At 69.6% G+C, this 57254-nt stretch carries 52 protein-coding genes and 1 pseudogene (2 of these 53 running past the window's edge); 23 read left to right on the forward strand and 30 right to left on the reverse strand.

Features of this window, described 5'->3' with window-relative positions:
• From LWP59_RS13710 to LWP59_RS13720, 3 genes are all read right to left on the reverse strand, one after another.
• Positions 1-275 carry the start of a carcinine hydrolase/isopenicillin-N N-acyltransferase family protein gene (locus LWP59_RS13710; RefSeq protein WP_144635298.1) on the reverse strand. Its footprint begins 571 nt before the window's first position, so 275 of the gene's 846 nt are visible here — the first part of the coding sequence; its start codon is at positions 273-275; its stop codon lies beyond the left edge, outside the window.
• 36 nt (positions 276-311) lie between these two features.
• Positions 312-1994: a purine-cytosine permease family protein gene (locus LWP59_RS13715; protein ID WP_144635295.1), complete on the reverse strand. Its 1683-nt coding sequence runs from the start codon at positions 1992-1994 to the stop codon at positions 312-314.
• Positions 1995-2309: 315 nt separating this feature from the next.
• On the reverse strand, positions 2310-3326 hold the full coding sequence (locus tag LWP59_RS13720) for an SIS domain-containing protein (RefSeq protein ID WP_186383119.1): 1017 nt from the start codon (positions 3324-3326) through the stop codon (positions 2310-2312).
• 145 nt (positions 3327-3471) lie between these two features.
• Between LWP59_RS13720 and LWP59_RS13725 the strand changes: the two genes are divergently transcribed.
• Genes LWP59_RS13725 through LWP59_RS13760 form a run of 8 tightly spaced genes read left to right on the forward strand, consistent with a single transcriptional unit; the run spans position 3472 to position 12664 of the window.
• The gene (locus tag LWP59_RS13725) at positions 3472-4860 is read left to right on the forward strand and encodes an ABC transporter substrate-binding protein (protein ID WP_144635289.1); all 1389 of its coding nucleotides are present in this window, start codon (positions 3472-3474) and stop codon (positions 4858-4860) included.
• Complete coding sequence (locus tag LWP59_RS13730; protein WP_144635286.1) at positions 4844-5806, forward strand: carbohydrate ABC transporter permease; 963 nt, start codon at positions 4844-4846, stop codon at positions 5804-5806. Before LWP59_RS13725 ends, LWP59_RS13730 begins: the two co-directional genes overlap by 17 nt.
• A 1-nt stretch (position 5807) precedes the next feature.
• Positions 5808-6668, forward strand: coding sequence for a carbohydrate ABC transporter permease (locus LWP59_RS13735; protein ID WP_144635284.1), 861 nt, complete (start codon positions 5808-5810; stop codon positions 6666-6668).
• 14 nt (positions 6669-6682) lie between these two features.
• Complete coding sequence (locus LWP59_RS13740; RefSeq protein ID WP_186383106.1) at positions 6683-7795, forward strand: ABC transporter ATP-binding protein; 1113 nt, start codon at positions 6683-6685, stop codon at positions 7793-7795.
• Positions 7785-9002, forward strand: coding sequence for an alanine racemase (locus LWP59_RS13745; protein ID WP_144635278.1), 1218 nt, complete (start codon positions 7785-7787; stop codon positions 9000-9002). The genes LWP59_RS13740 and LWP59_RS13745 overlap by 11 nt, the downstream gene beginning before the upstream one ends.
• Complete coding sequence (locus LWP59_RS13750) at positions 8995-10065, forward strand: ROK family transcriptional regulator (RefSeq protein WP_144635275.1); 1071 nt, start codon at positions 8995-8997, stop codon at positions 10063-10065. The genes LWP59_RS13745 and LWP59_RS13750 overlap by 8 nt, the downstream gene beginning before the upstream one ends.
• Positions 10062-11030 (forward strand): N-acetylglucosamine kinase, encoded by a 969-nt coding sequence (locus tag LWP59_RS13755; RefSeq protein WP_144635272.1) that lies wholly within the window; start codon positions 10062-10064, stop codon positions 11028-11030. Before LWP59_RS13750 ends, LWP59_RS13755 begins: the two co-directional genes overlap by 4 nt.
• Entirely contained in the window at positions 11021-12664 is a 1644-nt protein-coding gene (locus LWP59_RS13760; protein ID WP_144635269.1) for an N-acyl-D-amino-acid deacylase family protein, read from the forward strand. The genes LWP59_RS13755 and LWP59_RS13760 overlap by 10 nt, the downstream gene beginning before the upstream one ends.
• Here LWP59_RS13760 and LWP59_RS13765 read toward each other — a convergent pair.
• The 16 genes from LWP59_RS13765 to LWP59_RS13840 all read right to left on the reverse strand — a co-directional run bounded on the left by LWP59_RS13765 (position 12649) and on the right by LWP59_RS13840 (position 32405).
• Positions 12649-13956 carry a CapA family protein gene (locus LWP59_RS13765; protein WP_144635266.1) on the reverse strand — a complete coding sequence of 436 codons (1308 nt, stop codon included), beginning with the start codon at positions 13954-13956 and terminating at the stop codon, positions 12649-12651. The genes LWP59_RS13760 and LWP59_RS13765 overlap by 16 nt on opposite strands.
• A 1-nt stretch (position 13957) precedes the next feature.
• Entirely contained in the window at positions 13958-14716 is a 759-nt protein-coding gene (locus tag LWP59_RS13770; RefSeq protein ID WP_144635263.1) for an aspartate/glutamate racemase family protein, read from the reverse strand.
• Positions 14717-14719: 3 nt separating this feature from the next.
• On the reverse strand, positions 14720-16165 hold the full coding sequence (locus tag LWP59_RS13775; RefSeq protein WP_186383105.1) for a sodium:solute symporter family protein: 1446 nt from the start codon (positions 16163-16165) through the stop codon (positions 14720-14722).
• Between the two features lie 115 nt (positions 16166-16280).
• A complete protein-coding gene (locus LWP59_RS13780; RefSeq protein WP_144635257.1) occupies positions 16281-16952 on the reverse strand; it encodes a hypothetical protein in 672 nt (223 codons plus the stop codon).
• 24 nt (positions 16953-16976) lie between these two features.
• Entirely contained in the window at positions 16977-18332 is a 1356-nt protein-coding gene (locus tag LWP59_RS13785) for an amidase (protein WP_144635254.1), read from the reverse strand.
• Position 18333: 1 nt separating this feature from the next.
• Positions 18334-19533 (reverse strand): dipeptidase, encoded by a 1200-nt coding sequence (locus tag LWP59_RS13790; RefSeq protein WP_144635251.1) that lies wholly within the window; start codon positions 19531-19533, stop codon positions 18334-18336.
• A complete protein-coding gene (locus LWP59_RS13795) occupies positions 19530-20525 on the reverse strand; it encodes an Lrp/AsnC family transcriptional regulator (RefSeq protein ID WP_186383104.1) in 996 nt (331 codons plus the stop codon). The genes LWP59_RS13790 and LWP59_RS13795 overlap by 4 nt, the downstream gene beginning before the upstream one ends.
• Positions 20526-20850: 325 nt before the next feature.
• Positions 20851-21081, reverse strand: coding sequence for an IclR family transcriptional regulator (locus LWP59_RS13800; RefSeq protein WP_144635245.1), 231 nt, complete (start codon positions 21079-21081; stop codon positions 20851-20853).
• A gap of 146 nt (positions 21082-21227) precedes the next feature.
• Positions 21228-22199 (reverse strand): nucleoside hydrolase, encoded by a 972-nt coding sequence (locus LWP59_RS13805; protein WP_144635242.1) that lies wholly within the window; start codon positions 22197-22199, stop codon positions 21228-21230.
• 10 nt (positions 22200-22209) lie between these two features.
• Positions 22210-22938, reverse strand: coding sequence for an aspartate/glutamate racemase family protein (locus LWP59_RS13810; protein ID WP_144635239.1), 729 nt, complete (start codon positions 22936-22938; stop codon positions 22210-22212).
• A 15-nt stretch (positions 22939-22953) separates the two neighbouring features.
• Complete coding sequence (locus tag LWP59_RS13815) at positions 22954-24192, reverse strand: Zn-dependent hydrolase (protein ID WP_144635236.1); 1239 nt, start codon at positions 24190-24192, stop codon at positions 22954-22956.
• A gap of 18 nt (positions 24193-24210) precedes the next feature.
• Positions 24211-26034, reverse strand: a complete 1824-nt coding sequence (locus LWP59_RS13820; RefSeq protein WP_186383103.1) for a helix-turn-helix domain-containing protein — start codon at positions 26032-26034, stop codon at positions 24211-24213.
• 60 nt (positions 26035-26094) lie between these two features.
• Positions 26095-27963, reverse strand: coding sequence for a hydantoinase B/oxoprolinase family protein (locus LWP59_RS13825; protein WP_144635230.1), 1869 nt, complete (start codon positions 27961-27963; stop codon positions 26095-26097).
• Entirely contained in the window at positions 27960-30020 is a 2061-nt protein-coding gene (locus tag LWP59_RS13830; protein ID WP_144635227.1) for a hydantoinase/oxoprolinase family protein, read from the reverse strand. Before LWP59_RS13830 ends, LWP59_RS13825 begins: the two co-directional genes overlap by 4 nt.
• 275 nt (positions 30021-30295) lie before the next feature.
• Positions 30296-31657, reverse strand: coding sequence for an MFS transporter (locus LWP59_RS13835; RefSeq protein ID WP_144635224.1), 1362 nt, complete (start codon positions 31655-31657; stop codon positions 30296-30298).
• 127 nt (positions 31658-31784) lie between these two features.
• Positions 31785-32405: a TetR/AcrR family transcriptional regulator gene (locus LWP59_RS13840; protein WP_144635221.1), complete on the reverse strand. Its 621-nt coding sequence runs from the start codon at positions 32403-32405 to the stop codon at positions 31785-31787.
• Positions 32406-32531: 126 nt separating this feature from the next.
• Between LWP59_RS13840 and LWP59_RS13845 the strand changes: the two genes are divergently transcribed.
• Genes LWP59_RS13845 through LWP59_RS13870 form a run of 6 tightly spaced genes read left to right on the forward strand, consistent with a single transcriptional unit; the run spans position 32532 to position 39454 of the window.
• Positions 32532-33428: a hotdog family protein gene (locus tag LWP59_RS13845; RefSeq protein ID WP_144635219.1), complete on the forward strand. Its 897-nt coding sequence runs from the start codon at positions 32532-32534 to the stop codon at positions 33426-33428.
• Positions 33429-33431: 3 nt separating this feature from the next.
• Positions 33432-34259 (forward strand): alpha/beta fold hydrolase, encoded by an 828-nt coding sequence (locus LWP59_RS13850; RefSeq protein WP_144635216.1) that lies wholly within the window; start codon positions 33432-33434, stop codon positions 34257-34259.
• Entirely contained in the window at positions 34256-35905 is a 1650-nt protein-coding gene (locus LWP59_RS13855; RefSeq protein WP_144635213.1) for an AMP-binding protein, read from the forward strand. The genes LWP59_RS13850 and LWP59_RS13855 overlap by 4 nt, the downstream gene beginning before the upstream one ends.
• Positions 35906-37123, forward strand: coding sequence for an acetyl-CoA C-acetyltransferase (locus tag LWP59_RS13860; protein WP_144635210.1), 1218 nt, complete (start codon positions 35906-35908; stop codon positions 37121-37123).
• Positions 37120-38280: an acyl-CoA dehydrogenase family protein gene (locus LWP59_RS13865; protein WP_144635208.1), complete on the forward strand. Its 1161-nt coding sequence runs from the start codon at positions 37120-37122 to the stop codon at positions 38278-38280. Before LWP59_RS13860 ends, LWP59_RS13865 begins: the two co-directional genes overlap by 4 nt.
• Positions 38281-38287: 7 nt before the next feature.
• Complete coding sequence (locus tag LWP59_RS13870; RefSeq protein WP_233459045.1) at positions 38288-39454, forward strand: FAD-dependent monooxygenase; 1167 nt, start codon at positions 38288-38290, stop codon at positions 39452-39454.
• 284 nt (positions 39455-39738) lie between these two features.
• Here the strand turns inward: LWP59_RS13870 and LWP59_RS13875 are convergent, their stop codons facing one another.
• Positions 39739-39996: a hypothetical protein gene (locus LWP59_RS13875; RefSeq protein WP_144635205.1), complete on the reverse strand. Its 258-nt coding sequence runs from the start codon at positions 39994-39996 to the stop codon at positions 39739-39741.
• Between LWP59_RS13875 and LWP59_RS13880 the strand changes: the two are divergent.
• Together LWP59_RS13880 and LWP59_RS13885 are read left to right on the forward strand one after the other, a co-directional pair.
• Positions 39974-40255, forward strand: a pseudogene (locus LWP59_RS13880) (helix-turn-helix domain-containing protein); the annotation flags it as partial. The gene LWP59_RS13875 and the pseudogene LWP59_RS13880 sit on opposite strands and share 23 nt — an antisense overlap.
• A 44-nt stretch (positions 40256-40299) precedes the next feature.
• The gene (locus LWP59_RS13885; RefSeq protein WP_186383102.1) at positions 40300-40620 is read left to right on the forward strand and encodes a transposase; all 321 of its coding nucleotides are present in this window, start codon (positions 40300-40302) and stop codon (positions 40618-40620) included.
• 337 nt (positions 40621-40957) lie between these two features.
• On the opposite strand, the gene LWP59_RS13890 is transcribed toward LWP59_RS13885, so the two are convergent.
• Together LWP59_RS13890 and LWP59_RS13895 are read right to left on the reverse strand one after the other, a co-directional pair.
• A complete protein-coding gene (locus tag LWP59_RS13890; RefSeq protein ID WP_144635196.1) occupies positions 40958-41548 on the reverse strand; it encodes a class F sortase in 591 nt (196 codons plus the stop codon).
• Positions 41549-41552: 4 nt separating this feature from the next.
• Complete coding sequence (locus LWP59_RS13895; protein WP_144635193.1) at positions 41553-42251, reverse strand: hypothetical protein; 699 nt, start codon at positions 42249-42251, stop codon at positions 41553-41555.
• An 883-nt stretch (positions 42252-43134) separates the two neighbouring features.
• On the opposite strand from LWP59_RS13895, the gene LWP59_RS13900 reads away from it, so the two are divergent.
• Positions 43135-43359, forward strand: coding sequence for a phosphatase PAP2 family protein (locus tag LWP59_RS13900; protein WP_229858053.1), 225 nt, complete (start codon positions 43135-43137; stop codon positions 43357-43359).
• On the opposite strand, the gene LWP59_RS13905 is transcribed toward LWP59_RS13900, so the two are convergent.
• The 6 genes from LWP59_RS13905 to LWP59_RS13930 form a co-directional block, all read right to left on the reverse strand.
• Positions 43319-44401 (reverse strand): L,D-transpeptidase, encoded by a 1083-nt coding sequence (locus tag LWP59_RS13905; protein WP_308431765.1) that lies wholly within the window; start codon positions 44399-44401, stop codon positions 43319-43321. The two genes, LWP59_RS13900 and LWP59_RS13905, sit on opposite strands and share 41 nt — an antisense overlap.
• Positions 44402-44597: 196 nt before the next feature.
• A complete protein-coding gene (locus LWP59_RS13910; RefSeq protein WP_229858055.1) occupies positions 44598-44879 on the reverse strand; it encodes a P-II family nitrogen regulator in 282 nt (93 codons plus the stop codon).
• Between the two features lie 592 nt (positions 44880-45471).
• Positions 45472-45588: an LGFP repeat-containing protein gene (locus tag LWP59_RS13915; RefSeq protein ID WP_229858068.1), complete on the reverse strand. Its 117-nt coding sequence runs from the start codon at positions 45586-45588 to the stop codon at positions 45472-45474.
• A gap of 371 nt (positions 45589-45959) precedes the next feature.
• Positions 45960-47000 carry an ABC transporter substrate-binding protein gene (locus LWP59_RS13920; protein WP_229858056.1) on the reverse strand — a complete coding sequence of 347 codons (1041 nt, stop codon included), beginning with the start codon at positions 46998-47000 and terminating at the stop codon, positions 45960-45962.
• A 35-nt stretch (positions 47001-47035) separates the two neighbouring features.
• Positions 47036-47899: an ABC transporter permease gene (locus LWP59_RS13925; protein ID WP_144635184.1), complete on the reverse strand. Its 864-nt coding sequence runs from the start codon at positions 47897-47899 to the stop codon at positions 47036-47038.
• On the reverse strand, positions 47896-48750 hold the full coding sequence (locus LWP59_RS13930; RefSeq protein WP_144635181.1) for an ABC transporter ATP-binding protein: 855 nt from the start codon (positions 48748-48750) through the stop codon (positions 47896-47898). Before LWP59_RS13930 ends, LWP59_RS13925 begins: the two co-directional genes overlap by 4 nt.
• A 232-nt stretch (positions 48751-48982) precedes the next feature.
• Here LWP59_RS13930 and LWP59_RS13935 point away from each other — a divergent pair, with 232 nt between their 5' ends.
• The 4 genes from LWP59_RS13935 (at position 48983) to LWP59_RS13945 (ending at position 52618) form a co-directional block, all read left to right on the forward strand.
• Positions 48983-50596 (forward strand): ATP-binding protein, encoded by a 1614-nt coding sequence (locus LWP59_RS13935; protein WP_144635178.1) that lies wholly within the window; start codon positions 48983-48985, stop codon positions 50594-50596.
• Positions 50593-51270, forward strand: a complete 678-nt coding sequence (locus tag LWP59_RS13940) for a response regulator (protein WP_144635175.1) — start codon at positions 50593-50595, stop codon at positions 51268-51270. The genes LWP59_RS13935 and LWP59_RS13940 overlap by 4 nt, the downstream gene beginning before the upstream one ends.
• Positions 51271-51658: 388 nt before the next feature.
• Complete coding sequence (locus tag LWP59_RS40970) at positions 51659-52114, forward strand: Gfo/Idh/MocA family oxidoreductase (RefSeq protein ID WP_144635568.1); 456 nt, start codon at positions 51659-51661, stop codon at positions 52112-52114.
• A gap of 222 nt (positions 52115-52336) precedes the next feature.
• A complete protein-coding gene (locus LWP59_RS13945; RefSeq protein ID WP_229858058.1) occupies positions 52337-52618 on the forward strand; it encodes an acetate uptake transporter family protein in 282 nt (93 codons plus the stop codon).
• On the opposite strand, the gene LWP59_RS13950 is transcribed toward LWP59_RS13945, so the two are convergent.
• Positions 52604-53107 carry a hypothetical protein gene (locus tag LWP59_RS13950; protein WP_233459044.1) on the reverse strand — a complete coding sequence of 168 codons (504 nt, stop codon included), beginning with the start codon at positions 53105-53107 and terminating at the stop codon, positions 52604-52606. The two genes, LWP59_RS13945 and LWP59_RS13950, sit on opposite strands and share 15 nt — an antisense overlap.
• On the reverse strand, positions 53104-53262 hold the full coding sequence (locus LWP59_RS13955) for a hypothetical protein (RefSeq protein WP_229858060.1): 159 nt from the start codon (positions 53260-53262) through the stop codon (positions 53104-53106). The genes LWP59_RS13950 and LWP59_RS13955 overlap by 4 nt, the downstream gene beginning before the upstream one ends.
• A gap of 254 nt (positions 53263-53516) precedes the next feature.
• Here LWP59_RS13955 and LWP59_RS13960 point away from each other — a divergent pair, with 254 nt between their 5' ends.
• Both LWP59_RS13960 and lysX read left to right on the forward strand, forming a co-directional pair.
• The gene (locus LWP59_RS13960) at positions 53517-54812 is read left to right on the forward strand and encodes an alpha/beta hydrolase (protein WP_229858063.1); all 1296 of its coding nucleotides are present in this window, start codon (positions 53517-53519) and stop codon (positions 54810-54812) included.
• 26 nt (positions 54813-54838) lie between these two features.
• On the forward strand, positions 54839-57254 hold the 5' portion of the coding sequence (gene lysX / locus LWP59_RS13965) for a bifunctional lysylphosphatidylglycerol synthetase/lysine--tRNA ligase LysX (RefSeq protein ID WP_233921993.1). The gene runs 845 nt beyond the window's last position; 2416 of the gene's 3261 nt are visible here — the first part of the coding sequence; the start codon lies at positions 54839-54841; its stop codon lies beyond the right edge, outside the window.

Below are 57254 nucleotides of genomic sequence, written 5' to 3' on the forward strand. Positions count from 1 at the left end.
GTGGACGCGTTGGCGAGCATCCGGGCGGACCACTCCTGCGCGGGGTAGTCCGCCATGTCCTGCTCCGGCACGAACGCGTAGGTGAAGCCGAGCCCCGCGTCGTTGACCCCGCGAGTCAGCATTCCCGCCCACGGCACGAAGACATCGGCGTGTGGCACGACGACCCGGACCGCCAGGTACGAGTGGCGTTCACCGCTCGCGGCCAGCAGATGATTCGTCGTGGTGTACGGGTTGTCGCTGTTGCTGGCCAGCAGCCAGTGCCGGGGCCCGTTCATCCCTGCCAGGAAACACATGACTACTCCGATGTGGACTCAGGACTGCGGGACGCCGTCTGCCGCCGGCCGGGCTTTGCCGTGCAGGCGCGCGTTCGCCGCCTCGAGGTGGGGCGTGCGCGGCGGTAGCGGTGCGATCTGCAACAGTACCTGCTCCGGCATCGAGCGGCAGGCGTCGCCGCACTCCTTGGTGTGCATGCAGTCCTCGGAGCAGATCCACTGCTTGTGGTACGGGCATGGGAACAGGTCGTCGGTGCTGACCACCTCGCCGTCGAGGGGGCAGGCGACGACGAGATCTTCTCGCGGCCAGGTGATGCGGGGGCGGATCGCGTAGTGGCGGCCGCGGGCGCGCATGCCCAGCCACCAGGTCAGGCCGCCGGCTATCAGGAAGCTGACCCAGTTCGACAGGTAGAGCGTGACCTGGCCGCCCAGGTGTCCGAGCAGGCCGCCCACCGCCAGGAAGGAGCCGACGACGGTCGCCGCGAACAGGGGGATCACCCCGGACCAGTTCCAGTGCCGCAGCATGGCGCGGCGGTACTCGATGAACCGGCCGTTGTCCGGCCCGTGCCCGCCCCGTCCCCGGACCAGCAGGAGGTCGGCGATGCTGACGCCGATCCAGGCGGCCAGCAGCACTCCTTCGACGGTGAGGACGGTGCCCAGGTGGCCGAGGACGTTGAGGTACATCGACAGGGTGCCGACCACCACCATCACGACCGCCCAGAAGGACCGGCCCGGGGTGAAACGCAGGCGGGAGAAGAAGTTCGCCAGCGAGAGCGAGCCGCTGTAGGCGTTGATGAGGTTGATCCGCAGCTGGGTGATCACGATGAGCAGGAAGCCGGCGACGCCCATGATCGTGACCATGTACTGGCCAGGGTTGGTGTCTCCGCCCGAGGACGCCCACAGGAACAGGCCGATCCCGCCGGCGATGACGTAGGCGCCGAAGGCGTACGGGAGCAGCGCGACCCACAGTGCGCCGCGCCGGCCTCCGCGGGCGAGGCTCTGGTCGTTCGCGAGCAGCCGCCCCATGTCGGCGTGCCCGAACGCCACGTTCCCGACCAGTCCGTTGTACGACGCGACCGCGCCGAGCAGGCCGACTCCACCCACGGCGCCCATGTGCGCGGCGAGGAACCCGCGAGTGACCGACAGATCCGACCGTGACAGCACGATGACCAGCAGTGCTGCCAGCCCGACGACGTAGACGTAGAGCGTCCACTTCTGGAACTTGGCGACGAACTGCAACCCGTACAGCACCAGCGGCAGGAACACCAAGCCGACCAGCAGGTACGAGACCTTCACCGGAATACCCGTCTGTGCGGACAGGGCGCTGGAGAGGATCTGGCCCTCGGTCGCGAAGTAGGTCAGCCAGCTCACCCAGTAGAGCAGGGTGGTCCAGGCGGCACCGTCGAAGCCGAGGGCGAGGCCGCGCGACATGAGCGCGGAGCCCAGTCCCGTGCGCGAGGCGGTCTTCACGTACAGCACGTTGAGCAGGGTCTGCACCACGACCGCGTAGGCGATGGCGATCAACACGTTCGCGATGCCGAACGACGCCGACAGCCCGGCGGGCAGCGAAAGAAAGATGGCTGCCGTGGCGCCGCCCAACAGCGAAAGCACGATCTCGGACGTGCGATAACGCCAGGTGGGCGGCACCTTGCCCAGGGCGTAGTCGTCGCGTGCGACGCTTCCGGACCCGATGCGCGCGGGCAGCTCGCCGGTATCGCTCATCGTCTCTCCTCAGCCATTCGTCGAAAGCGACGCAGTACCTCGCGAAATCCTCGCGACTGCGCCCGCCCGTACAGCGGCGGTAGCCGAGCGCCAGGAGACGTTCGGCCACCGCCGTTTCGTGGAGCTTACGGATTGTTCAACAGGACTACAAGGGTCTTGTGCAGCCGTCGGTCCGCACGCCGCGCCTGAGCCAGGGAGACGTTGTGCCGGGGTAGCCCCACGACGGCGTGGGTCACCGCGGCGGGCCGGCTCCCGGCCTCGGAGAACGCCGCCGGGCGGAAACGCGGGCCACTCCCCAGTGGCAGCAGCTGTGTCTCACCGCGTTTCGGTGACCTTGGAGAGTCCGCGGGGCGAGTCGGGGTTGTTGCCGTGCGCGAGCGCGAGGTGCAGCGCGAAATGCTGGAACGGCACGATTTCGGCGATGGGGGAGACCTCTTCGGACAGGCCGGGCGGAAGCACGATGCCCGCGCTCGAGCCGGCGACGGCCTCGGCGCTGCCGACGCACAACGTCTCGGCGCCCAGGTCGCGGATCCTCGTGATCGCCTCGCGCATCGCCCGGCCGCCGACGCCTTCGGGCGCGACCACGAGGACCTTCGCGCCGGGGTCGACCATCGCGATGGGGCCGTGCAGCAGGTCGGCGCCGGAGAACGCCTGTGCCTGCAGGTACGAGGTCTCCATGAGCTTCAGCGCCGCCTCGTGCGCGGTCGCGCTGGAGTAGCCGCGTCCGGTCACCACGAAGCTCGGGGTGTCGCGGTGTCGTTCGGCGCTCTGTCGTACGTCGTCCTCGAGCGCCAGCAGCCGGCCGCCCACACCGGGCAACGCCGCGGCCGCCTCGCCGTCACCGCCGCGCAGCTGGTCGACGAGCAGGTACAGGCTCAGCAGCTGGGCGGTGTAGGACTTCGTCGCCGCCACAGCGAGTTCCGGCCCGGCGAGGATGTCGATGTGCAGTTCCGCGGCCTGCGCCAGGGGGGACAGGGCGTCGTTGGTCACCGCGAGGGTCAGCGCGCCGCGGCGCCTGCTCGTCTCGACGGTCTGGACGAGATCCGGCGACCGGCCGGACTGGCTGACCGCAACGACCAGGACATCGCGCAGGTCGGGGCTGGTGCCGTAGGCGGTCACCGTCGAGGGTGAGATCAGCCCGGCCGGCAGCTGGTGGACCACCTCGAACAGGTACTTGGCGTAGAGGGCCGCGTGGTCGGACGTCCCCCGGGCGGCGAAGAGCACGAACCGCGGTGCCGCCCGGCGTACGGCCGCGGTGACGGGCTCGATGCGGCCGCGTTCGGCGAGACCGCGCCGCCACACCTCGGGCTGCTCGGCGATCTCGGTCCACATCGTCGTCCCGGCGCTGCTCGGCCGGACCTCGTCGAAGGTCTCTGTCACGTTCGTCGTCCTCTCCCGGCGCCTCGAAGTGAGGTGCCTGTTGACACTGATCGACTCTATGAGTAAACCTTAGGAAAGTTTCCGAAGAAAGGTCCCCATGTCCCCACTCTCACGACGACGGCTCCTGCGGGCCGCCGGGCTGACCGCGCTCGCCTTCGGCGCGGGCCCCGCCCTGGCCGCCTGCGCCGGGAGCCAGGCGCGCACGCCGCGTGGCGGGCCGCCGCTGTCCGCCCCGGCCGCCGGCGGCGCGAACCTGAACATGCGCATCTGGGGCGCCTACCCTGACTTCGTCGGCAGCGTGGTCGAGGACTTCGAGCGGACCTACGGAACCAACGTCGACCTCGGGGTGATCGCGGGGGACTACCCGTCCCTGATGACGAACCTGCTCAGGCAGAGCGCCCCGCTCGACATGGTCTACAGCCTGTGGCACATGCCGCAGGCCTACTACGAGGCCGGCTGGATCCGCGACTTCGAGCGGTTCTGGGCCAGCGCGGACGCGAAGCGCGAAATGCTGCCCGCCGTGCGCGACGCGCTGACCGTCAACGGAAGCCTGATCGGCCTGCCGTACTTCGCCTTCGTCAACGGCGCGCTGTTCGCCAACACCGACGTGCTGCGCAAGGCGGATCTCGAAGGTCAGTACCCGAAAACCTACGACGAGCTGTACGCGCAGGTCCGGCTGATCAAGCGGCGCGGCGCGAGCGACACGCCGTACCTGCCGTCGTTCTGGTCGGCGCCGTGGTTCGGGATCCCGTTCGGCTTCATCCAGGAAGCGCTCAACCGGAACATCCCGCTGTTCGCCGACGACGGTCATCCGGTGTTCGACGAGCATTCGGCCGTGGTCGACATGCTGGGGCAGTGGCGCAGCCTGTACAGCGAAGGCCTGGTGCCCAAGGGCGTGCTCACGTTCCAGGAATCCGACTGGACCGAGACGTTCGCCAAGGGCGGCATCGCCTACTCGCCGCAGCTGCAGTACGACCTGAAGACGTTCGCCGACCCGAAGACGTCCCAGGTGGCGGGCAAGATCGTGCCGGTTCCGCAGCAGGGGCAGAACTGGGGCATGCTGCACGTCGGCGCCTACCTGATCGGTGATCACGGCCAGAGCGACGACGTCCTCGCGCAGACGTACAACCTCGCGCAGCACTTCGGCTACCGAGACCGGCGCACCGGCCGCTTCGACGTGCCGACGGCCTGGGCGAAGAACTACTACATGACCCAGGGCTACGCCGAGGTCAACAACAGCCCGGAGGTCGCGGAGGCGGTCGCCCGGTGGCTGCCGGACCCGGAGACCAACTGGCCCGTCCTGCAGGACTACCTCGCCAAGCCGCAGGCCGCGACGAGCCTGTTCCACACCACGTGGGGGTCGACGTGGATGAACTATGCCTCCCACGAACTGCCGAAGGCGGTCAACGGGGACGAGGACGCCCGGACCGTCGTGAAGAACCTGCGGACGAAAGCGGAGAGCCTGATCGATGTCTACGGTCACTGAGCCCACTGCTCCGGCCCGGCCGCCGAAGGCGCGCGGTGCCGCGTCGGCCCGCATCCCGTTCAGCTCACGGCTGAGCCCGACCCGCTTCGGCCTCATGCTCGTCGCGCCGGTCCTGGTGCTACTGCTGGCGATCGTCGTGTACCCGGTGGCGTACTCGCTCTACCTGAGCTTCGTGCGCACGAATCCGATCACCGGCCGGCAGACTTTCGTCGGCCTGAAGAACTTCCAGAACGTGTTCACCGACCCCGCGTTCTGGCACTCGACCTGGCTGACGCTCTACTACGTCGTCTGTGTCACGGTGCTCGCGGCCGGAATTTCCCTGGGCATGGCACTGCTGCTGCGGGAGAAGTTCATCGGCCGGCCCGTGCTGATGGCCGTCATCGTGCTCCCGTGGTCGCTGTCGACGTACGCGGCCGGTGTCGTCTGGCGTTACGTCTTCAGTCCGCAGTACGGCCTGCTGGCCGGGATCTTCGAGAAAATCGGACTGTCCCCTGTGGACTTCCTGTCCCAGAACTCGGTGATCCCCTCGCTCGCCGTCGTGCACGCGTGGCAGTTCGCCCCGCTGGGCGCCTACTTCCTGCTGGCGAGCCTGCAGGTGATCCCGGAGGACCTGTACAAGCTCGGCAAGGTCGACGGCATGGGGATCCTGCGGCGGTTCACCGCGATCACCCTGCCCTACATCCGGCTGCCGCTCTCGATCTTCCTGGTGCTGGTGGGCGGACAGGCCGCGACGGCGTTCGACCTCATCTACTTCCTCACCTCGGGCGGACCGGGCTCGGCGTCGCAGACGCTGACCTACGACATCTACCAGCAGACGTTCCAGGACCAGAGCTTCGGTGCCGGCGCCGCCACCTCGTGGGTGCTGCTGGTGGTACTCACCGTGGTCACGGCCGGCTACTACGCGGTGGCCATGTCGTCATCGCGGCGCGAGAAGAAGGTGAGCTGACATGACGCTCCGCCGCAAGGTGATCATCCACCTGCTGGCGCTGATCGCGTTCGTGTGGTCGGTCGCGCCACTGGCGTGGATCCTCGTCATCTCCCTGATGTACCACCACGAATTCGGCTCCGCCGACATCCACCTCCTGCCCGACCAGCCGACGCTCGCGAACTACATCCGCCTGCTCGGCGGATCCGCGGCGAACTGGGACGGTTCGCGCATGGAGCCCAACGCCTACGGACCGTTGATCCGCACGGGCCTGCTCAACAGCGCCGAAGTCGCCGTGCTGGTGACGGTGGTCAGCATGCTCGTCGCGGTGCCGGCGGCCTACGCGCTGGCACGCGTGCAGATGCGCTTCCGTCAGGCGGGCCTGCTCACCGTGGTGGCCACCCGGGCCATCCCGCCGGTCGCCACGACCGTGCCCTTCTTCACGCTGTACCAGGCGCTGAACCTCGCCGGTACGAAGACGGGGCTGGTGATCGCCCACCTGACGATCACCGTGCCCCTGCTCGTGTGGATCGGCACGAGCTTCTTCGGTGGACTGCCGCCGGGGCTCGAGCGGATCGCGCAGGTGGACGGATGCTCCCGCTGGCAGGCGTTCTGGCGCATCGTGGTGCCGGCTTCACGCCCGGCCATGACCGCGATGGCGGTGATCGCGTTCCTGACCTCGTGGGACGAGTTCACCTTCGCGTTGATCTTCAACACCGGGACGCCCGCGCAGACGTTCCCGGCGGCACTGTCGAGCATGTTCTTCCAGGTGTCGGTCCCGACCGAGGTGGCGAGCGCCACCGTGCTCGGTCTCATCCCGCCGCTCGTGGTCGCGGCGATCTTCCAGCGGTACATCCGCAAGGTCAACCTGGTCGGTCTTTAGAGATGGATGTTCCCATGCACACAGAAACACCCCAGGTGCGCGTCGTCGTCGACGCGGTCACCAAGCGGTACGGCAAGTCACCGCGCAAGGCCCTCGACAACGTCAGCCTCGACATCGAGGCGGGAGAGATGCTGGCCATTCTCGGGCCTTCGGGCAGTGGGAAGACCACGCTGCTCAGCGTCCTCGCGGGACTGGAAACCACCGATTCAGGACACTTGCGGTTCGGCGAGGACGACGTCACCGACGTGCCCGCCGAGCGCCGCAACGTCGCCGTCGTGTTCCAGTCCTCGATGCTGTACCCGCACCTTTCCCTGCGCCAGAGCATCGGCTTCGCGTTGCGGCTGCAGAAGGTCGCGGAGGCCGAGATCACCGCCCGCATCGACGAGGTCGCCGGCTGGCTGCGGATCGCGCACCTGCTCGGCCGCAAACCGCACGAGGTGTCCGGCGGTGAACGCCAGCGCGCCGCGATCGCCAAGGCACTCGTGTCCCGGCCGGCGCTGCTGCTCATGGACGAGCCGTTCTCGGCGGTGGACGCCCAGCTGCGCCGCCAGCTGCGCACCGAACTCGTCAAGCTGCACAAGGAGTTCGGCACGACGACCGTGTTCATCACGCACGACCAGGAAGAGGCGATGGGGATCGCCGACCGGGTCGCGGTGATGCGCGACGGCAGGCTGGTCCAGGTCTCCGAGCCGCTCGAGCTCTACCGGCGCCCCACGTCCGCGTGGCTGGCCGACTTCGTCAGCGTGCAGCCGTTCAACCTGCTCGGCGTGCGGCACTGCGGCGACGGCATCCTCGAGGCCTTCGGTGGTGACGTCGTCCTCTCCGCACCACGCACCGAGCTGCCCGAAGAGTTCGATCTCGGGATCGCCCCCGAGCACGTCACGCTGCGCCCCGCCGACGGATCCGGGCTGCGGATCTACACCCGGGAGGTCTTCGGCGGCCAGCTGAAGTACACCGTTCGCACCCCGCGCGGGGACGAAATCGTCGCGGTGAGCGGCGAGGAGAACGCCCTCGCCGTCGACACGCCGGTCGAAGTGGCCCTCGACTGGCGGCGGGCCCTGGCCTTCGGCGCCGACGGCGACCGACTCGACATCGACCTGAACGGGGAGATCGCCCGTGTTCCTTGAGCTGCTCGAACGACGCAACCCCGGCCTGCTGCGTGCCGCCGGTGACCTGGCCCTGCGGCGGCGGATCCCGCCGAACACCTTCGTCCTCGACGTCGACGCGATCGCCGCGAACGGGGCGGCGATCCGTGCCGAGGCGGAGCGGCTCGGCCTGAGCCTGTACTTCATGACCAAGCAGATCGGCCGCAACCCGCTGGTGACGGCGGCGCTGACCGGCGAAGGCGGCCGGGAGACCGTGGCGGTCGACATCGCCGACGCCAACGCGTTGACCGGCAACGGTTTCGGGCTCGGGCACATCGGCAACCTGGTCCAGGTGCCCAGCATCGACATCCCCCGGATCGTCGCGCTGGAACCGGAGGTCATCTCGGTCTTCAGCCTCGACAAGGCGCGTCAGATCGCCGAGGAGGCCGCTCGCCAGGGGCGCGTCCAGGGACTGTTGCTGCGGGTCGCCGATCCGGACCGCGACACCTACCTCCCCGGGATGGACGGCGGCATCCTGCTCGCCGAGCTGGAGCCGACCGCTCGCGCCATCGCCGCGCTGCCCGGAGTGCGGATCGACGGTGTCACGACCTTCCCCGCGCTGGCCTACTCCGAGGCCGCGGAGCCACGCCCCACCGGCAACTTCGAAACCCTGCTGAAGGCTCGCGACATCCTGACCGGCATCGGCATCGAGGTGCGCCAGGTGAACGCCCCGGGCAACACGTCCGCGTACACGCTCGCCACGCAGGCGCGGCTCGGCGCGACCCACGTCGAGCCGGGGCACGGCTTCCTCGGCACGACACCGTTCCACCTCAAGCAGGACCTGCCCGAGATCCCGGCCGCCTGCTACGTCACCGAGGTGGCGCACCACGTGGGCGACCGCGCCTACGTCTACGGCGGTGGATTCTTCGTCGACGACCCGGTCTGGCTCGACCCGGGCTTCCGCCGCAAGGTGATGGTCGGCGGCACCGCCGGCGAGCTCGCCGAGCACCGCGAGGAGTTCTTCGGCGCGGGAGCGGGCGAGACCGGCGGGTTCGGCGGCATCGACTACTACGGTTTCATCAGTGGCACGCCACGGACCGTCCCCGTGGGCGCGACGGTTGTGATGGGATTCCGCATGCAATCCTTCGTCACGCGGGCGAACATCGCGGTCGTCGGCGGTGCCGCGGGCGAGCCCCGGCTGCTCGGCGTGTTCGACCAGATGGGAAATCGGCTACCTACCTATGCTTGATATTCGCACGGCAGACCGAGGCGACATCCGGGACGTCAACCTGGCGGCTGTCATCGACACGCTGCGCCGGCACGAGTCCGTCACCCGCGCGCGCATCGCGCGGGAGACCGGGCTCAGCTCGCCGACCGTGTCGGCGATGGTCACCACGCTGCTCGAAGCGGGCCTGGTCACCACGGCCGGCTCCGGACCGGCGACCGGCGGCCGCCGCGGTGACCTGTACGAGCTCAAGGCGGACGCGCGACTCGTGCTGGCGCTGGACCTGAGCTCGACCCCGCCGCGGCGCGCGCTCGTCGATCTCCGCGGCGACATCGTCGGCGGCTCCGCGGCCGACCTGCCGAAGTCGGCACTGCGCTCACCGCAGGCCTTCGTCCGCTGGGTCACCCGGCACGCGGCGTCTCTCGACGGGCTCGTGGGGATCGGGGTGGCCGTCCCGGGCGTCACCGATCCCGTCACCGGCACCATCGAATGGGCGCCCAGCCTCGGCTGGCGCGACGTGCGGCTGCGCGATGAGCTCCAGTCGGCGGGCGACGCGGTGGTCGTGGTGGACAACGACCTGAACCTCGCCTCGCTGGGGGAGCACGCCTTCGCCGACGAGCGGGTCTCGGACCTGGTGATGCTGGGCCTGCGGGGCGGCCTCGGCGCGGGAGTGATCCTGGGCGGCGCGCTGCACCGGGGTGTGCACTTCGCCGCGGGGGAGATCGGCTACCTGCCGGTCATGCCCGGCACACGGGGCACCAGGGACTTCGGGGCGCTGGAAGCCACCCTGTTCGACTCACTCGACGAATCGGCGGCCGGTGAAGGCAGGGCGGGCATCGTGAAACTGCTGTCGTTCGCCTGCGTCGCGGTGGCGGCGGTGCTGGACGTGGCCGTCATCGTCCTGGGGGAGGAGCTCCTGCGGCACGGCGAGGACCTGCCTCGCGAACTGCACCAGCGGCTCGCCGAGGTGCTGCCGCACCCACCGGCGGTGGTCGCCTCGAAGCTGGGGACCGACGGAACCCTCCGCGGGGCGGCCGCCGCAGTGCACGCGGAGGTCACCCACGACATCCGGCGGCTGCTCGCATGATCTTCGTCGGAATCGACGTCGGCGGCACCTCGTCGCGCTGCGTCGCCGTGGACACCGGGGGAACGGTGATCGCCCGTGCCGGCGGCCCGGGCTCCAACGTGCACCGCCACGGAATCCCGGAGGCGGCTCAGCGCGCCGTCACCCTCGTTCGTCAGACGCTGGAAGGGGTGACGCCCGCGGATGATCCGGTTTACGCGGCCGTCTGCACCGCGGGCCTCGACACCGAGGACACCGCCCGCACCTTCGCCGCGGTGTTGCGCGACCTCGCACCGGAAGTCGTGTGGCGGCTGGAGAACGACGCGGTCGCTGCGTGGAAAGGCGCGTTCGGGGCCGGGGCGTCCGGGGTGGTCGCGATCTGCGGCACCGGAGCGGTGGCCTTCGCCCGGCACGACGGGAGACAGGCGCGGGCAGGCGGCTGGGGCGCGGCACTCGGGGACGAGGGAAGTGGCTACGACATGGGGCGGCGGGCGCTGCTCGCGCTGTTGCGGCACCAGGACGGCATGGGCCCGGCGACTTCGCTGCGGGAGCCCGTCCTGAACCACCTCGGACTGAGCCGGACCGACGCGATCATCGACCACGTGCATTTCCACATGCAGCCGTCGCACGTGGCCGCGCTGGCGCCCCTCGTGCTGAGTCAGGCCGAGGACGGTGACGAGGTCGCAGTGTCTGTTGTGGATGCTGTGGCCCGGTCGCTCGCCGGGATGGTCGTGGCGGCCGCGCGGACGGTGCGGGGGAACGAGGAGCGCGAGATCCCGTTCTCGCTCGCCGGCGGTGTCTCGGGCGACGAGTACTTCGCCGCGCGGGTGCGGCGGCACTGCGCCGACCCGGCGCTGCTGATGCCCTGGCACCGGCCGGAAGCACCCCCTGTCGTCGGCGCGGTCTACCTGGCGATGGAGGCCGCGGGCACGTTCAGCGCGGTGGACCTCACCCACGATCACGTCGATAGGTACCAGATATGCAGCTAGATCTCCTCATCCGCAACGGGCTCGTCGTCGACGGGACGGGTGCGCCGGCCTTCACCGCCGACGTCGGCATCGCGGGAGGGCGCATCGCGTACGTCGGCGTGCTGCCCGAAGGGATTTCGGCACACCGCGAGATCGACGCGACCGGCAAGGTCGTCTCGCCCGGTTTCCTCGACATCCACAGCCACTCCGACTTCGTGCTCGCCGACCCGGCACACGAGGACATCCTCGGCTGCTTCCTGCGCCAGGGCATCACCACGCTCGTCACCGGGAACTGCGGTTTCGCGCCCGCCCCGGCGAACGCGGAGTTCGGTGCCGAGATGAGGGACTACACGTCCTTCCTGCGCTCGCGGGGTTCGGTCACCGACTGGCCCACGATGGGCGCCTATCTCGACACCCTGACCGACCAGGGCGTGGCGCTGAACGTCGTCCCGCTCGCCGCGCACGGAGCGCTGCGAATCGCCACCATGGGTTTCGCGAAACGTGAGCCGGACGCCGCCGAACTCAGGCAGATGGGCAAACTGCTCGACGAGGCCCTGGACGCCGGCGTCTACGGCATGTCGGCCGGGCTGGCGTACGCGCCGGGGATGTACGCGGGCACGGCGGAGATCACCCGCCTCGCCACGTCGGTCGGCCGTCGCGATGGACTGTTCACCTGCCACAGCAGGGGCTTGTCCGAGACACTGGTGGACGCGGTGTCCGAAGTGGTCGACGTCGCGGCCCACGGCGACGTGCGGACCCAGTTCTCCCACCTGTGTGCGCTCGGCGAAGCGAACTGGCCGCGGATCGGCCGCGCGATCGACACGCTCGAGTCGGCCCGGTCGCGCGGCGTCGACATCGCCACCGACTGCCAGGCCTACATCGCCGGCAACACCACGCTCTCCGCACTCCTGCCACCGTGGGCCCTCGAAGGCGGGATGGACGCCGTCGTCGAACGCCTCGCCGACGCCGGTACCCGCGGCCTGATCCGGCATGCCATCGAGCACGAACGGCCGCAGTGGCCGACCGGCGCGGGCGGCTGGACCGACAACATGATCGCGTCCCTCGGCTACGACAACATCCTGCTGCTGACCATCGGGTCGAACCGGTTCAAGGACTTCGAGGGGATGTCACTGGCCGGGTTCGCGGCCGGGATCGGCAAGGACCCCTTCGACGCCACCATGGAGCTCGTCGTCGCCGACCGGGGCGAGACGATGATGCTGGTGGTCGGCTCGGCCGGGAGCATGCGCTCGGACGCGCCCCTGCGTGAGGTTCTTCGCCTGCCGTACACCGCGCTGGAAACCGACGCGATCGTGACGGGGGAGGGCAAGCCCAACCGTGGCGCGATGGGTGCCTACCCCCGCATGCTCGGGCACTTCGTCCGCGACGAGGGCCTGCTCTCCCTCGAACAGGCGGTGTACCAGATGACCGGGCTGGCCGCCGACCGCATCGGCATCTCCGATGCCGGACGGCTGCGCGCCGGCTGCGCCGCCGACGTGGTGGTCTTCGATCTCGCCGAGATCGCGGACACCACCACCTACCTCGACACGATGTCCGCGCCGAGGGGCGTCGAGTACGTGCTCGTCAACGGGACCGCGGTCGTCGATCAGGGGAGGTACCGCCCGAGCCGGGCCGGCCGCGTCTATCGCAGGTCGTGATCCGGTGCCGCGTGCACGGTGAACCACTCGCCCCTGGCCTGCAGACGGGTGCCGTAGGGCTGGGACAGTTCCGTCAGCTCCGCGCCGATCGCGGCGGACTCCGCGCCGCTCGCGAGTTCGGGTGTGCCCCGATGCGCCGCGGGCCGGTCACGGCCGAGGGAGATCGGCCACAGCTCGACGCCGGTGAGGTCGCCGTCGTCGAACGTCAGGGTCGCCACGACCGAGCGGGCATATTCGGGGTGGGCCAGGAAACCGGGGGAGGTCACCGCGGCCCGCGCGCCGGGCGAGCCGGGAGCGACCCCGAACACGTCGTAGGAGTGCGGGGTCAGCCGGTCCTGCAGGTGGATCTGGTCCACGAAGTTGCCCAGGCTGTAGAAGATCGGGCACCCGCGGTAGAACTCGATGCCCCGCAGTCGGTGCGGCCCGTGGCCGGCGACCACGTCGGCACCGCTGTCGATGACGGCGTGCGCGAACTCGCGCTGGAAGGCCGCCGGTTCGGTCAGTGCCCCGCCCTGCTCGTGTCCGTGCACGCTGACCACCACGACGTCGGCCCGCTCCGCGGCTTCGGCCACCCACCGCTGGATCCGCTCCAGATCCCGGGAGTCGCACCAGGTCTCCACGACCGGTTCATCCGCCGCCCGGAAGACCTGGCCGAACAGCCGCTTGTCCCGCTCATCCGGTAACGGTGGCAGGAATCCCATGTCCACCACGTACTTCAGCTGTTCGTCGAGGCCGAGGTCGCGGTGTGCCGCCCGCAGCGCGGTGAGCTGCTCGGGCGGTACGCGCAGCCGGGTGTGGAAGCGCAACGGGTTGAGCCCCGGCCGGGGCGGCATCAGGTCGGCCGGGCCGCTGGCGTCGTCGCCGGTGCCGAAGGTGGACGTGCAGGCGATCACCGCGACGCTGCCGGCCTGGCGGTCCACGTAGGCGGGCAGCGTCGCCTCCTCCAGCGAGTTCCCGACGCCCGCGTGCGCGAGCCGGCGGGCCGCGAGCTCCCGGATGGTGCCCGCCAGGCCGGGGACGCCCAGGTTCAGCGTGTGGTTGTTGGCGAACGACACGACGTCGATCCCGATGTCGGCCAGTTCGTCGAGCACGCGCGCGTCCGCGGTGAGAGTGGGGTTGAGCGGATGGGAGGTGTGCTGCCCGGCGTGGTCGGCGGTGACCATCTCCAGGTTGGTGAACGTGACATCCGCTTCCCGCAAGAGGGTCCGCAGCGCCTCCGCGGCGGGGGTGGCGCGCACCAGCGCCCCGCGGGTGATCATGGTGTCGCCGGACAGCGCCACTACGAACCTCATGTCAGCCGACCACGAGGTCGCCGAGCGTGGCGCCGGCCGCGAGCTTCCGTGGCGTCGGGTAGGCGGTCTTGCTGTGGTGCCAACCGAACTGTGCGCGCGCGTAGGCGATGGCGAGTGCGGCCTTGACCGGGTTCACCACCGGCACCCCCAGCTTCGCCTGGAGGTCGGCGTCCAGTTCCAGGAAGGCCATGCTCATGCAGCCGAGCACAAGCACGTCGGCGCCGTCGCGTTCGATGAGGGTTCGGCCGGCTTCGGCCGCCCGCAGGGCGGATGCCTCCCGGTCCGTGCCGAGTTCGAGGACCGGAACATCCACGACGGCGATGCCCGCCAGCGAGCTGGTGAGCCCGGCGTCGGCGACCAGGCGGCGGATGGGATGCACGACCCCGTCGGCGACCGTGACCACCCCGAACCGGTGGCCGAGCATCGCGGCCAGATGTGCGGAGGCCGCGCCCGGGCCGACCAGGACCGCGCGCTCGGTCAGCTCGCAGAGCGCGTCCAGGCCGGGATCGCCGTAGCAGCCGAGGATGATCGCGTCGGCACCGTCGGCTTCCAGCCGCGTGACCAGCCGTGCGGTCTGCTCGACCGACACGTACTCCTCATAGGCGGACTCGATGGAAGCCGGTCCGGACGGCACGTCCTGCACGGTGACCTCGGCGCCTTCGGGCGCCCAGCGCCGGAGGATTTCCTGACGCCGCTGGACCTCCGCACTGCCCAGTGCCGTTTTGGACATCGGGCCGGGAACTACGTACACGATGCGCATGGTTCACCTCTCGCTCGGGACGGGGGACACTCGCGGACGGGACGGGGGAAAGAAGGTAGTGAGCGCTTGCTCGCCGGGGCCGTGAGTGCGCAGTGACACGACGACGAACACCACGAGGCTCACCGACACCCCGGGGATCACCGGGTCGAGTCCCGCCGGCTTCCCCGCGACGAACCAGGCCAGCGCGACCACGAAGCCGGCGCACATCGACGCGATCGAGCCGGCCGCGGTGGCGCGCCGCCAGTTCAGTCCGATCACGACGGTCGCGAAGAAGAACGAGGCGACCAGCGATGCCTGGAGCGCCACCACGAACTGCACCAGCGCGAGCTGGCGCAGCGCCAGGAAGACCGGGACGACGCCCAGCACCAGCACCGCGGCCCTGGTGAGCCACAGCTGTGCCCGGTCCGACAGCCGCCACACCTCGCGGAGCAGGTCGTTGGTCAACGCGGAGGCCGACACGATCATGATTCCGGAGACGCTGGAGGCGATCGCGCCGAGCACCGCGATGATCAGCAGCGCGCCGATGATCGGGGGCAGCACCTCGGCGGAGAGCACCGTCGAGGCGATGTCCGGGGTCGGCAGCGACGGGAAGATCGCCCGGGTGGCCATGCCCAGGACGCAGACGGACAGGAACACGATGGCCTGGAACAGGAACGACCACCCCACCGCCCGGCGCACGGTCTGGATGTTCTTCATGGTGTAGAGGCGGGCGAGCTCGTAGGGCGTGGTCGCCTGCGCGAACAGGAACGCCAGCCCCAGCCCGAGCAGTGCGTTGGACGAGTAGAACCAGCCGGTCATGCTCGGCTGCACCTGGTGCACGATCCCGCCGATGGCGTCCGGCCCGAGGTGCAGGAGCACGGCGGGCACGGCGGCGACGAAGCAGCCCGCCATCAGCAGCGCGTGCAGGTAGTCGGTGTACGCGGTCGCCCGCATACCGCCGATCAGGACGAACAGCAGGGTCACGCCGATGGTGATCAGCACCCCGTACAGGAAGGGCATGCCCAGGATCGCGTGGAAGATCTGGCCGCCTGCCTGGTACTGCGCGGTGAGATAGACGGTGTAGGCGACGATGATCAGCACGGCGGAGATCACGCTCGCCGCGCGGGAGTTGTAGCGCGCCCGGATGAACTCGGGCACCGTCTTGCCGCCGAAGCGGGCGAACTTCGGGGCCACGAACAGCACCTGCACGATCCAGCCGGCCCACAGCCCGATCACCACCATGCCGAAGCTGGCCCCGGTCAGGTAATGGATGCCCAGCGTGCCGACGAACGTGCCGGCGCTCATCTGGGTCGCGGCGAGCGAGGCGCCACCGACCACGGAGCCGATCGACCCGCTCGCGGTCAGATAGTCCCGGACGGTTCGGGTCTTCGCCCCGGACCACACGCTGATCACGACCAGCAGGACGAAATAGCCGATCGTGACGCCCCAGAAGACGGACTGTGCCGGCATGGTCATTTCCCTTCGCGGTCGCGGCGGGTGTAGGCCCAGAGGAAGTACAGGACGACCCACAACACGGAGAACAGCACGTAGACGAAGAACGGCACACCGAGGGAGAACACGCTGTTCACCCCTTTCTCGCGCGCGTTTCGCGCAGCATCACGACGGCGGAGAACGCGACCCCGAGCAGGATGATCAGCACGCCGGCCCAGCTGGCGAACCCCCAGCCGGAGGAGGGGCGTTCGCCGAGCCGGTAGGCCAGGAACGAAGGCATGCCGGCAAGATCCCGTTGTTGCGTGCCGCTGGACCCGATCACCACGGGAAACGGCTCGCCCTGCACGTGATAGCCGTCGGGCACGTGGTAGCGCAGCCGCACCACCCGGCTGCCGTCGGTCGGGACGTTCGGCACCAGGATCGGAACCTGCTCACCGCCGCGCTGCTCGACGGTGTAGGCGATGTCGTAGGACAGCGGCCCGGCGTGCGGTGCGGGGAAGCTGATGGTGTCCGCGCCGGCACCCGTGGCCGTCGCGGTGGGCACGACCGCCGAGCCGGCGCTGACCCGCAGGCCGGTGATCCGCACGCCAGGGAACGTGGCCACCAGGTGCCGGATCGGGCTGCCCGCGGCGACTCCGTCGACGGTGATCGACTCCGTGACCGTGACGGTCCGCGCCTGCGGTGCGGGCGTGACTTCGAGCTGTGCTTGGCGGAGCACGGGCTTGGCGGCGCCCTGCGCGGTCGCGGTCGGAGGCGCGGCGACCAGTGCGAGACAGGCGATGCCGAACAGCAGGCGGTATCGCATGGGGACTCCTTGGGGACGCGGTGTTCAGGCTCGGCCGACGACGCCGAGAGAGGGGGAGGGGAATCCGCCGCAGGCGGTTTCGTAGCGTTCGGCGATGGCGTAGACCGCGTCTTCGCGGCCCTTCGGCCCGATCAGCTGCCAGCCGAGCGGCCGGCCGTCGAGCGTGCTGCCCGCGGGCAGGGAGAGTGCGGGATGGCCGCTGACGTTGAACGGGATCGTGCGGACACACGCGTCCAGCCCGGCCAGGTCCAGCACGGGATCCTGGACCGTGGCACCTCCGGGCATCGTGGGCGCTGCCAGGACGTCGGCTTCGCCGAGCACGGCGTCGACCTGCCTGCTGAACTCCCGCCGGGCCTCCAGCGCGTTCAGATAGGCCACCGCGGGCACGTCGCGGCCGGCCATCAGGTTGGCGAAGGTCGGCGGGGCGTAGTCGGCTTCCCGTGCGGGAAGCCAGTGGCGATGGGCGTGTGCCGCCTCCGGCCCCAGGATTTCCACGCCCCGCCGCCAGAGCTCGGTGATCCCGGGCAGGCTCACCTCCCGGACGCGGGCGCCCGTGGACCCGAGGACTTCCACCGCCTTGGCGAACGCGTCGCGGACCTGCGCGTCCGGGGTGGCGTCGAGGAGTTCGGTGATCACGCCGACCACCGGGGACGTGGGTGGCGGCCCGGCCGGTACCGGCCGCCCGGTGAGCGCTGCCAGCAGCAACCGGTTGTCGGCCACCGTCCTGGTCAGCAGTCCGACGTGGTCCAGGGTGGCGGACAGCGGGATGAGGCCCCGGCGATCGATGCTGTCGTAAGTGGGTTTCATGCCCACGAGCCCGCAGAAGGACGCGGGCGCGCGGACCGAGCCGCCGGTGTCCGTGCCCACCGAGGCGTACCCGATCCCCGCCGCCACCGCGCTGGCGGATCCACTGCTGGACCCGCCGGCGGTACGGCCGGTGTCCCACGGGTTGTTGCACTGCCCGTGGTCGGGATGCACGAACCCGTAGGCGAATTCGAGCATGTTCGTCTTCCCGAAGACCACCGCTCCCGCGTCCCGGAGTCTGCTGTGGACAGCCGAGTCCACGGTGGCCTCGGTACCGCGGAGAATGCGCGAACCCGCGATCGTGGGAACCCCGGCGATGTCGAAGATGTCCTTGACGGACACCGGGATGCCGGCCAGGGGACCGCCCTGGCCGGCGGCGATGGCCGCGGCGGCCTCGCGTGCCTGCCGCCTCGCCCGGTCCGCGAGCACCGTGGTGAACGCGTTGAGCTCGGGCTCCAGGATCTCCTGGCGGGCCAGCACGGCCTCCAGGAGATCCTCGGGGGAGAGCTCACCGTGGTGCAGCAGCCGCGAGACCGTCGCGATCGGCGCGACCAGGAGGTCGCTTCCGGCGTTCATGTCACCAGATCTGTTCGAGCGCGCGGAGCACGTTGCCGCCGATGACGAGCTGGATCTCCTCGTCGGAGTAGCCGTGCTTCACCAGCCAGCCGACGATGTTGAAGAAGCATTCGGTCGGGTTCTCGAGCCCCGCGACGTAAGGCACTTCCTCGTAGTCCGGGCCGGCGTGCGCGTCGTGCACCCCGAGGTTGGACGCGAAGAGCTTGTGCAGCCCCACGTGGTCGCCGTAGAGGGTGTCCGGTCCGAACGCGACGTGCTCGATGCCCATCAGCTCGACGCAGTAGGTGAAGTGGTCCATCACCGACTCGAGGCTGTGGCGCGGGTGCTCCTTCGACAGTGACGTGTGCGGAGCCGCTTCGAGGCCGAGCACGCCACCGGCCTGCGCGCAGGCCTTGAGCACGTCGTCCGGCATCATCCGCGGGGTCGGCCAGATCGCCCGCGCACCGGCGTGGGTGATGAGGACGGGTTTCTCGGACACCTCGAAGACGTCCAGACAGGTCTGGTCCCCGGAGTGCGACACGTCGATCGCCATGCCGAGCTTGTTCATCCGCTCCACCGCGCGCCGGCCGAACACGGTGAGGCCGCCGTCGCGCTTCTCCTTGAGGCCGCTGCCCAGGGTGTTCGACTCCGAGTACGCGATACCCATCTGCCGCACGCCGAAGCCGTAGAGGATGTCGATCCGGTCGACCTCGTTCTCGATCGGGGTGGAGGCCTCCAGGCACAGCACCAGCCCCACCTGGCCGTTCTCGTGGGCGGCCTGGATGTCGTCGAGGCCGTACACGACCCGCACGAAGTCCTGATGCGCCAGATCGCACAACCGCATGCCGATGTCGTAGAGGACGTCGTCCCACTTCCAGCCGCATTTGCTGGTGACACAGGCGGTGCCGTCCATCAGGTTGTCGAACACGGCGGTCATGCCCGAGCGGGCCAGGCCCGCGTAGCCGGTGTGCTCGCGGCCGGTGCGGATGTACTCGCGGATCTTGCCCACGTCGCGCGGGAAGACCTGCGGGTGATCGTGCAGGCTCACCACGATGTTGTCCTCGACGAGCCGGCGGGTCCTGGCCAGCTGCTCGGCGTCCAGGCCCAGGTCGTATTCCGGGACCCGGGCCAGTTCGTCGCTCAGCTCGAACGTGTCGTAGTCGACGCCGGGGGTGAGGTAGGAATACGACCGGTAGCCGGTGTACTGGGTGGCCTTGCTCATCCTTCTCCTTTTCGTGGTGCGTTGTCCGCGTGCCTACGGACGGGCCTCGGCCGGTATGCGCGCTTGACCGAGCCGAGTTCGACGGTGGTTTCCAAGCTCCGCACGCCGTCGAGATTGGCGATGGTGCCGGTGACGAACTCGTACAGCGCCGCGTGGTCGCGGAGGACGGCTTCGCAGACCAGATCGGACGCGCCGGTGGTCGCCGAGACGTAGCGCACGGAGGTCTCGCGGCAGAGCCTGCGGGCGATCGCGCCGATCTTCCGCAGGTCGACGCGCATCCGGAGGAACGCCTCGATCTCGTAACCCAGCAACGCCGGATCGATCAGCGGGCTGAACGTGAGGTAGCCGCAGTCGACGAGGTGCCGCAGCCGCCGGGTGGCCAGGGACTCGGTGATACCCAGGCGCTGCGCGAGCGTGGCGTAGGAAAGCCTGCCGTCGTTGGACAGTGCGGCGATGAGGTTGAGGTCTACAGCGGACAGTTCAGGGCAGCCGCTCTGGTGGGTCGCGGGAGGGCCGGACCGCGGCGTGACCGCGTCGTGGCCGAGGAGTTCGCGGGCCCAGTCGAAGCCGACCTTGAAGGTGCGCAGTACCGATTCGACGCTGGCTTCGAGCGCGCCCTCCAACTCCCGGAAATCCTCGTGGATCACCCGCATCAGGTGGTCCCGGTCGGTGCTGATCAGTTCGGCGAGCACGTCGAAGCTGCCGGCGAGCAGGACGACCAGCCGGGTATCGGGACGCGCCGCCAGGCGCTCGGCGACCGCGCGGGCATGCCCGGGCACACACTGGAGATGGACCAGCACCGGGGTGCCGAAACCGCAGCGCAGCGGATCGGGAACGGCGACCACCCGGGCGCAGCCCGAATCGAACAACCGCTGTGCCCGGCGCGCGACCTTGCTTTCGGACAGTCCCAGCGCGCGGGCCAGGTTCGCCCAGGTTTCCCGGCCGTCGACCGCGAGCCTGGCGAGAATTCGCCGATCGGTTTCGTCGAGCATGCGACACATCCTCGATACGGTTGATGAAGGATTCCGCTGTCAACGCCCATGATCTTGCGGTATCCCCGCAGATGGTGTCAAGGAAGTGTAGGAATCCTGCACCGTTTCCGGCCAGCGGTGCATCGCCGACTGGTCCGGGGCGCGTTCTCGCAGGTCAGCGGCCCGGCCGTGGCGTCACCCGGCAATGCTGTTTTCCCGCATTGCGTTTCGGCCGGTGTCCTGGAGATAACAGCACCGTTTCCGAACCAATACCGAGATCGGTTTCGCTACGAAAGTCGTTGACTCGTTCGGCGTGAATGAGGTGGCGGACAACCCGCGCCCGCGGTCATTCCGGGTGGGCCGATGTGTAGCCGATCGGGGCGCTGAGGTCGCGTGCTGCCTCGCTGGCCGTTTCGCCGTAGCCCGCTTCGGATTCGGGGGTCAGGCGGCTCATCGGGATGCTCAGGCTCAGGCTCGCGATCGGGGTCTCGTCGCCGCCCATCACGGCCGCCGCGACGGAGCCGACGTCGGATCGGCACGCGTCAGCCAGTTCGCCGGGTTCTCCACCGGCCGGCACGGCGTGGACTACGAGCGCCGGGTGACCCAGGTACTCGACCGGCTGCAGGCCGTGCCCGGCGCGGTCACGGGTAGCTCCCGTGGCGCATCGCCTGGGTGTCGTGGCCCGCCCGGGCGAACGGGGGGCCACGACACCCACGCGAGGGGTCAAAGCCCGCCGGTGATGCGGTCCGCGAAGAGCTGGGTGAACCGGTCGGCGTCCACGTCGACGGCGACGTTCATGTTCGGCGCCTTCTTCTTCGGGATGGTGCGCAGGATGTCGTGCCGGATCAGCAGGTCCCGCGGCACCAGGGTGGGGGCGAACTCGGTCGCCACGTGGATGCGGGCCGAGGTGATCAGGCTCGGGTCGAACGCGACCGCGATGGTCAGCGGGTCGTGCAGCCAGATCCCGGTGAACTCGGTGGGGATGCCGACGCTGAGGTAGATCAGCCGCTCCTGCTCGGGCCACGGCTCGAGGATCCGCGAAACCAGCTGCGCCGACTTGCTCCTGGCGGTGCGCATGGCCTCGATCTGCTGCTCCGACATGGGCACGCGCAGCGTGACGTCGATCGGGACCAGGGTGATGTTCGCACCCGACTCCATCACGATCTTCGCGGCGACCGGGTCGTTGTTGAGGTTGTACTCCTCGACGGGGGAGCGGGTGATGCCCTTCTCGTCGACCACCGGGACGATCACGCCGCCCATGATGATGAGGTGCTTGAGGTTCTCGACGAACGTCGGGTCCTGGCGGATCGCCGCCGCCACGTTCGTCACCGTGCCCAGCGTGCAGATGGTGATCTCGCCGGGGTTCTCGCGCACGATGCGGGTGAGGAACTCGACGGCCGAGCCCTCCTCGGGCTTCTTCTCCGGCCGGCCGTCGTCGAAGATGCCTTCCCCTTCAAACCCGAACATCAGCGCTTCGGCCTCGCCGAGCGGGTCGCCGATTCCCGCGTACACCGGAACCTCGGGCCTGCCGACGAACTCAAGGATCTTGCACGCGATCTCGGCGCGCAGCTCGGTGTCGCCGTAGCAGGTGGTGACACCTTCGAACTGCACCTCGGGCGAGTTGGCCGCGAGCAGGACGGCGAAGGCGTCGTCGTAGTAGGTGCCGATGTCGGTGTCGATGACGAGGCGTTCCACACTCTCTCCTTTACTGTTGGGAAACCGGGAAACCCAGCCGCGGCAGGCGAGCCGCGTCCATGGCGAAGGCGCCGGCCTTGCTCGTCGTGATGCCGTAGCGGTGGAGGGACTCGGCGAGGGTGACCGCGCAGCCGCACCCGTCGAGCACCGGCACGCCGAGCTCTTTCTGCAACCGCTTGTCGAGCGGGCCCATCCCGGCGCAGCCGAGCACGATCGCCTCGGCGCCGTCCTGCTCGACGGCGCGCCTGCTCTCTTCGATCAGCACCCGCTCGGCGTGGTCGTAGTCCTGCTCGATTTCCAGCACCGAAAGGGACGTGGCGCGGATCGACGCGCAGCGCGGGGACATCCCGGCGACGCTCACCATGTCCTCGAGCATCGGGCGGACGCTGTCGATCACCGTCACGATGGAGAACCGGTGCGCCACCAGGCAGGCCATGTGCATGGCGGCCTCGGCGATCCCGATCACCGGTGCGTCGGTCAGCTGGCGGGCGGCGTACAGGCCGGGATCGCCCGCGCACGCGACGACGAAGGCGTCGTAGGAGTCGCGGTGTCCGGCGATGGTCTGGAGCATCGCCGCGGCCGCGACGTAGTCCTCCACATAGGTCTCGATCGACGGCGGCCCCCAGGCCGGGTTGATCGCGGTGATCTCGGTACCGGGAGCGGCGACCGCACGGCACGCTTCGCCGATCGCGGTGGTCATGCTCTCCGTGGTGTTGGGGTTGACGACGAGAATGCGCATGACGGCTCTCCTTCGCTAGTAAGCGAGTTCGCGCAGGGTGCCGGCCAGAACCGACGCCCCCACCGCGCAGTCCTCCGGTGCGGTGTACTCCTCCGGGCAGTGCGAGCGACCGTCCACACTGGGCACGAAGATCATCGCTGTGGGCACGTGCGGCGCCCACATCTGGCTGTCGTGCCCGGCCCCGCTGGGGATCGGGCGCGCGCTCGCGCCCTGTTCCGCGGCCGCCTTCTCGATGAGCGCCCGGACCGACTCGTCCATCGGCGCGGGCGGCACCAGTTTGGTGTCGTTGAGGGCGACGGCGAGTTGCCGCCGCGTCGCGATGCGGGCGCATTCCTGGCGGATCCGCCCGGCCAGCCGGTCGAGTGTCGCCTCGTCGGGATGACGCAGGTCGATCGAGAAGGTGACCTGCTCGGGCACGATGTTCACGCCGCCGGGCAGTACCTGCCACGCACCACAGGTCGCCACCGCCGGGCGGCCCTCGGCCTCGACCAGCGCGGTCACCGCCTGGGTCATCTCCGCGGCCCCCTGCATGGCGTCGCGGCGCAGGTCCATCGGCGTCGCCCCGGCGTGATCGGCGCGGCCGGACACGGTGACGTCGAGCCAGCGCAGCCCGGTGATCGCGGTGACGATCCCGATCCGGGTACCTTCGTCCTGAAGCACCCGGCCCTGCTCGATGTGCAGCTCGACGAACGCTTCGACGTCGTTCCGGCGCGCCGAGCCGATCGCCCGCGGATCGAGCCCGATCCGTGTCATCGCGTCCGCCAGCGTCATGCCGTCCGCGTCGTGCAGGGTCTCCGGCTCGTCGTCGGCGATCGTGCCGAGCATCGCGCGGGAACCGAAGAAGTTGGCCGGGAAACGGCTGCTCTCCTCCTCGCACAGCGCCACGACTTCGAGCGATTTCTTCGGCCTGCCAAAAGTCTTGCTCAAGGCTTCGAGCGCCGCGAGTCCGGAAAGGACACCCAGCGCGCCGTCGTACCGGCCGCCCATCGGCACCGTGTCGAAGTGCGAGCCGGTGAGCACGGTGGCTTCGCTTTCGGTACCGGCCAGTCGGCCGAACACGTTTCCCACGGCGTCGGTGCGGACCTCCAGGCCCGCCTCCGCCATCCAGTGCGCGAGCAGGCCACCGGCGGTGCGCCAGGCGTCGTCGTACACGAAGCGGATCAGCCCGCCGCCCGGTTGCTCGCCGACCCGGCCGAGCTCGGTGACGAGTTCCGCCATCCGGTGCGGGGAGACTTCCGGCAGGGATTCGGACACGGGTGTCCTCCAGACTGCTTAGAGGGCTTCGGACAGCGCGGCGCTGTCCAGGATGCGCAGGCAGAGCTCGATGGTCAGGCGCTCCTGCGAGTCGGTGAGCCGCAGGCCGGACAGCGTTTCCAGCCGTCCGAGCCGGTACTGCACGGTGTGCGGGTGCACCGACAGCGCCTGGGCGGCGGCCTTGGTCGAACCACCGTGATCGAGGTACGCGCGCAGCGTCTCGAGGATCATGGTGTGGCGATCCCGGTCGTAGCGCAGGACCTCGCCGAGCGTGTCCCGGCACAGCCGCAGGATCTCGTCCGTACCCGCGCTGCGCAGGATGAGCCGGTACGCGCCGAGGGCCCGCACCGTGCGGACCGGGTCGGTGTTGCGCACGCGGCGGTGCAGTTCGGCGACGAGGCGTGCTTCGGTGAGTGCGTCGGCGAACCCGGAGGCCGCGTCGATCCGGTCGGACAGCACGAAACCCGCCTGCCAGCCGGAGCCGAGCCGGGCGAAGCGGTCCGCAGCCGTGCGGAGCCGCTTCTCGATCCGGCTTTCCGCGCCGCCCGCGCTGTCGCCCTCGATACCGGCCCACGCGAGCACCACGTGCTCGTCCCGGATGGTCGCGGCGACCAGTTCGCCGGAGAACTCGCGCTGGGCGCAGGTCAGCAACGCGCGCAGCCACCGGTGGTCGACCACCGCGTCCGCGCGGGCGTGGTGCACCCGGCCGATCGAGAGCAGGAACGGCGCGCCCGCCATCGCGGGTGCCCTGCCCTGGATCAGCAGATCCAGGGTGTCCGCGTCGGCGCGGATCCGGCCCTCCGCGTGGGCGCGCTGCTCGACGAACTCGGTCGCCGCGATGTGCGCGGCCGAGGAGACCGCGGCGGCGTGCACCTCGTCCGGCCCGCTGCTGGCGAACAGTGCGCAGAGGAACCCGAGGATCTCCGAGCCGCCGGGAATCGGCGCGACCAGCAGCACCCCTTTGCCGAGCTCGGCGCGCTGGGGACTCCGGGTCGCCTCGGCCTCGGCCAGCGCGGTGGAGATCGCGTCGCCGTGCTCCTCGTCGATGCCACGGATCGTCAGCGCGTCGGTCGAAGGCTGTGCGGTGCGGATCGCGTGCAGCGAATCGCACAGGAACACCCCCGCGCCGCACAACCGGGCGAGCCGGGTGACCAGCGCGTCCGCGGAGAGCCCTTCGCGGACGATGTCGGCGAGCGCCTCCTGCACCTGCACCCGCCGCTCCAGCTGGTCGCGCTGCTCGCTGACCAGCTGGTTCACCGTCTCCAGGCGGACACGGGCAGCACGTTCGGAGGCGAACAGCCGGGCGTTCACCATGGCGATCGCGGCGCCCTGGGCCAGGCCCTCGAACAGCCGCAGGTCGAACGGGTCGAACACGCGGGGCGTGGAGAAGTTCTCCACGATCATCGCGCCGATCGGGCCGTCCGTGGTCAGCAGCGGGGCCACCAGCGCGCTGTGCGGGAAGTCGATCCCGCCTGCGGCGTCCGCGAGCAGCCGGTGGCTGTCCGGGGCGAGGTCCTGCTTCGGGACCAGCGCCTCCTTCGTCTGGTACAGCACCGACTTCCGCTGCTGGAACGCCCGCCCGGTGAGGCTCTCCCCGGACGCGAGCTCGATCTTGTAGATGCTCGGCCCGAACCCGATCGCGTGCCGCACCACGAGCCGCTCGCGGTCGGGGTCGTAGAGCAGCAGCACACCCGCGTCGGCGGCCGGGATGATCCGGATCGCCTCCCGGAGGATCCGGTGGGTCAGTGCATCCCCGTCCAAAGTGGACGCCAGTGACCGGTTGATCTCGATGATCGCCTCGAGCCGGTCGAGCTGCGTGGGTTCTTCGGTGGCGGGTGGCATTCGATCATCATGCCTGTCCGGGGAGACCCCGGGCGCGGTGAGGAGGAGGGACATCCCCGCTCACCCCACCGTCCCGGACGGCGCCGACGCCCAGGGCGGCCGCTGGTCGGCCGGGCCCGCCGCACGCAGCTGCGCGCGCAGCGCCGCGGTGCCCGGTCCGTCCACCCCGGTCCCGTCGAGCACGACCCCGTACCGGGTCCGCGCGGTCTGCTCGGACAGGTAGCCGTCGAGCAGGTCGGACACCACGAGCTCCGGATCGCGTGCCAGCGGATCGCCGTACCCGCCACCGCACGGGCTGAGCGTGCGGATCACATCGCCCGCCCCGGCCCGGCGGCCCTGCAGTTTCGACGGGAGCTGTTCGACCGAACCGTCGGCGTGCACGAAGTCGACGCCGCCGGGGGAGCCGTTCTCCCCGCCGAAGGCACCCCAGGGCGCGTAGCAGTTCCCGTCGCCTTCCAGGTTCATCATGCCCGGGGCGAGGAACTCGACCTCGCGGATCGTGCCCATCCCGCCACGCCACTGGCCGGCGCCGCCGTGGTCGGTGCGCAACTCGTACCGTCGCACTCGCAGCGGGTAGTGCGCCTCGATGTCCTCGACCGGGTTGTTGCGGGTGTTCGCGTAGAGCGTGTCCATCGCGTCGATGCCGTCCCGCTCCAGCATCCCGCCGTACGCGCCCTCGCTGATGTCCATGTAGACCCAGTAGTTCTCGCCGCGCAGTCCGCTGTAGGCGATGACCTTCAGGTTGCCGACACCCGCGGAGACACGGTCCCCGCAGATCGGACTGAGCGCGTGCATCAGGGTGTCCGCCACGACGTTGCCGGGGCAGAAGCGGGCGATGGTCGCGGCAGGGAAGGCGGGGTTGGCCATGCTGCCGCGTTCGGCGATGACCCGGATCGGCCGGACCAGCCCGGAGTTCTGCGGGGTGTCCTCATGCGTCGCCTGGTCGAGCAGGATCGAGCGCAGCGTGACGTAGACGGCGATGTCCACCGTGCCCAGCAGTGGCATGTTGATCGCCTTCTCGGCGACCTGCGGTGCGGTACCGGTCAGGTCGACGGTGAGCGTGTCGCCCTCGATCGTCACCGCCACCTTGACGGGCAGCAGCGCGCGCTCGGGATCCGCATCGTCGGGGAACCCGTCGACGTACCCGGTGGCGCGGTACACGCCGTCGGGCAGCTCGGTGATCTTCTCGCGCAGCACGCGCTCGGAGTAGTTCATCAACTCCTCGCACGCGTCCTCGACGGTGGCCTTCCCGTACTCCTCGAGCAGTTCGACGTAGCGCCGCGCACCCACCCGCGCGGCCGCGATCTGTGCCTCCATGTCCCCGACCACCATGTCGGAGCTGCGGATGTTGTCGCGCAGGAGCTGCCAGATGCCGCGGTTCGGCTCGTCGCGCTCGTACACCTTGACCGCGCGGAACTGCAGGCCTTCGGCGAAGGCGTCGGTGGCGTCCACGATGCCCACCGAACCGGGAACCAGCGCGCCCAGGTCGAGGTGGTGCGCGGTGGTGACGCTGTAGCCGACCAGCTCGCCGTGGTGGAAGATCGGCACGCAGAACGCGACGTCCGGCTGGTGCGAGGCGCCGTGGAACGAGGAGTTGTGCATGATCACGTCGCCGTCGTGCCAGCTCTGGCCGCGCTCGGCCATGATCTGGTTGACGCCGCGGACGTAGCCGGGAATCGGGCCGAGCTGCAGCGGGGTGCTCAGCGGGCACTCGCACACCTGCCTGCCCTGCGCGTCGAGGATCGCGGCGCCGAAGTCCTCCGACTCCCTGATCACCGACGAGTAGGCCATCCGGGACAGCTTGTGGCCCACCTCGAGCACGATGCTCTCCAGCGCGCCCGCGATCACCCTGGTGGTGATCGGGTCCACTGTGGACTCGCGAGCGGTGCCACGCGGGTATTCGATGACGTCGACCTGCTTCGCGCTCATCGCTTGCCTCCGATACGGATCAGGATGTCGCCGGTCTCGAGCACCCGTGCCTGCGTGCCCGGCGGGATGACGGTGGTGGAGTCCATCTGCACCGCCACGGCGGGGCCTTCGATGACCGCACCCGCGCCGAGTTCGGAGCGTTCGTAGTACGTGGTCTCCACTGGTTTGAGTTCGTCGCCGAAGCGGAACAGCGCGGTGTCGGTGGCGACCACGGCCTTGCTCGCGTCGGGATCGGCGTCGACCGAGAACGCGGGGAGCTTGGGCAGCTCGCCGCGCGCGATGACCCGGACGTTGATCAGCTCGATCGGGCTGTCGTGGAACGCATGCCCGTACTCCTCGGCGTGCAGCTGGTGGAACCGCTTCCAGCAGCGGCTCACCGCCTCTTCGTCGAGTACGCCGTCGTCCAGCGGCACCCGCAGCTCGTAGCCCTGGCCGAGGTAGCGGCAGTCGGCGTAGCGCTCGAACGACATGTCCTGCGCTGGTACACCGTCGGCGACCAGGTGCTCGCGCGCTTCGGTGCCGAGGGTGCTGAACACGTCGTCGAGTGCGGCCGCGGTGACGTTCTCGTCGAGCAGGAACATGGTGCGCAGCAGGTCGTACTTGAGGTCGCTGGCGAGCAGGCCCATCGCGGAGGTGATCCCGGGGTAGCGGGGGACGAGCACCTCGGGCAGCCCGAGCGACGCCGCGACCTCGGCGGCGTGGAGCGGGCCCGCGCCGCCGAAGGCGACCAGGGTGAAGGCTCGCGGGTCCTTGCCCTTCTGGATGGTGCGGGTACGGATCGCGTTGGCCATGTTGTTGTTGACGATCCGGAGCACGCCGGCCGCGGTCTCCTCGGGTGTCATGCCGAGCGGCTCGCCGAGCCGGCGCAGCGCCTCCGTCGCCAGGTCCGGCCGCAGCGAGGTCGACCCGGCGAGGGTGCGGTCCGCGCGGAGCCGGCCGAGCACGAGGTTCGCGTCGGTGACGGTCGGTTCCTCGCCGCCCTGCCCGTAACAGGCGGGACCGGGCGAGGCGCCGGCACTGCGCGGCCCGACCCGGAACGCGCCGCCGCTGTCGACGTAGGCGACGCTGCCGCCCCCGGCGCCGACCGTGTGCACGTCGATCATCGGCACCACGATCGGCAGGCCCGCGATCCAGGTGTCGCGTGGCGAGGACTCCAGGATGCTGCGGGAGGTGACGATGCCGATGTCCGCGCTGGTGCCACCGACGTCGAAGGTCACCAGGTTCTCGCGGCCGCACGCGTTCCCGACATGCGCACCGGCCAGCACACCCGCTGCCGGGCCGCTCATCAGCAGGGTGACGGGATAGTCGGCGGCGAAGCGCGGGGTCGCGGCACCGCCGTTGGAACGCATGATGCGCAGTTCGGCGTCGAGCCCGGCGGAGGCGAGCCGGTCGCCGAGCTTGCCGATGTAGCGCTGGACGGTCGGGCCGACGAACCCGTTCACCGCCGCCGCGGTGAAGCGCTCGTACTCGCGGAACTGCGGCGACACCCCGGCGGAGGTGGTGATGAAGGCCGCCGGGAACACTTCGCGCACCAGTTCGGCCGCGCGCAGCTCGTGCGTGGCGTTGCGGTAGCTGTTGAGGAAGGCGATCACGACCGACTCGACCCCGGCCGCGGCGAGCTCTTCGGCGGCCTGGCGCACCGCTTCCTCGTCCAGCGGGGTGGTCACCTGCCCGAGCGCGTCGACGCGCTCGTGGACCACCTTGCGGTGCCGGCGGGGGATCAGCGCGCCGTCCTGCCAGGGGATCTGCTGCCGGATCGAGTAGTGCAGCGGCCGCTGGTGCCGCGCGATGTGCAGGATGTCCCGGAAGCCGGCGGTGGTGATCAGCCCGGTGGTCGCGCCGTCGTGCTGCAGCAGCGCGTTCGTCGCGATCGTCGTGCCGTGGGCCAGGAAGTCGAGCTCCCCGCCGCCCGCCACGGCCGACACTCCGTCGACCAGGCCGACCGAGTGGTCGTGCGGGGTGCTGGGGACCTTGTGGACGGCGACCTCGCCACTGTCGGTGTCGAAGGCGATGATGTCGGTGTGGGTCCCGCCCACATCGACGCCGGTGATCCTCATGAATGCGTCCCTTCCGGCTTCGGCTTTCACCCAGGCTAGGAAGTCCACTCGGACGCACCTATGGCTCGCGGCCCAAGACGAGGCCCATCTCCTTGTGCCGGGGACCAAACGGGGCGGCGGTGGCGGTTCGGATTCCGTCGCGGCATGCTGAGGGATCGCGGGGGCGGACCGCGGCCGAGCCGCGGCAGGCCGAGCGGGTCGTGGAACCGTGCGGACGGCCGCCGACCGCCCTGGCCCTGGCCGCCCGCCGGCCGCGGGCGCGTCCACTGTGGATTCTATTCGTTCCCGGTGCCCGCGCCGACCTCATGCCGTGCGGTGCTGTCCGAGGTTTCGTACAGGTCCCGCTGGAAGCGTTCCTTGATCGTCGCCACGGCGACGAAGGTCAGGGCGGCGCAGGCGATGATGTAGAGCGACACCGACCAGGAGGAGCCGGTCGCGGCGAGTAGTGCGGTCATGATGAATGGTGCGAGGCCGCCGGCGAACACCGAGGCGAACTGGTATCCGAGTGAGGCTCCGGAGTAGCGGACGTCGGCCGGGAACATCTCGGCGTAGAGGGTCGCTTGTGGACCGTACATCGTTGCGTGGATGGTGAAGCCGATCAGGAGTGCGAGCAGCACCACGGGGACCGAGCCGGTGTTGATCATCCAGAACATGGGGAACGCGAAGACGGCCATGAGCACGGTGCCGGTGAGGTACAGCTTCTTGCGGTTGCCCATCCGGTCGGTCAGGGCGCCGAAGAACGGCATGGTGAAGACCTGCGAGAGCCCGGCGACCATGACGCAGACCAGGATCGAGGTGCGGGACATGCCCGCGTGTTTGGTGGCGTAGTCGAGCATTCCGCTGATCAGGATGTAGAAGGTGGCGTTGACGACGAAGAACGCGCCCGCGGCCTGCAGGATCTGCCGCCAGTACCGGCGCACTGCCTGTAGCAGCGGTGCCTTGCGCAGCCCTGCTGCGCGCTGGGAGGCGGCCGAGCGCTGCTGCAGCTGCCGGAAGACCGGGGTGTCCTCGACCTTGAGCTGTACCCAGCTGCCGATGAGCACCAGGACCAGCCCGGACAGGAACGGGATGCGCCAGCCCCAGCTGGTGAACTCCTGGTCGGTGAGGGTCGCGGTCAGGATGAGGTAGAGCAGGTTGCCCGCCACCGCGCCGAAGATGGCGCCGGTCTGCACGAGGCTGCCGTAGAAGCCGCGGCGGGCCACGGGGGCGTGTTCGGCGAGCAGCAGCGCGGCGCCACCCCACTGCGCGCCCACGCCCAGGCCCTGCACCAGCCGGGCGAGGACGAGCAGGATGGGCGCCCAGACCCCGATCGTGGCGTAGGACGGGAGGACCCCGATGCCGACGGTCGCGAGGCCCATCACCAGCATGGCGGCGACCAGCGGTGGTTTGCGGCCGAAGCGGTCGCCGACGTGCCCGGCGATGATCCCGCCGAGCGGCCGGGCGACGAACCCCACGGCGAAGGTCGCGAAGGACGCGAGCGTGCCGGCGGCCGGGCTGGCCGAGGGGAAGAACTGCGGGCCGAGCACGAGTGCCGCGGCCGTGGCGTAGATCAGGAAGTCGAACCACTCGAGCGTCGTGGCGAAGACCGCCGCCGCGGCGAGCCTGCCCATCTTCGCGGGGGGCGCCTGCTGGTCCATCGAAGTCCACCTCCGTGCCGCGTCACTGCGGCCGTGCACGTCCGTCCCGACGGATTCGGGACGGGGGTACGAACGATCGTTCGTACCTTAGTGATCCACCCTTCGGTTCGACAAGAGGCAGTTCCGCTCAGTTCGCCAGGGGAGCCTCGAGCATGGCGAGCGCGTAGCGCGCCTGCTGCTCGGCGAGCTGGCCGCGGGACAGCCGGCCGTCGCGGTGGTACCAGTACGCCACGGCGGCGATCATCGACAGGATGGCCCGCGCGGCGTCCTTGCCGTAGGGCGTGCGGAATTCGCCGCCGGCGATGCCCTGCGCCACGATCTCCTCGAACAGCGCCTGGGTGGCGTCCCGTTCGGCGACGAGGCGTTGCCGGTCGCCCTGCTCGAGGTAGCGGACCTCGCTGGTGGCCACCACGGTCGCGACCTGGTGATCGACGACGAAGCCGACGTAGGCGCGCACGGCCTCGCGCATCCGGGACGCGGCGTCGTCGCCGGCCTCTTCGACGGCCCGCCGGACCCGGGCGTAGAGCTCGTCGTTCGCGTGCCGCAGGACTTCGGCGAGCAGTTGCGACTTCGACGGGAAGTAGTTGTAGAGGTTGGACAGGCCGGTGCCCGCGCCTTTCGCCACGTCGCGCATGGAGGCGCCGTTGAATCCCTTGGTGCCGAAGGCTTCGAGGGCGGCGTTCAGGATCGCGGCCTCGTTCCCGCGGCCGGTGTCGGCGATCAGGGTGGACGGGGAACGACTGTTCATGCGGTCAGGTTAGTGCATGCCCGCGTGGCTCCCTCTCCGTCGCTTGACAGCGGCGGAGACGGCGTGCTTACCTCCGAAGTAAGAACGTTCGTTCGTTCACGCGGACGGTGGACCGGAAGGACGGCCATGAGCAGCACTGCCGCTGAAGTCCCGGAGGCACTGCACGGACCAGGAACGCGGGCTCCCTACTTCGAGGACTTCGAGGTAGGCCAACGGTTCACCGGTCCCGAGCGGGTCTTCTCAGCGGCGGTCGTCGCGGCCTTCGCCGAGGTCAGCGGTGACGAGCACCCGCTGCACACCGAACACGGGCACTCCGCGGACGGGCGGCCGCTCGTGCACGGCCCGCTCGGCTTGTCGGGCTTCTTCGGCTGGCACCACCGGCTCGGCCTGTCCACGCATGTCGAGGCGGCCTTCGACACGCGGTGGCAGTACCTGGCCCCGCTGTACGTCGGAGACGCGGTCACCTACGAGATGACCGTGACCCGGTGCCGCCGCACCTCCGCGTTGACCAACGGGGTGATCGGGCGGCACGTCGTCGTGCGCAACCAGCACGGCACGGTGGTGCAGGAGGGGCAGACCTCGGCGCTGGTCACCGCCCGCGCGGCCGTCGACGACCACGAGTCGCGCCTCGGGCGGGCGTTTCCCACCGTGGCCTGGGGCCGCCGGCTCGCCGAGCGGCTGAACGAGGCCCCGGCGTTCACCGAGGCGACGGGCACCTGGGACGGGACGATCGGGCTCCGGTTCGACCTCGACCAGCTGCTCTTCCGCGTCTACCGGGGCCGGGTGATCGACTGCGGGCCCCGGACGCCCGACGGCCCGGCCTTCACGCTCGGCGCGCCGGACGTCGTCTGGACCGAGCTGATCACCGGACCGGCGAACGACTTCACCCAACGGGCCATGAAGGACCAGTTCACCGTGCACGGCAACGCCTATGAGTACCTCCGGCTGACGCGGGCGATCATTTCGCTCGTGGACGAGGCGCGAGTGCTGGCGGGCAGCCCGGCACCGCGGAAAGGCAACTGACTGATGAAGGCGAACTACCTCGACGTGGGTGGTACCCGGTCTTTCGTGCTCGAAGAGGGGCACGGGCAGCCGGTCCTCTGCTTGCACACCGCCGGGCAGAGCGGTGTCCAGTGGCGCGACGTGCAGTCGGAGCTCGCCGCGCTCGGCTATCGCGTCATCGTTCCCGACCTGCCCGGGCACGGCCGCTCCGAGCCGGCACCGGCCGGACCGGTGCGCGACCTGGCCGTCTACGCCGCGTGGTGCGAGGAGCTCATCGACCGCCTGGAGCTCGAGCGTCCGTTCGTGGTGGGCTGCTCCATCGGCGGGGCGATCACGCTGCAGCTCGCCGTGCGACGGGGTGACCGTCTCGCCGGAGCGGTCGCCATGGCGGCGCACGGCGGTACCGACGCCGGAGCCCAGAAGCTCACCGTGCGCGGCCTCGAGCGCGAGCTCGTGGACTCGGCCGCGCCGAGCCGTTCGGACCGCACCTATTTCGGGACGCTCGCGGTGGTCGGCAGCCGGGTGCCCGCGGACCGGGCCGAGCTCATCGCCAGGATGCACCGGCGCGAGGACCCCGAGATCTCCAACAGCGATCTCATCGGCTGGGTCACCCACGATGTCCGGTCGCAGCTGCCGACCGTCGCGTGCCCCGTGCACCTCGTGGTGGGCGCCGACGACCTGTGGCTCGATCCCGCCGACGTGCGGGTCGCCGCCGACCTCGTTCCGGGCGCTCGGTACACGCTGCTGGACGGCATCGGCCACTACCCGATGGAAGAGCTGGGCGACGCGTTCGCGCCGACATTGCACGGGTGGCTCACCGGGCTCGGGGACCGGACGGAGGCTCGCGCGTGAGCGAGTCCGGGACACCCACGCTCGTCGATCTGCTCACCGAGGTCGTCGCCGCCGATCCCGGCGCGGTCGTGGTCATCGACACCCATGGCAGTCCTCGCCGCACCACCCGTGGTGAGTTCTGGCGCCGGACAGTCGCGCTTCGCGACGACCTGCGTGCGCGAGGTGTGGGCCGAGGCGACTGCCTGGGGGTGTGGCTGCCCAACTGGTCGGGCTCCCTGGTGTGGCAGTTCGCCGCGGCCGCACTGGGTGCGCATGTCATCGGGATCAACACCCGCTACGGCGTCGCCGACGTCGCGCACGTCCTGGCCAAGGCACAGCCCAAGGTCGTCGCGGTCGCCCACGAGTTTCTCGGGCTGGACCTGGCCGGGCGCCTGCGGGCGGCGGTCACGGAAGCGGATTGCCTCCCGCCTTCCGTCGCCGTGATCAGCGCGCCCGGCGCCGCTCCCGCGGCGGACGAGGCGCTTCCCGCCTACGACGTCGGCGCCGGAGCGTGGGTGCCGTCGCCGCCGTCGGCCGAGCTGGATCTCGGTGCCCTCAGCGGCGCACCGGACGAGATGGCGGTCGCGTTCACGACTTCCGGTTCGACCGGCAGGCCGAAGCTCGCCGCCCACCGCAGCAGCGCCGTGGCCCGGCATGCCAGGGCCGTGGCCGAGGCCGGCGGCTGGGACGAAACCTCGGTGAGCCTCATCGTCCTGCCGTTGTCCGGGGTTTTCGGGTTCGTCCCGGCGCTCGCGGCGATCGCCGGTGGTGGCGCCGTGCTGCTGGAGCCCAGCTTCGACCCGGCCCTGGTCCTGCGGCACATGGAAGAGTTCGCGGTCTCGCATCTGGCCGGCGCCGACGACATCAGCGGCCGGCTGATGGCAGCCTGGCGTGCGCGCCCGGCCGACCTCAAGGCGTGGCGGCGTCTGCTGATCGGCGACTTCTACGGCAACTCCATGCAGGTATCCGCGTGGGCTGAGTCGGAGACCGGCACGCCCGTGTTCGGTATCTACGGCTCGAGCGAGGTTTTCGCCCTCACGGCCTTCTGGCGCGAGCACGATCCGGCCCCGGCCCGGTGGCGCGGCGGTGGCCGCCCGGTGTCCGCCGGAATCGAGGTTCGTGCCGTCGACCCGTTCAGCGGAGAGCCCGCCACCGGCGACGAGCCCGGCGAACTGCAGTTCCGCGGGTACCACGTGGTCGACACCTATCTCGGCGACGCCGACGGCGCGATCCGCCGGGGCTCGTTCACCGACGACGGCTGGTTCCGCTCCGGCGACCTCGGCACCGTCCGCCCCGACGGGTCGTTCCACTACCTCTGCCGGATGGGCGACTCCCTGCGGCTCAAGGGATTCCTGGTCGAACCCGCCGAGATCGAGAACCGGCTGGCCGAGCACCCTTCGGTCGCCCGGACGAAGGTCGTCGGCCTCACGGTCGACGGTGAGACGAGCGCCATCGCCTTCGTGGAGCCCGTTCCTGGCAGTGCGCCCGACCCGGCCGAGCTGCGCGCCTGGTGCGCCTCGACGCTGGCGAAGTTCAAGGTTCCCCGGACCGTGCACCTGATCTCCGAGATGCCGACGACCGTCGGCACCAACGGCGCGAAGATCCGTGCGGCCGCCCTGCGCGAGCTCGCGGAACAGCTCGCGACCCCACGTCAGGAGGTCGACTGAATGCGAGAAGTGGTCATCTGCGATCCGGTCCGCACACCGGTCGGGGTGGACGGCGGGATGTTCAGCGGCCTCACCGCCGCGGACCTCGCCACCCAGGCACTGCGAGGACTGATGAGCCGCACCGGCCTGGGGGAGGGGGACGTCGACGACGTCGTCCTCGGCTACTGCTATCCGACGAGCGAAGCTCCCGCGATCGGCCGGGTCGCCGCGCTCAACGCCGGGTTGGGTACCGGGGTCGCCGGTATGCAGCTCGACCGGCGCTGCGGTTCCGGGCTGCAGGCTGTCCTGCAGTCGGCGTTGACGGTGGGACAGGGCTGGGCGGACGTCATCGTCGCCGGCGGGGTCGAGGCGATGAGCCAGGCCGAGTACTACGCCCTCGGCCTGCGGACGGGGGTGCGAGGCGAAAAGCTCGAGCTGGTGAACCGCATCGCGCGTGGCCGGACCACCGCCGGCGGAACCCACTTCCCCGTCCCCGGCGGGATGCTCGAGACCGCCGAGAATCTGCGGGCCGAGTACGCCGTCAGCCGGGAGGAACAGGACGAGTTCGCCCTCGCGTCCCAGGAAAAGGCCGTCGCCGCAACGAAAACAGGCGCGTTCACCGACGAGATCGTGCCGGTGACGGTGCCCGCCACCCGGCGTGCGCCCGCGTCGGTCATCTCGCTCGACGAACATCCCCGGCCGGGTTTGACCATGGCGGACCTGGCACGCCTGCGGCCGGTCCGGCTCGCCGAGGACCCGGAATCGACGGTGACCGCCGGCAACGCCTGCGGGCAGAGCGACGGTGCGGCGCTCAGCGTTGTCACGACGGCGGAGAAGGCGGCGGAACTCGGGCTCACGCCCTATCTGCGCATCGTCTCCTCCGCGGTGGCGGGCGTCCCGCCCCGGATCATGGGCATCGGCCCGGTGCCCGCCGTGGCCAAGGCACTCGACCGGGCCGGGCTGACGCTGGCCGACATCGACCTCATCGAGGTCAACGAGGCGTTCGCGGTGCAGGTCATCGCGTGTCTTCGGGAGTGGAAGTGCACGGCCGCCGACCACGAGCGCCTCAACGTGAACGGGTCCGGCATCTCGCTGGGCCATCCCGCGGGCGCGACCGGCGCGCGCATCCTGGCCACACTCGCCCACGAGATGCGCCGCCGCGGCAGCCGCTACGGTCTCGAGACCATGTGCATGGGCGGCGGCCAGGGACTCGCCACGATCTTCGAGCGTGTCGCATGACGCGCCACGACGGCGTCGAGCCGTTTCTGACCGAAGACCGGCTCGCGATCCAGGCCATGGCCCGCGAGTTCGCGATGCGCGAGGTGCTGCCGGTCGCCAACGAGCTCGACCCGGTCCACGGCGAGATCCCGATGAGCCTGCGCGAGAAGATGGCCGAACTGGGGTTCTTCGGCATCCTCATTCCCGAGGAGTACGGCGGTCTCGGGCTGGGGCTGGCCGAGTACGCGATCATCGTCGAGGAACTCGCGCGGGCCTGGATGAGCGTCGCCAGCCTCATCGCCCGCGGACAGCAGTTCACCGCGGGCTTCGACCAGGATCAGCGCGCGCGATACCTGCCGAAGATGGCCCGCGGGGAGTTCCTGAGCGCGTTCGCCCTGTCCGAGGCCGAAGCGGGTTCCGATGTGGCGAACATGAGCTGCCGGGCGGTTCCGGACGGGGACGGCTGGCGCATCAGCGGTCAGAAGATGTGGTGCACCTTCGCCGATGGTTCCGACTACCTCCAGGTGTTCGCGCGCACGGCCCCGGTGGATCCGCGGCACCGTTCCCGCGGCGTGACCTGCTTCCTGATGCCGAAACAGCGGGGCACCCTGCCGGAGGGCGTGCGGGGGACGCCGGTCCGCAAGATCGGCTACCACGGATGGAAGACCTGGGAGCTGTCCTTCGAGGATGCCTACTCCGACATCGTCGTGGGCAAGGAGGGCGAGGGCTTCCGGATCGCCATGGGAGATCTCGAGACCGCGCGGATCCACACCGCGGCCCGGGCTGTCGGGCTCGCCCGCGGCGCCCTGGAAGATTCGATCGCCTACGCGGGCGTACGAGTCCAGTTCGGCCGTCCCATCGGGGCGAACCAGGCGATCCGCTTCAAGATCGCGGACATGGCGGCGCAGATCGAGGCCGCGCGTGCGCTGATGTACCAGGTCTGCACGGAGGTGGACGCGGGACGGTCCGGTAACGTCAAGGCCTCGATGGTCAAGCTCGTGGCCTCCGAGATGGCCGAGCGGGTGACCAGCGAGGGCGTGCAGATCCACGGCGGCGCCGGGTACACCACCGACTTCCCGGTCGAACGCTACTGGCGGGACGCCCGCCTGACCAAGATTTTCGAAGGGACTTCGGAGATCCAGCTTAAGATCATCTCCGACTCGCTGCTGGGTCGATGAGGGAGGTGTGGCTGTGCGGGTGGCCATCGTCGGGGCGGGAATCGGCGGTCTGACGCTTGCGCTGGCACTGCGCCAGCACGGTATCGAGGCCCAAGTCTTCGAACAGGCGCCGGAGCTGCGCGAGGTCGGGGCGGCGGTCGCCCTGTCCGCCAACGGAACCCGGCTGCTGGAACGGCTGGGGCTCCGCGAGGAGCTGGCCGCCCATGCCGCGACTCCGACCGAGCTGATCTACCGGCACTGGCGCGACGGCGGACGCCTGGCCGCGCACCCGGTCGGCAGCTGGTATCGCGAACGCTTCGGGTACCCGTTCTACGGCATTCACCGGGTCGACTTCCAGCGGGTTCTGGGAACCGCATGGGGTTTCGACCAGGTGCGTACGGCGTGCCGGGTGCGCGGGGTGGTGGAGCGGCCCGAGGGCGTCCGGCTGGAGCTTCCCGACGGACCGAGCGATCCGGCGGACGTCGTGGTCGGCGCGGACGGAGCGCACTCGACCGTGCGGCAGTGGCTCACCGGGGCCGCGGACGCGGTCTATTCCGGCACCAGCGGGTTTCGCGGGCTGGTCCCCACCGCCCGGCTGGGCATGCTGCCCGATCCGCAGGCGATCCAGTTCTGGGTCGGCCCTGGCGGGCATCTGCTGCACTATCCGATCGGTTCGGGTGAGGTGATCAATTTCCTGGCCGTGGTCGAGGGGCCGGCGCACTGGACCGCGCCGAACTGGGTGCTGCCGACTGCTCCCGCCGAAAACCTGGCTGCCTTCGCCGAGTGGCATCCGGCAGTGCGGACGATGATCGCCGAGGGAGCGCAGCCACAGCGCTGGGCGCTGTTCAGTCATCCGCCGCTCAACCACTGGAGCCGCGGCCGGGTCGTCCTGCTCGGCGATGCCGCACACGCGATGCTGCCACACCACGGCCAGGGCGCGAACCAGACCATCGAAGACGCGGTCACGCTCGCCGATTGTCTCGCCGAAGCACGGCCCGGCGAACTCGAAGCGGCACTGCGGCGGTACGAGGCGCTCCGCCGGACCCGGACCCGGCAGGTCGCCCGGAGCTCGTGGGTGACCTCCGGCCTCCTGCATCTGCCGGACGGACCGGCCGCGCGGCAGCGCGACCGGGACCTGGCCGACCTGCCCGCGAACTTCGGCTGGATCCACGACTTCGACGCCCAGCGGGCGTAGCCGCGAATACCGCAGACGCACTCCGTCCGGGCCGCGGCCGACCAGGTCCGCGCCGGGCAGGGCAACCCCTCTACTTGCGGAGATTCAGGGCGCCCCGCGTCCACAACTGCTTATGAGCACACCTGCTTTCAGCGGACTCGGTCTGCCCAAGACCCTTGCCGGCGCGCCGGCCGGGACGTCCTCGGCCGCCGCGGACATCGCGCTGAATGGACTCGCAAGCCGCGCTGAAGTTGACCCGGCCTCCTGCCGCCGGTGCCGCGGCATCGAAACCTTTCAAGTGGTGGTCAGCTCGTCGACGAGGCGGAGAGGAGCCGGTGGATGTCGTCATGGGTCGTACTGTGGAGGGTTTCCGCGACGATGTCGTCCCGCCGAATGTGCTCGTCGACGCGCCGCCCGGGATCGTCGGGGCGAACGTGACGGCCGCGATCACCGCGATCAGTGCCTTGGCGTGTGTGGTCACCGATGCGTTGGTCGGCGAAGGGCATGCGGTCGTCGATGCCGGGAAGCGACGATACAGTGATGATCGTGCCGACCGGATCCAACGAGCTCGGGGAGTTCCTCAGGGCTCATCGTGCCCGCGTCGGCCCGGCGGAGGCCGGTTTGAAGGGCGGAGGCGACCGCAGGGTCGCCGGCCTGCGTCGCGAAGAGGTGGCCGTGCTCGCGGGCGTGAGCATCGACTATTACGCGCGGCTGGAACAAGGGCGGGAACGTAGCCCATCCGCTCAGGTGCTGATCGCGATCGGGCAGGCGCTTCGGCTCGGCCCCGACGCGTGCGGTCACGTCTTCCGGCTCGCCGGGCCTGATGAACCGTCACGGGTTGGGGGCCGCTTCCTTTCATGAGGATGATGGTCACCATGCCCAAGCGTTACCCGCCCGAGGTTCGCGAGAAGGCCGTCCGTCTGGCCCTGGACCGCCTCGATGACTACGGGTCCGCCTACTCGGCCGCGCACGCGGTCGGCCCGACGGTCGACGTGCACCCCGAAACACTGCGTGTGTGGATCGTCAAGGCCCTCCAGCGGGACGCCCCGCCCGTGGCGGCGGCCGGTGGTGAGCTGGCCGTGACCGAGCGCGCCGAGCTGGACCGGTTGCGCAAGGAGAACCGAGAACTCGAGCAGGCCAATGACATCCTGAAGCTCGCGTCGGCTTTTTTCGCGTCAATGTCATGATCGTGGCGTCCGGTGGGATTCGCTCGTTTTTTCGCTGCCCCAGGTGAGTGTGGCTTGTCCCGATGTGCGGTCCTGCCGGGGAGGGGGAGGGATGGAGACCCCGACCTCGAACGTCAGGTAACGGGCAGGCTTCCAGCAGTCCCGGCGGGCTGTTCAAGATTCATTAGGTAACGGGGGTGGGCTGTGCATCTCGGCGAGGTCTTCCAGAGTGATACCCAGCGCCTGCGCATCCCGCCGAGCGATGGCGCCCTCGGTTGTCAGTTCCTCGGCAGTGGAGCAACCCCCCGGAGTGCGGATCGGACGCGGTCTGCACTCCGGGGGCTTGCTTGCTGAGGTGTCAGGTGAGGTTGGCGTAGACGACGATGTTGTCTTTGTAGCTGTGTTCAGCGTGGTCGAAGACGCCGCCGCAGGTGATGAGGCGGAGTTGGGGTTGGTCGGTGTTGCCGTAGACCGCGTCGGTGGGGAATTGGTCTTTCGGGACCTGCGTGGTGTGGTCGACGACGAACCTCAGGTTCTTGCCATCGCTGCGGGTCACGAAGATCTCGTCGCCCACGGCGAGATCTTTGAGCTTGTAGAAGATGCCGGGCTGGTGGTTGCCGTCGACGTGGCCGAGGATGATCGCCGGTCCGACGTCGCCGGGCACCGGAGAGAGCCGGTACCAGGCGGCCTGCATCGGCTGCTTGACCGACGGCACGGCGATCTGACCGGTGTGGTCGACGGCGACGGCGAGCAGCGACGAGTCGGCTTGGATCTTGGGGATCCGCACCTCGGTCGGCCGCAGCTTGTCATACGGCTTGGTCACCGACACCGAGGTCGGCGCCGGGGGTGCGGCGGCTGGGCCGCCGCTGCTCGCGCAGCCGGTCAGTGCGAGGGTGAGCAGCAGGGCGGCCGCGACGCCGCGACCACCCTGCCGGAAGGGGTTCCGCATTCGCTCAGCCCTGCGCGGTGCCGCCGAAGCCGGTCTCCACGCCCGACTTGGGCGCGAAGGCGACCTGTGCCTTGCCGCCGTTGCCGGCCTGCCATGCCGCGGCGTCACCCGAGCCGGGGACGGGCGTAACGGTCGTGCCGCCGCCGGAGGCGCCGCCGCCCTGCGGGGCGTCGCTACCGCACGTCCAGTCGAGGCGGACCTGGCCGCTGGCGAAGGTGATGCCGTCGTGCAGCTGCACCAGGTAGTCCCAGTAGCGGCCGTCCTGCTCCTCCTGATATGGGCCATCGACGATGTCGAAGTCCGGGGAGCTCACGTTACTCGGCTGGCCCTCCGCGCAGGCGATGATCAGACCGCCATAGCCGTTGCCGAGGTCGATCCCGTAGGCGGTGTCGTCCTGGAAGGGCGGTTCCTCCGGCGTCGAGGAGGTGCTCGACTCGCTGGTCGTGGTCGGCTTGCTGGAGTCGGTGGTGCGCGTCGAGGTCGACGTGGTGCTGCTCGCCCCGGTGGTGCTGCTCGCCGAACTCGTCGGCTCGGTCGGCGCTGAGGCGCCGCTCGAGGTCGATTCCGGCGCCGTGGTGACGACCTCGCTCGTGCTCGTGTCGGAGGTCGGGGTGGCCGGAGACGAGGTCTCATCGGCGAACGCCGCGGGGGCCGCGAAGGTGATCAGGGCGCCGGCCGCCAGTACGGCAGCAAGACGACCCACAGACTTATGCAAAGTGTGCTCCAGAAAATCGCTCGGCGCGCGGCGCCCTCACGGCCGCGACGCAGAAAGTCCCCATCGTCACTCTTTCGAGTGAGAGTGTGATCATGCCCTACAGGCATCACGACAACGACAGGAATTGGTGCGACAAGGAACACGCCCGAAATTCGTAACGTCGGAGAGTCGCAAGACGATGGGGGAAACCCGAGCCCCGTTGGGACGATGGTAACAGAAAGGCCAAGAGGTCACGTCAGATCGCACGTACCGGAAAATTACCGACCTGTCGATATAGGTGTCGGTCTGGCCGTCCAGGCTGAGAAGTGACAGAAACGGGGCCGTTGACGCTGAATCAGCTGAGATGAGTAGGCAGCCGGCCTATCGCGAAGGAGGGCACCGCCTCAGTCACTGAACACCCCACTGCCGCGGCGGCTCTGGCCTGCCCTCACACCGTGCGAGAGTCGCCGCTTGAGACGAGTGGCGGTCATCCCCCCGGACCGCCACTCGTCCGCTTGAACGTCGCCATGTACCTCACGTGTGTCCGATCGGCGATCACGCCGATACACCCATTTGAACCGGACGCCCGCACCTGTCGGTTGAGCGCGTCCGAAACCACCAGCCAACGAGGTCGGGTCACCGGCAGGTGATGGGGTGTTCGGTGTCGTGGCGGAACCACCGCGCGGGTCCGCCCCGACCATGGTCTCTCCGCCACAGCGCTGGCCGTCGGGATGGCGGTGCCGCCCACCTTCCCGGTCATCGCGGGCAACACCGTGGTCGCGGCGGTGGCCGGGTGTGTGCGGCTGCTGGCGGGGCGGCGCCACGGACCGCCGCCACGCCACGATGTGCGCCGGGTTCGCGGTCGCCCTGTTCCTGCTGCACCGCCGGTGGGGTGGCGCTGCTGATGGCGGCGTCGCGGGTGTTCGCGGGTGCGCATTATCCGCACGACGTCATCGTCGGCCTTCTCGTCGGCGGCCTGGTGGGGGCGCTCGGTCTGGTGGTGCGGACGCCACTGGTCAAGGTGGTCCAGCGCGAGGGCCCTGGTAGCGGGCGCCGGCGTGATCCGCTGAGCCACCTCAGTGCAGCGCGCTGCCCGCCTGCCAGTCCGCCCAACTGAGCTCCCAGTCGCCGTAGGCGTCCCAGACCGGCAGCGGCGGCCCGGGTGTGTTGGTGACTTCGACGACGTCGCCGAGACCGAACTGAGCGAAGAACGCCTGCGCATTCTGTGGGCTCAGATTGATGCATCCGTGGGAGACGTTCGAGCTGCCCTGCTCGCCCACCATGTTGGGGTTCTCGTGCACGAACTCCCCGTCGTTGGAGATCCGTTCGGCCCAGTATTCGGTCGAACGGTAGGCGCCGGGCGCGGGCGGGCAGACGCCGTAGGTGCAGGAGTCCATCACGACCTGCTGTTGCTTATCGGTGATCACGTGCGGGCCGGCGTGTGTCGGGGTGGCGTCCTTGCCGATGCTGATCGGCATCGTGGCGGTCACGACACCGTTGTGCACGATCTGCATCTGCTCGCTGTTCCCGTCGGCCTTGGCCACCCACGAGTCATGGATCTGGTAGGTGGCCGACCGGTCGGTCTGGCCGTACACCCCACCGCCGAGATCGACGCCGTAGAGGTTGGCCTCGAGCGTGATGGTGGTGCCCGCCCGCCAGTAGACCGGCGGCCGGTAGTGCAGCGTCTTGGCGTCGATCCAATACCACCCGCCCGGCTGGGGCGGGTTGGTCCTCACGGTGAGCGCCTTTTCGACCGCGGCCCGGTCCGTGATGTTGTGGTCGAAGGACACTCCGATGATCTGTCCGACGCCGAACGTCACTCCGGCGGCCGGAGGCGCCGGAGTCAACGCCGGATACGCCTGCGCAGCCGGGGTCACCGTTTTCACCGTGCCCTTCTGCTCGGTCGGTTTGCCATCGACGCCCACGGCGTCGGCCACCACGGTGTAGGTGGACCCGTAACCCAGTTCCTCGGCCGATGTCCAGCTCGAACCATCGGCGGACAACGTGCCCGTGACCGTGTTGCCCTTCACCGCGTTGGTCACCGTGACGCTGGTCAGCCTGCCGTCGGTCACCGCCACCACGATCGGCGTCCGCGGATTGAAGTCGGTACTACCGCCACCCGCGATGCTCACCTGGGCCGCAGGCGCGACAGACGCCACCGAACCGCCGACGACTGGCACGGTCGGCGACCCGTTCCCGTTCGACGTGCAGGCGCTGAGCGCCAGCGCCGCGCACGCGAGGGCAGCAGCGTACCGAACGCGCCTGCCGGTCATGGTCGAGCGAGCGAGCACAGCGATCCCTTTCGAAGTCGGCACGAACGGGGAGACGCCGCACGCGCCCCGGACGTTGCCTCCTTCACCCGAACAGATGGCTCCCCGAGGTCACATCGCGCCGGCCCCAGTATCCACCTGTGCGGATGCACAGCAGGAACTCGACCGGTGTACCCCAGATCCAGCCCTTGCCAGCCGTCGTCGCGGCGCCGGCCACCTGCCGGATGATGTGCACGAGATCCTGCACCTCGTCGTCGGCGGCCGGCACGTCGGCCCGCACGCTGGGCTGCAGGTTGGTCGCCACCCGCTGCCCGCGGTAGATCTCCACGCGCGGGCGGTCTCCGGTCAGGGTGAATACCTCGCGCACCGTCAGACCGCGTACGCCGAAGGTGGTCAGTACGTCCTTTGTGTCCTGCAAAGTGACCGGGCCGGAACACGGCCGAGATCAGTTTCACCGTCGGTCCCCCGAGCCGCCCACACCGGTCACGGCACGGATGCGCTCCAGAGCGTTCCTCCGCCACGCCGCTGGTGGCTGGCGCCGCCGACGAAGGGCTGGCCGCGGTAACGGATTCGGCCGGGTACGCCTCTTCGTCGTGCACTCCAAGGCCAACGTCGTACCCCGGACTGGTGTCAACGCCGCCGGCAGCTTCTATACCGCCTGGGGGCGTGGCTCGGCACGCCGCCGAACTCCGAGGAGGGCACCGACGCCGACGCCGGACCTGACGGCCGCGATCTCAGCCGGACGCCGCCGACCGTGGCAGATCGGGCGGCGAGCGGTCATCGGTCGTTGCTCCACGCGACCGGGCAGGACGGGTTGGGTCGGTCGGGTTGCCTTTATCTTGTACCGGTGCCCATCCGTGCACGGCACGATCGGGCACCGGTAGGCAGGGTTCTGGTATCCAGCTCCGAGGCGCCCGTAGCCATGGCCACCGACCGCCCTGGATGAGCGGCCGCTGCGATCACTTGTAGCCAACGGTGATGGCGTCGTCGGCCGCGGTCCAGACGATCCTTCCGTGCATGCAGTCGTTGCTCCGTCCACCGGGAACGCTGTGTTCGTCTGTGGTCGGGTAGCCCAGTGCGGAGCGTTCCTATCTCATGGAGGACCGCTTGGCGCGGATGCCGCCGTGTTCGGGGTCCAGTAGATCGAGGCGCCGCCCGGTGCCGGCGAAATGGTTGTAGTGGCCAACGCCTCCGGAGTACCCCGACTCATCCGTCGTCGGACAGCCCTGCAGTTACGAGCCACCGATGCCGATTGGTCTACGGGTGAGGGGCTGGAGGTGTCCGGGCCGTTGCCAGTGCTGCTGCTCGCGATGGCCGGGCGGAGGCGGGCCGTCGACGGCCTGACCGGAGATGGGGTCGAGACCCTGCACGAGAGACCATGGGGCGGCGCCTCGGCCGTCGTTCGCCGGCCTCCACCGGGTGAACGGGGTGGAGACCGGCTCACGCGTTACTTGGCCGCTTGGACGAACTTGTCGGTGTAGGTCTTGGACACGTCGATCGACTTGCCCTTGACGTCGGGGTTGAACGCCTGCAGCACGGCGAGGTCGGTCGGCGGCCCGCTGGGGGGCATGATGCCGGTCGGGTTGTAGATGCCCTTCTCGCTGTCGAACGCCTTGGCGTAGGCGTCCTTACCGGAGCCGGCGTAGTAGTCGGCAGGCATCTGGTCGGCGACCTGGGCGCCGGTGTGGGTCTGGATCCATTTCAGCGTCGCCACGTACGCGTTGACCAGTTTCTGGACCACGTCGGGGTGGCTGTCCACGTAGCTGGTCATCATGTACAGCGAGGTCGCAGGGTACTCGCCACCGAGCTGCTGCGTGGTGGCCGCCGCGGTGCGCATGTCGAGCAGGACGTAGGCCGAGCCGGTCGCCAGCAGGGTGGACACAGTGGGCTCGGTGGTCATCGCGCAGTCGACGTTCCCGTGCTGCAGCGCGCCGATCAGGGTGTTACCGGATTGCACGCCGACCCGGTGGATCTTCGCCGGGTCGACGCCGTTCTTCTGCGCCAGGTACTGGGTGAGGAAGTCGGTGGAGGAGCCGAGGTCGGTGACACCGAGGTTCTTGCCGGCCCAGTCCGCCGGGGAGTGGATCCGGTCCTTCACCTCGTCGCGGCACAGCTCCACCTCACCTGGGGTGGTGAGCATCGACACCACCGACTCCATCGACTGACCGAGGCCCTGCATCGCGATGGTGTGGTCGTAGAAGCCGCCGACCCCTTGCACCGCGCCCGCCACCATGTTCGTGGTCGCGTCGACGCCGGCGCCTTCGTCCTGCAGGGTCACATTGAGGCCCTGCTGCTGGTAGTACCCGAGCCGCTGGGCGAGCATGAACGGCAGGTAGATCTGCTTGTTCAGCCCACCGACCATGATGCTCACCGGGGTCCCGGTGCCACCGCTGGAACTGGTGCCGGAGTTCTGGCTCGCCGTCGACGCACAACCGGCCAGGCCCAGCGCCGAGGCCGCGAGCACGGCCAACCACTTCTTCTTCAACACGGTGATCTCCTTTGATCGTCCGACAACGAGGGTGGTTACAGGTCAGGGCCGGACAGTTGTGCGGGCCGCCAGCGCAGCAGCCGGCGTTCCAGCCGGGTGATGAGCCATTCCGCGATCAGCGCGACGATCCCCATGATCACCATCGCCGCCCAGACGCCGTTGGCGTCGAAGGTGCCCTGCGCGTTCTTGATGAGCACGCCGAGTCCGGCGTAGCCGCCGAGGAACTCGCCGACGATGGCGCCGATGAGCGCGAAGCCGAAGCTGACGTGCAGGCTCGCGATGATCCAGGTGAACGCGGACGGCAGCACGACCTGGCGGGTGACCTGCCAGCGCGAGGCGCCGAGGATGCTGGCGTTGGCGATGAAGTTGCGGTCGACCTCGCGGGTGCCCTGGAAGGCGTTGAAGAACACGCCGAAGAAGACCAGCACGATCACCAGCAGGATCTTCGACTCCAGACCGAGCCCGAACGCGAGCACGAACACCGAACCGAGCACGATGCGCGGGATCGCGTTCAACACCTTGATGAACGGTCCGAACACGTCGGACAGGAACCGGATCCTGCCGAGTGCGATCCCAGACACGATGCCCAGCGCAGTGCCGATGGCAAAGCCGATCAGAGCTTCCTGCAGGGTGGTCCAGATCTGACTGCCGAGTGAGCCGATGGCCGTGCCCTGTGTGATCCACGTCTGCAGCCGCGACAGGATGCCCGAGGGCAGCCCATAGAGGATGGTGGAGCGTTGGTTGCCCTGGACGAACAGTTGCCAGCCACCGATCACCACGATCAGGACCGCGGCCTGGGTCAGGTGCACGAGGAGCTTTCGCCGGCGCCGCCGTGACCGAGGACCGGCATCGGTCTCCGCTGTGACCGGGGAACTGACGCTCGGGTCGACAGTGGTCATGAGCTCTCCTTTGCCGAGAGCTGGGTGGTCTGGGCGTAAGCGAGGTCGACCTCTGCGCGAAGCGCTTCCCAGATCTGGTGGTAGATGTCGACGAAGCGGGGCTCGAAGCGAATTTCCTGGACCACCCGTGGACGGGGCAGGTCGATCGCGAACCGGGCCTTCACCGTGGCCGCGGGACCGGCGGTGAGCACCACGACGGTGTCGGCGAGCGCGATCGCCTCTTCCAGGTCGTGCGTCACGAACACGACTGCGGGCCGCGTGAGGTCCCACAGCGCCAGCAACTCGGTCGACATCTTGGCCCGGGTCTGCACGTCGAGTGCGCTGAACGGCTCGTCCATCAGGATGACCCGGGGTTCGGTGATGAGGTTCTGCGCGAGTGCGACCCGTTTGCGCATCCCGCCGGACAGCTGGTGCGGGTACCGGTCTTCGAAGCCGTTGAGGCCGACCCGGCGGATCCAGTCACGTGCGTCGTCCAGCGCTTGGCGCTTCGGCGTGCCGCGGAACCGCGGGCCGGCGGATACGTTGTCCAGCACGGTTTTCCACGGCAGGATCGCGTCTGTCTGAAACATGAACCCGACCCCCGGCGTGATCCCGGAGACACGTCGGCCGTGGACCTCGACCGAGCCGGTGGAGGGGCGCTCGAGCCCCGACACCAGGGTCAGGGTGGTGGACTTGCCACACCCGGTCGGTCCGACCACGGCACAGAACTCGCCGGGTGCCACCTCGAGGTCGAGGTCACGCAGGGCCGTGTAGGGCGTCGCCTTGTCGGTGGTGAACCGTTTCGTCACCCCGCGCAGTTCGATCGCCGGTGGCTCGTCCCGGTCCGCCGTGCCGGGCGTCGTTGCGTGCACGGTGCCGTCCCTTCGTTGGGTGGTCTGTGTGATGCACGACGCTAAGAGCGGCGGTAGGGCGGGAAAACGTTGTGTGCGATACCGGTCGTGAGGTGCGTTTCGCGGGTTCTGCTCATAAAGCTCGCCACGATGGGGACGATCCGGCCTTTTCGCCCGCGCTTGCTTGGCATCGGTGGATCCGCGTGGTGTCATGCGGAAACGCCCCTATGACCAGTGGCAGAGTGGAGCAGTCATGTGGCGGTCACGCCCGCTGGCGTCCCAGATCCTGCTCGCCGTGCTGGGTATCCTGCTCGCCTCCGTGTCCGCCGGCGCCCTGCTCTACGGCAAGCTCACGGGCCAGACCCTCGACACGCAGTACGGCCAGCGCGCGCTCGGCATCGCCACCACCGTCGCCCAGATGCCGATGATCCGCGAGGCGCTCCTGCGCGACGACCCGGACCACAGCATCCAGGCCATGGCCGAACAGGTGCGGCGCTCCACCGATGCCGCCTACGTCGTGGTCACCGATCGGTCAGGCCTGCGGTACTCCCATCCGAACTCCCTCCTGATCGGACAGCGCATCGAAGAACCGGTCGCGGCGCTCGACGGGCGCGGTCACCTGGGCATCGACAACGGGAGCCTGGGACGTTCCGCCAACGGTCGTGCCCCACTGTTCGGGTCGGACGGGACCGTCGTCGGGCAGGTTTCGGTGGGCATCCTCGAGGAACAGGTGTCGAGCGAGCTGGCGAACGAGATCCTGTGGGTGATCTTGTATTCCGCGGCGGCGCTAGCACTCGGCGTCGGCGCGTCGTGGCTGCTCGCGCACCGCATCAAGAAGGCCACCTTCGGGCTCGAGGTGTCCGAGATCGTTTCCCTGCTGCAAGAGCGAGAAGCCATGCTGCACGGTATCCGAGAGGGAGTGCTGGGTGTGGACACCGACGGCCGGGTCGAGGTGATCAACGACGAGGCCCGCCGACTGCTCGGGATCTCGACCACCGCGCGCGGCCGGCAGCTCGGCGAGCTCCTGCCGCCCGGGCGCCTGCACGACCTGCTGGGCGGCCCGGGCGACTGCCGGGATGAGGTCGTCCTTACCGACGAGTTCCTGTTGGTGGTGAACCGAATGCCGGTGATCCTTTCCGGACGCGACGTCGGCTCCGTGATCACCTTGCGCGACCGCACCGAGATGGAAGGGCTCGTGCGCGAGCTGCACGCGGTGACCGGGCTGACCACCGCGTTGCGGGCGCAGGAGCACGAGTTCAACAACCGGCTGCATGTGCTGTCCGGGCTACTCGGCCTCGGCGAACCGGACGAAGCCGCGCGCTATCTCGCGGAGATCTCCCACGACTCCACCGCGCAGGCCGGCGACCTGCGTGCCCGGATCTCCCCGCCGGAGCTCGCCGCCTTGCTGCTGGCGAAAGTGACGATCGCGGCCGAACGGGGCGTACGGCTCACCGTAAGTCCCGACTCCCACCTCGATCTTCCCCCGGTCGCGACCAGCTCACTGCTCAGCGTGCTGGGCAACCTGATCGACAACGCGGTGGAGGCGGTCTCCGGGGGCCCGGAGCCGCGGGTGGTCGGCGTGCAGCTCTCCGACGCGGGCACCGAGTTGCGCATGGTGGTCACCGACACCGGGCCGGGCATCCCGGACGAGGCGCTACGCCAGATCTTCGTGGACGGCTACTCCACGAAGTCCGCCCGCGGCGGGATGCGGCGCGGCCTCGGGCTCGCGCTGGTGCACCGTCTGGTGCACCAGGCGGGTGGGTCGATCAAGGTCGCCCCCGGGCCGGGTGCGTGCTTCGACGTGCGGATCCCCACCGCCGGGCCATCGGCGCCGGCGGAGCGGAGCGAGCTGGAGCAGGTGCGATGATCAGGACTTTGATCGTGGACGACGACTACCGGGTCGCCGCCATCCACGCGGCGAGCATCGACCGCATCCCCGGTTTCAGCTGCATCGGCCAGGCGCACACCGCCGCCGAGGCGCGGCAGGCCGTCGCCGACCTCGGACCGGACCTCCTCCTGCTGGATGTCTACCTGCCCGACGACGACGGTCTCTCCATTCTGCGCGGGCTGAACTCCCACGACGCGGCGCCGCCGGACTGCATCGTGATCACCGCGGCGCGGGACCTGAGCACGGTCCGCTCGGCCATGCATCTGGGCGCGGTGTACTACCTGGTCAAACCGTTCGGACTGGCACAGCTGCGCAGCCAGCTGGAGGCGTACCGGCAGTGGCGCCAGCACGCGAGCGGTGCGGGCGAGGCCGACCAGGCCACTGTGGACACCCTCTACAACATGCTTCGCGGCCCCGCCCCGGCAGCACGAGCCGACGCCCTGTCCCCGACCATGCAGAAGGTCCTCGACACCATTCGCGCATCGCCCATTCCCTTGGCGGCCAGCGCTTTGGCCACGCAACTGGGTATCAGCCGCCCCACCGCACAGCGCTACCTGACTGAACTACACCGCCGTGGCGCGCTTCAGCTCCACCTCGAATACGGCAACGCCGGACGGCCCGTCCACCGCTACGGCCCAGCCGCCACCGTCTGACGCAGGGCCGCACGACCTGAACCCTGTCCGCAGGTCCTCGGCCCGACGAGAGCTGACGTCTACAGCCGTGTAGAAGGCCGGGTTGTGCTCGTGTCGGCGCAACGGTGCCGGGCACAACGGGACGGCTTCCGAACTGCCGCGACGACTACGTGCCCGTCGCCTGGAGGTCGAGCGCCACGACTACCTCGACCTGCTGACAGGGCGCCTGGGACAGCGGTTGTGTGGCATTACCGCCGCGAGCTCGAGATCGCGCTGCGCAGCTGGGACTGACTGCTCACGGCTGCTGCTCGGGCGCGCTGATCACCGCAACCGAGGCGCTGCGAGAACTTCGCACAGTGTTGCGTGAGCACGCCAAGTCCGCGGTGTTCGACGGCGGTTTCCGGGCCAGCTGCGCGGAACTCAACCGCACGGCCGTGCCCGGCGAGGCCGAGCTTGTGACCTACAGAATCCAACTGCAGGTGGTCGATGTCGACGAGGGCCGCGCGGTCGGGCTGGCCGGGCTGCTTCCAACGCACGACCGTACTCCAGCCTGGCGGCCCTCCGGGCCGAGCGCGTCGATGCGATCGACTTGCGCCTGCCGCATCACGCACACCCGGGCGGCGTGCTGGATGCGTTGCGCTATGAATCGCCGATCCTAGCGGAAAAGCCGCTTGCTCTCGACGTGGCCGAAGATAGCCGAATGATCGAAGCGGCCGCAGAACGGGGAGTGCCCCTGCCGAAGTCTTCGGCGGATGGGCGTTCGCACGGTCTGACTGCGACGAGCGAAGTTCTTCTCAGCGGCGGCCTCCGACCATTGACACCAACTTCACGGAATCATCCGTCTAGATGCCGCCCGTCTGGCTGACAGCCGCGTTGCGCTTCGGGCCCGTCGCGGTCGCGGCTTTCCCGCTCCCCACCACCTGCATTCGGGCCGCGCGGCTACCAGTTCCTCACGGAGATCAGCATGATCATCGGTTTTCTGCACCGCGTGACCGGTCAACTCCTGCTCATCCGCCGCAGGACCGAAGAAGCCGTACGACCACCGGCCCGGCCCGGCCCGTTCCGAGAAGTGAAGGAGGAAACAGAGATGACCCGGAGTGTGACGCCGGCAGACGGCGAGCGCAGAGGCGGGGACGTGACGGAGTACTCGTTCTGGCATGAACACACCCACCTCCACCTCAGCCCCGTCGAGGTCCCCTCGATCCTCGGGCTGTTCGGGTTCGCGGTCTCCACGTTCATGGTCGCCGCCAACCTGGGCGGCTGGTACGGCAACGACACGACGGCCCCGCTGATGCTGGCGCCATTCGCGTTCACGTTCGGCGGTATCGCGCAGCTCCTCGCAGCCATGCGGGTCCTACCGGGCCCGTGACGCCCTGGGCCCCGGCATCCAGGGCGTTTGGGGATCATTCCGATCGCCTATGGCATCTACCAGCTGTTCGTCGGCGGGCTGCCGGAACCCTCGGCCAGTCCGCTGGCCGCACACGGGATGACTGGATTCGGCAGCGGCTGAGGTGACCAGTGGGTCATCACAGTTGGCGATCACGGTCGTCTCCGGCAACTGCGAGACGACAGCTCGCAGTGCGCGTTCGGTGGCCCGCACCTCGCCCACCCGGTCGAGCTGGTCCCGGCTGAGGTTGAGCAGCACCAGGCCGGGCGCAGTTTCGCGGCGACGGTAGGCACGTAGTTCTCGTCGACCTCGACCACGGCCAGGGGCGCGTCCGCGCGAGCGGCCAGTGCCGCCCGCCAGTACACCGGCGGGCATATTCGCCCCGTCACCGTTGGCGGCGACCGGGCCGAGGGTCTCCAGGATGCGGCTGAGCATCAGCGCGGTCCTGGTATTGCCGTTGGTGCCGGTCACCAATACCACGGTGCGGTCCCGGCCGAGCCGTTGCGGCGCTTGGGGTCCAGCTTGAGCGCGATCCGGCCGCCGATGACGCCGCCACCGCCAGCCGCGAAGAGACGAGAGACCGCTGCGCCGAATCGTGCCCCGGCGACCGCCAACCGCGTTCGCATCGGAAGGTCGCGTAGCAACGGCGCTACCGAACAGTGTTCACCGAGCTCAGCCGGCGAGCTCAGGCTCACAGAGGTCTCCTTCGCATCTGGGTTCTGGCAGGTCGCCGTCACCCTCCGCCAGGAACGCTGTGAGGATCCTGAGAAACTGGGGACGATCCACGCTCGCCGGCCAAAAAGGGTGCAACCGGCCAGCGCGCGCCACTGCGCTCGTACGGATATGAAGAACCCCAAGGATGTTAAACCGCGGTCGCTGAGTGGACGCTGAGCGTGATCTACCTCTGTGGCCAGGGGAAACCGACTTCCCGTCCGTGGCTAGATTGATTCGCGTGCATGCCTCCGCCATCCGGATCGACACCGTTCCCGTCGTCCTGACCGCCACGGTCATCGCCGTCGTTTTTGTGGTCGCGGTGCCCTGGGCGTGGGACCGCTGGCGACGGCGGATCCCGGGTCGCGTCGGCACCACGCTGCTCGCGGTGATCGCGGTCGTGACGGCCTGCGGGCTGGCGGTCAACGCCTCGGGCAGCTTCTATCCCACTTTGGGATCGCTGCTCGGCACATCGCCGAACCCGGAGGAGGGCACCGTCGCCGACGCGGGCCCCGACGGCCGTGACCTCGGCCAGACGCTCGCGACTGTCGGAGATCGGGCGGCGAGCGGCCACGGTTCTCTGTTGCACGTGACCGTGACCGGTCACCGGACCGGTCTCACCCGGGACGTCGATGTCTACCTGCCGGTGGGCTATACAGCGCCGGAGTGGGCCGGCTTCCGGTTCCCCGTGCTGGAATGGATTCCGCACTTTCCTGGCGAGCCGAGACAGGTCGCGACGCTCTACGGGCTGCCGGACCTGCTCGACCGCGAGATCGGTAGCCACCAGATGCCTCCGACCGTGGTGATCGTGCCCGACCCCAACGGGGAGCCCCGGCTGACCCACGACTCCGAATGCGTCGACGCTGTGCACGGAGCCGCCGATGACACCTACCTCTCGGCCGACCTGCGCGGCTGGGCACTGAGCCGGCTGCGGGTGCGATCGGACCGCCAAGGCTGGGCGATCGCGGGCTGGTCCTCGGGCGGCTACTGCGCGCTGAACCTGACCGCCCGGCATCCGCAATGGTTTTCCGTGGCGGTCAGCATGAGCGGTTACGACACCACGCCTCACGACGTGGAGACCGGCGACCTCTTCCACGGCCGCGACGACATCCGGCATGCCAACGACGTCTCGGCCACTTTGCGCGAGCACCCCTCGCCGGTGCGGCTGCTCGTATCCGCGGACGGGGCCGCCGCGGACGAACGGGCAGCCCTGGAACGCCTGCGCGCGGCGGTCGCTCCGCCGGTGGAGCTCACGACGTGGGTGCTGCCGCCCGCCGGCCACAATCTGAACGCGGTCCGTGCCGAGCTTCCAGCGGTGCTGGACTGGCTCGATACACAGCTGGGTAACCCGGTGAAGATCGGGGCCTCGCCACCTGGCCGCACCACGATCGGGGACATCCCGCCGTGGCCACTGCCCGACACCGGAACACCGGGAAGCCTGCACGGCACCGATACCAGTCTGTAGTGGCTGTTCGCGAGGAGGTGAGGCACATGGCTGAGGGGATTCCGCGATGGCGGCGTAAGGCCGGTGGCGTGGTCGCGACTGTCGTCCAGTTGGGCGCGCTCATGTCGGTCGCCCTGCTGTTGTGGGGTGGTGATCATGGGTTTTACCGGTGGACGGTGGGGTTGTTCAGCCTGGTCAACATCCCCGCCGACGCGAACATCCTGATCGCGTTGGTGCTCGCGCTGCTGGGCGCGGCGTTGCGGCGGCGCAAGCGGGCGGCGTTGGACACGCTGATCCTGTTCCAGTTCGGCGGTCTGCTGATGACGGTGGCGTTTGAGGCGACCTTGGTGTGGGCGCCGCAGGTGTTGGTCCGGGAGCGGCACCCGCATCTTCCGGTGGCGTTGTGGGCGCTGACCGGTGCCGAGGTGGTTTCGGTGGGGTTGATTGTGCTGTTGTTCGCGTTGCGGCCTGCTTTTCCGGCTCGGCTCGCACCCGGTGCGGGGCGGCATGCGCTGGTCATCGGCGTGTCCGGGATTGTGGGGGTGACTCTCGTCGGTTGGGGGTTGCTGGTGGTTTGGCCGGGCACGTTGGGTGGGCTGGGTGACAGCTTCGTGTGGGCGGCGAATCACGCGACTGGTGAGCTGGTGCAGTTGCGGCGGTTGGGTGTGCGGGAGGGTCCGGCGTGGATCGACCTGCTGTTGGATCTGGGCAGCAGCCTTGTGGTGGTGGCGACGTTGTCGACCTTCTTCCGGGGGGTGCGGAGTCGGCGGCGGCGCAGTGATGAGGAGGAGTTGAAGCTGCGGGTGCTGCTGGCCGGGCATGGTGAGGATGATTCGCTGGGGTACTTCGCCACCCGGCGGGACAAGAGTGTGATTTTCGCGCCGAACGGTCGTGCCGCGGTGACTTACCGGGTGCTTGCGGGTACGAGCATCGCGAGCGCGGATCCGATCGGGGATCCGCAGGCGTGGCCGCAGGCGATCGAGGCCTGGTTGGGTGAGGCGCATACCTATGGCTGGGCGCCTGGTGTGTTGGGTGCGAGCGAGCGTGGTGCGCGGGCGTATGCCAGGGCCGGGTTGAAGGCGCTGGAGCTGGGCGATGAGGCGGTGCTGGATGTGCGCGAGTTCAGCCTGTCGGGCCCGGAACGGCGGTCGGTTCGGCAGGCGGTCAGCCGTATCGAACGTGCCGGGTATACCGCGCGTGTGCGGCGGCACAGCGAGCTCACCTCGTCGGAAATGGACGGGCTGCTCGAGCGGGCGCAGCAGTGGCGGGGCGCGGAGACCGAACGTGGTTTCTCGATGGCGTTGTCGCGGCTGGGCGATCCGAGCGACGGTCGTTGTGTGATGGCTGAGGCGTACGACGCGTCGGGCGAGCTGCGGGGGTTGCTGTCGTTCGTGCCGTGGGGCCGGCGTGGGCTGTCGCTGGACCTGATGCGTCGTGACCGGGACGCCGAGAACGGGTTGAACGAGTACCTGGTCGCGCAGGTGGTGGCGCAGGCCGGGCGGTTCGGCGCGCAGCGGATCTCGTTGAATTTCGCCATGTTCCGTGCGGTGTTCGCGGCGGGGGAGCGCATCGGCGCAGGTCCGGTGCTGCGTTCGTGGCGCGCGGTGCTGGGGGTGGCGTCGCGGTTTTTCCAGCTGGAGTCGCTGTACCGGTCGAACGCGAAGTACGGCCCGGAGTGGGAGCCGCGTTTCCTCTGCTACACCTCGGCACGGCGGCTGGCCCGGATCGGCCTGGTCGCGGGTGCGCTGGAGGGCTTCCTCCCCTCGAGCTGGCGGTCTGCGCGGCGCGCGATCGCGGGCGGCGGTGTGAGCGAGGAGTTCCTCGCGCGGGTGCGGGAGATCGACGAGATCCGGACCGAGCCGCGGCCGGTGCGCCGTCCCGAGCAGGTGCGGGTGCGGATCGCGAAGCTGGACCGGTTGCGGGCGGCGGGGATCGACCCGTATCCGGCGGGGTTCGCCCGCGACACGACGCTGGCGCAGGTGGCCGCCGAGTTCGCGGGGCTGGCTCCCGATAGCAGGACCGGGCGCGAGGTGCGGGTCGCCGGCCGGGTGGTGGCGCTGCGTGACCTGGGCGGGGTGTGTTTCGCGCGGTTGCGGGACGTCAGCGGCGAGCTGCAGCTGATGCTGGGCGAGGACGAGCTGTGGCGCTGCGGGGTCGATCTCGGTGACCACGTGGGCGTGCGGGGTGAGGTGGTGACCTCCCGCCGCGGTGAGCTGTCGGTGCTGGTCGCCGGGTGGACCGTCACCGCGAAATGCCTGCATCCGTTGCCGGACAAGCGGAAGGGGCTCGCCGACCCGGAGACCCGGGTGCGCCGCCGCTACCTCGACCCGGACCTGCCGCAGTTGCTGCGGCTGCGCGCCACGGTGCTGCGCGCGCTGCGGGAACGCTTGCACGACAAGGACTTCCTCGAGGTCGAGACCCCGATGCTGCAGGCGGTGCACGGCGGTGCGAACGCGCGGCCGT

This window comes from Amycolatopsis acidiphila (genome assembly GCF_021391495.1).
Classification (GTDB): domain Bacteria; phylum Actinomycetota; class Actinomycetes; order Mycobacteriales; family Pseudonocardiaceae; genus Amycolatopsis_E; species Amycolatopsis_E acidiphila.

Bases quoted from the DNA above. Each gene is read 5' to 3' on its own strand.
- LWP59_RS13715 (WP_144635295.1), bottom strand. From the start codon at position 1,994: ATGAGCGATACCGGCGAGCTGCCCGCGCGCATCGGGTCCGGAAGCGTC.
- LWP59_RS13720 (WP_186383119.1), bottom strand. From the start codon at position 3,326: ATGTGGACCGAGATCGCCGAGCAGCCCGAGGTGTGGCGGCGCGGTCTC.
- LWP59_RS13725 (WP_144635289.1), top strand. From the start codon at position 3,472: ATGTCCCCACTCTCACGACGACGGCTCCTGCGGGCCGCCGGGCTGACC.
- LWP59_RS13730 (WP_144635286.1), top strand. From the start codon at position 4,844: ATGTCTACGGTCACTGAGCCCACTGCTCCGGCCCGGCCGCCGAAGGCG.
- LWP59_RS13735 (WP_144635284.1), top strand. From the start codon at position 5,808: ATGACGCTCCGCCGCAAGGTGATCATCCACCTGCTGGCGCTGATCGCG.
- LWP59_RS13740 (WP_186383106.1), top strand. From the start codon at position 6,683: ATGCACACAGAAACACCCCAGGTGCGCGTCGTCGTCGACGCGGTCACC.
- LWP59_RS13750 (WP_144635275.1), top strand. From the start codon at position 8,995: ATGCTTGATATTCGCACGGCAGACCGAGGCGACATCCGGGACGTCAAC.
- LWP59_RS13755 (WP_144635272.1), top strand. From the start codon at position 10,062: ATGATCTTCGTCGGAATCGACGTCGGCGGCACCTCGTCGCGCTGCGTC.
- LWP59_RS13760 (WP_144635269.1), top strand. From the start codon at position 11,021: ATGCAGCTAGATCTCCTCATCCGCAACGGGCTCGTCGTCGACGGGACG.
- LWP59_RS13765 (WP_144635266.1), bottom strand. From the start codon at position 13,956: ATGAGGTTCGTAGTGGCGCTGTCCGGCGACACCATGATCACCCGCGGG.
- LWP59_RS13770 (WP_144635263.1), bottom strand. From the start codon at position 14,716: ATGCGCATCGTGTACGTAGTTCCCGGCCCGATGTCCAAAACGGCACTG.
- LWP59_RS13775 (WP_186383105.1), bottom strand. From the start codon at position 16,165: ATGCCGGCACAGTCCGTCTTCTGGGGCGTCACGATCGGCTATTTCGTC.
- LWP59_RS13780 (WP_144635257.1), bottom strand. From the start codon at position 16,952: ATGCGATACCGCCTGCTGTTCGGCATCGCCTGTCTCGCACTGGTCGCC.
- LWP59_RS13785 (WP_144635254.1), bottom strand. From the start codon at position 18,332: ATGAACGCCGGAAGCGACCTCCTGGTCGCGCCGATCGCGACGGTCTCG.
- LWP59_RS13790 (WP_144635251.1), bottom strand. From the start codon at position 19,533: ATGAGCAAGGCCACCCAGTACACCGGCTACCGGTCGTATTCCTACCTC.
- LWP59_RS13795 (WP_186383104.1), bottom strand. From the start codon at position 20,525: ATGCTCGACGAAACCGATCGGCGAATTCTCGCCAGGCTCGCGGTCGAC.
- LWP59_RS13810 (WP_144635239.1), bottom strand. From the start codon at position 22,938: ATGCGCATTCTCGTCGTCAACCCCAACACCACGGAGAGCATGACCACC.
- LWP59_RS13820 (WP_186383103.1), bottom strand. From the start codon at position 26,034: ATGCCACCCGCCACCGAAGAACCCACGCAGCTCGACCGGCTCGAGGCG.
- LWP59_RS13825 (WP_144635230.1), bottom strand. From the start codon at position 27,963: ATGAGCGCGAAGCAGGTCGACGTCATCGAATACCCGCGTGGCACCGCT.
- LWP59_RS13830 (WP_144635227.1), bottom strand. From the start codon at position 30,020: ATGAGGATCACCGGCGTCGATGTGGGCGGGACCCACACCGACATCATC.
- LWP59_RS13835 (WP_144635224.1), bottom strand. From the start codon at position 31,657: ATGGACCAGCAGGCGCCCCCCGCGAAGATGGGCAGGCTCGCCGCGGCG.
- LWP59_RS13840 (WP_144635221.1), bottom strand. From the start codon at position 32,405: ATGAACAGTCGTTCCCCGTCCACCCTGATCGCCGACACCGGCCGCGGG.
- LWP59_RS13845 (WP_144635219.1), top strand. From the start codon at position 32,532: ATGAGCAGCACTGCCGCTGAAGTCCCGGAGGCACTGCACGGACCAGGA.
- LWP59_RS13850 (WP_144635216.1), top strand. From the start codon at position 33,432: ATGAAGGCGAACTACCTCGACGTGGGTGGTACCCGGTCTTTCGTGCTC.
- LWP59_RS13860 (WP_144635210.1), top strand. From the start codon at position 35,906: ATGCGAGAAGTGGTCATCTGCGATCCGGTCCGCACACCGGTCGGGGTG.
- LWP59_RS13865 (WP_144635208.1), top strand. From the start codon at position 37,120: ATGACGCGCCACGACGGCGTCGAGCCGTTTCTGACCGAAGACCGGCTC.
- LWP59_RS13885 (WP_186383102.1), top strand. From the start codon at position 40,300: ATGGTCACCATGCCCAAGCGTTACCCGCCCGAGGTTCGCGAGAAGGCC.
- LWP59_RS13890 (WP_144635196.1), bottom strand. From the start codon at position 41,548: ATGCGGAACCCCTTCCGGCAGGGTGGTCGCGGCGTCGCGGCCGCCCTG.
- LWP59_RS13925 (WP_144635184.1), bottom strand. From the start codon at position 47,899: ATGACCACTGTCGACCCGAGCGTCAGTTCCCCGGTCACAGCGGAGACC.
- LWP59_RS13935 (WP_144635178.1), top strand. From the start codon at position 48,983: ATGTGGCGGTCACGCCCGCTGGCGTCCCAGATCCTGCTCGCCGTGCTG.
- LWP59_RS13940 (WP_144635175.1), top strand. From the start codon at position 50,593: ATGATCAGGACTTTGATCGTGGACGACGACTACCGGGTCGCCGCCATC.
- LWP59_RS13945 (WP_229858058.1), top strand. From the start codon at position 52,337: ATGACCCGGAGTGTGACGCCGGCAGACGGCGAGCGCAGAGGCGGGGAC.
- LWP59_RS13955 (WP_229858060.1), bottom strand. From the start codon at position 53,262: ATGCGAACGCGGTTGGCGGTCGCCGGGGCACGATTCGGCGCAGCGGTC.